The sequence below is a fragment of the Komagataeibacter intermedius TF2 genome (assembly GCF_000964425.1).
Lineage (GTDB): Bacteria > Pseudomonadota > Alphaproteobacteria > Acetobacterales > Acetobacteraceae > Komagataeibacter > Komagataeibacter intermedius.
Window position 1 is genome coordinate 1 of record NZ_BANF01000059.1, and the last position, 57,671, is coordinate 57,671.

Annotated in this window: 46 protein-coding genes, 2 tRNA genes and 1 riboswitch; of the genes, 37 read left to right on the forward strand and 11 right to left on the reverse strand. The window is 64.2% G+C overall.

Going from position 1 to position 57,671, the window contains the following annotated elements; genetic code table 11:
* Positions 1–44 precede the first annotated feature (44 nt).
* The 3 genes from minE to minC all read right to left on the reverse strand — a co-directional run bounded on the left by minE (position 45) and on the right by minC (position 1,981).
* The gene (gene minE, locus B7449_RS09735) at positions 45–320 is read right to left on the reverse strand and encodes a cell division topological specificity factor MinE (protein WP_039735489.1); all 276 of its coding nucleotides are present in this window, start codon (positions 318–320) and stop codon (positions 45–47) included.
* A complete protein-coding gene (minD, locus tag B7449_RS09740; protein WP_039735490.1) occupies positions 320–1,132 on the reverse strand; it encodes a septum site-determining protein MinD in 813 nt (270 codons plus the stop codon). Before minD ends, minE begins: the two co-directional genes overlap by 1 nt.
* A 114-nt stretch (positions 1,133–1,246) precedes the next feature.
* Positions 1,247–1,981: a septum site-determining protein MinC gene (gene minC / locus B7449_RS09745; RefSeq protein ID WP_039735491.1), complete on the reverse strand. Its 735-nt coding sequence runs from the start codon at positions 1,979–1,981 to the stop codon at positions 1,247–1,249.
* A gap of 167 nt (positions 1,982–2,148) precedes the next feature.
* Here minC and fzlA point away from each other — a divergent pair, with 167 nt between their 5' ends.
* The 7 genes from fzlA to B7449_RS09780 all read left to right on the forward strand — a co-directional run bounded on the left by fzlA (position 2,149) and on the right by B7449_RS09780 (position 11,193).
* Positions 2,149–2,817, forward strand: a complete 669-nt coding sequence (gene fzlA / locus B7449_RS09750) for an FtsZ-binding protein FzlA (RefSeq protein WP_039735492.1) — start codon at positions 2,149–2,151, stop codon at positions 2,815–2,817.
* Between the two features lie 4 nt (positions 2,818–2,821).
* Positions 2,822–4,054, forward strand: a complete 1,233-nt coding sequence (locus B7449_RS09755) for a BaiN/RdsA family NAD(P)/FAD-dependent oxidoreductase (RefSeq protein WP_039735493.1) — start codon at positions 2,822–2,824, stop codon at positions 4,052–4,054.
* Complete coding sequence (locus tag B7449_RS09760) at positions 4,054–5,430, forward strand: MBOAT family O-acyltransferase (RefSeq protein ID WP_039735586.1); 1,377 nt, start codon at positions 4,054–4,056, stop codon at positions 5,428–5,430. Before B7449_RS09755 ends, B7449_RS09760 begins: the two co-directional genes overlap by 1 nt.
* A 123-nt stretch (positions 5,431–5,553) precedes the next feature.
* Complete coding sequence (locus tag B7449_RS09765; RefSeq protein ID WP_039735494.1) at positions 5,554–6,939, forward strand: replication-associated recombination protein A; 1,386 nt, start codon at positions 5,554–5,556, stop codon at positions 6,937–6,939.
* Positions 6,936–7,913 carry an RluA family pseudouridine synthase gene (locus B7449_RS09770; RefSeq protein WP_039735495.1) on the forward strand — a complete coding sequence of 326 codons (978 nt, stop codon included), beginning with the start codon at positions 6,936–6,938 and terminating at the stop codon, positions 7,911–7,913. The genes B7449_RS09765 and B7449_RS09770 overlap by 4 nt, the downstream gene beginning before the upstream one ends.
* 32 nt (positions 7,914–7,945) lie before the next feature.
* Positions 7,946–10,423 carry an AsmA family protein gene (locus B7449_RS09775; RefSeq protein ID WP_039735496.1) on the forward strand — a complete coding sequence of 826 codons (2,478 nt, stop codon included), beginning with the start codon at positions 7,946–7,948 and terminating at the stop codon, positions 10,421–10,423.
* Positions 10,420–11,193, forward strand: a complete 774-nt coding sequence (locus tag B7449_RS09780; RefSeq protein WP_039735497.1) for an ATP12 family chaperone protein — start codon at positions 10,420–10,422, stop codon at positions 11,191–11,193. Before B7449_RS09775 ends, B7449_RS09780 begins: the two co-directional genes overlap by 4 nt.
* Positions 11,194–11,337: 144 nt before the next feature.
* Here the strand turns inward: B7449_RS09780 and ispF are convergent, their stop codons facing one another.
* Positions 11,338–12,507, reverse strand: a complete 1,170-nt coding sequence (gene ispF / locus B7449_RS09785; RefSeq protein WP_039735588.1) for a 2-C-methyl-D-erythritol 2,4-cyclodiphosphate synthase — start codon at positions 12,505–12,507, stop codon at positions 11,338–11,340.
* 237 nt (positions 12,508–12,744) lie between these two features.
* Here ispF and dusB point away from each other — a divergent pair, with 237 nt between their 5' ends.
* From dusB to B7449_RS09825, 8 genes are all read left to right on the forward strand, one after another.
* The gene (gene dusB, locus B7449_RS09790; protein ID WP_039735498.1) at positions 12,745–13,806 is read left to right on the forward strand and encodes a tRNA dihydrouridine synthase DusB; all 1,062 of its coding nucleotides are present in this window, start codon (positions 12,745–12,747) and stop codon (positions 13,804–13,806) included.
* A 2-nt stretch (positions 13,807–13,808) separates the two neighbouring features.
* Complete coding sequence (locus tag B7449_RS09795; RefSeq protein WP_039735499.1) at positions 13,809–14,948, forward strand: two-component system sensor histidine kinase NtrB; 1,140 nt, start codon at positions 13,809–13,811, stop codon at positions 14,946–14,948.
* A 34-nt stretch (positions 14,949–14,982) separates the two neighbouring features.
* Positions 14,983–16,431 (forward strand): nitrogen regulation protein NR(I), encoded by a 1,449-nt coding sequence (gene ntrC / locus B7449_RS09800; RefSeq protein WP_039735500.1) that lies wholly within the window; start codon positions 14,983–14,985, stop codon positions 16,429–16,431.
* Positions 16,428–18,695 carry a sensor histidine kinase NtrY-like gene (locus B7449_RS09805; RefSeq protein WP_039735501.1) on the forward strand — a complete coding sequence of 756 codons (2,268 nt, stop codon included), beginning with the start codon at positions 16,428–16,430 and terminating at the stop codon, positions 18,693–18,695. Before ntrC ends, B7449_RS09805 begins: the two co-directional genes overlap by 4 nt.
* Positions 18,685–20,076: a nitrogen assimilation response regulator NtrX gene (gene ntrX / locus B7449_RS09810; RefSeq protein ID WP_039735502.1), complete on the forward strand. Its 1,392-nt coding sequence runs from the start codon at positions 18,685–18,687 to the stop codon at positions 20,074–20,076. The genes B7449_RS09805 and ntrX overlap by 11 nt, the downstream gene beginning before the upstream one ends.
* Positions 20,077–20,201: 125 nt before the next feature.
* A complete protein-coding gene (hfq, locus tag B7449_RS09815; RefSeq protein WP_039735503.1) occupies positions 20,202–20,486 on the forward strand; it encodes an RNA chaperone Hfq in 285 nt (94 codons plus the stop codon).
* On the forward strand, positions 20,483–21,793 hold the full coding sequence (hflX, locus tag B7449_RS09820) for a GTPase HflX (RefSeq protein WP_039735504.1): 1,311 nt from the start codon (positions 20,483–20,485) through the stop codon (positions 21,791–21,793). The genes hfq and hflX overlap by 4 nt, the downstream gene beginning before the upstream one ends.
* Positions 21,794–21,907: 114 nt before the next feature.
* Positions 21,908–22,747 carry an inositol monophosphatase family protein gene (locus B7449_RS09825; RefSeq protein WP_039735505.1) on the forward strand — a complete coding sequence of 280 codons (840 nt, stop codon included), beginning with the start codon at positions 21,908–21,910 and terminating at the stop codon, positions 22,745–22,747.
* 123 nt (positions 22,748–22,870) lie between these two features.
* On the opposite strand, the gene mazG is transcribed toward B7449_RS09825, so the two are convergent.
* The gene (gene mazG / locus B7449_RS09830) at positions 22,871–23,659 is read right to left on the reverse strand and encodes a nucleoside triphosphate pyrophosphohydrolase (protein ID WP_039735507.1); all 789 of its coding nucleotides are present in this window, start codon (positions 23,657–23,659) and stop codon (positions 22,871–22,873) included.
* A gap of 97 nt (positions 23,660–23,756) precedes the next feature.
* Between mazG and argC the strand changes: the two genes are divergently transcribed.
* The 5 genes from argC (at position 23,757) to B7449_RS09855 (ending at position 28,689) form a co-directional block, all read left to right on the forward strand.
* A complete protein-coding gene (gene argC / locus B7449_RS09835; protein WP_039735508.1) occupies positions 23,757–24,692 on the forward strand; it encodes an N-acetyl-gamma-glutamyl-phosphate reductase in 936 nt (311 codons plus the stop codon).
* A 74-nt stretch (positions 24,693–24,766) separates the two neighbouring features.
* Positions 24,767–24,850, forward strand: a tRNA-Leu gene (locus B7449_RS09840).
* A gap of 54 nt (positions 24,851–24,904) precedes the next feature.
* Entirely contained in the window at positions 24,905–26,086 is a 1,182-nt protein-coding gene (locus tag B7449_RS09845; RefSeq protein WP_039735510.1) for a phosphoserine transaminase, read from the forward strand.
* 76 nt (positions 26,087–26,162) lie between these two features.
* A complete protein-coding gene (locus B7449_RS09850) occupies positions 26,163–27,314 on the forward strand; it encodes an ATP phosphoribosyltransferase regulatory subunit (protein WP_039735511.1) in 1,152 nt (383 codons plus the stop codon).
* An 85-nt stretch (positions 27,315–27,399) separates the two neighbouring features.
* On the forward strand, positions 27,400–28,689 hold the full coding sequence (locus B7449_RS09855; RefSeq protein WP_039735513.1) for an adenylosuccinate synthase: 1,290 nt from the start codon (positions 27,400–27,402) through the stop codon (positions 28,687–28,689).
* Positions 28,690–28,827: 138 nt separating this feature from the next.
* Here B7449_RS09855 and rpoH read toward each other — a convergent pair whose 3' ends face one another.
* Together rpoH and B7449_RS09865 are read right to left on the reverse strand one after the other, a co-directional pair.
* Positions 28,828–29,730: an RNA polymerase sigma factor RpoH gene (gene rpoH / locus B7449_RS09860; RefSeq protein ID WP_039735515.1), complete on the reverse strand. Its 903-nt coding sequence runs from the start codon at positions 29,728–29,730 to the stop codon at positions 28,828–28,830.
* Between the two features lie 242 nt (positions 29,731–29,972).
* A complete protein-coding gene (locus tag B7449_RS09865; protein ID WP_039735517.1) occupies positions 29,973–30,944 on the reverse strand; it encodes an RluA family pseudouridine synthase in 972 nt (323 codons plus the stop codon).
* Positions 30,945–30,992: 48 nt separating this feature from the next.
* On the opposite strand from B7449_RS09865, the gene B7449_RS09870 reads away from it, so the two are divergent.
* Both B7449_RS09870 and B7449_RS09875 read left to right on the forward strand, forming a co-directional pair.
* Positions 30,993–31,352: a hypothetical protein gene (locus tag B7449_RS09870; RefSeq protein ID WP_039735520.1), complete on the forward strand. Its 360-nt coding sequence runs from the start codon at positions 30,993–30,995 to the stop codon at positions 31,350–31,352.
* Positions 31,353–31,419: 67 nt separating this feature from the next.
* Positions 31,420–31,495: transfer RNA gene (locus B7449_RS09875), tRNA-Glu, on the forward strand.
* A gap of 199 nt (positions 31,496–31,694) precedes the next feature.
* Here the strand turns inward: B7449_RS09875 and B7449_RS09880 are convergent.
* Positions 31,695–32,033, reverse strand: a complete 339-nt coding sequence (locus B7449_RS09880; protein WP_039735521.1) for a hypothetical protein — start codon at positions 32,031–32,033, stop codon at positions 31,695–31,697.
* 51 nt (positions 32,034–32,084) lie between these two features.
* Between B7449_RS09880 and B7449_RS09885 the strand changes: the two genes are divergently transcribed.
* From B7449_RS09885 to htpG, 11 genes are all read left to right on the forward strand, one after another.
* Positions 32,085–33,164: a glycosyl hydrolase family 8 gene (locus B7449_RS09885; RefSeq protein WP_039735522.1), complete on the forward strand. Its 1,080-nt coding sequence runs from the start codon at positions 32,085–32,087 to the stop codon at positions 33,162–33,164.
* Positions 33,161–34,174: an endoglucanase gene (locus B7449_RS09890; RefSeq protein ID WP_242407760.1), complete on the forward strand. Its 1,014-nt coding sequence runs from the start codon at positions 33,161–33,163 to the stop codon at positions 34,172–34,174. Before B7449_RS09885 ends, B7449_RS09890 begins: the two co-directional genes overlap by 4 nt.
* A 190-nt stretch (positions 34,175–34,364) precedes the next feature.
* Complete coding sequence (gene bcsA, locus B7449_RS09895) at positions 34,365–36,602, forward strand: UDP-forming cellulose synthase catalytic subunit (RefSeq protein WP_048883595.1); 2,238 nt, start codon at positions 34,365–34,367, stop codon at positions 36,600–36,602.
* Positions 36,589–39,018 (forward strand): cellulose biosynthesis cyclic di-GMP-binding regulatory protein BcsB, encoded by a 2,430-nt coding sequence (locus tag B7449_RS09900; protein WP_235721083.1) that lies wholly within the window; start codon positions 36,589–36,591, stop codon positions 39,016–39,018. Before bcsA ends, B7449_RS09900 begins: the two co-directional genes overlap by 14 nt.
* 2 nt (positions 39,019–39,020) lie before the next feature.
* Complete coding sequence (locus tag B7449_RS09905; protein ID WP_039735527.1) at positions 39,021–42,998, forward strand: cellulose synthase subunit BcsC-related outer membrane protein; 3,978 nt, start codon at positions 39,021–39,023, stop codon at positions 42,996–42,998.
* The gene (locus tag B7449_RS09910; RefSeq protein ID WP_010513886.1) at positions 42,998–43,468 is read left to right on the forward strand and encodes a cellulose synthase operon protein D; all 471 of its coding nucleotides are present in this window, start codon (positions 42,998–43,000) and stop codon (positions 43,466–43,468) included. The genes B7449_RS09905 and B7449_RS09910 overlap by 1 nt, the downstream gene beginning before the upstream one ends.
* A gap of 224 nt (positions 43,469–43,692) precedes the next feature.
* The gene (locus B7449_RS09915; protein WP_039735528.1) at positions 43,693–45,894 is read left to right on the forward strand and encodes a beta-glucosidase; all 2,202 of its coding nucleotides are present in this window, start codon (positions 43,693–43,695) and stop codon (positions 45,892–45,894) included.
* Positions 45,895–45,902: 8 nt separating this feature from the next.
* Positions 45,903–46,571: a hypothetical protein gene (locus B7449_RS09920; protein WP_039735529.1), complete on the forward strand. Its 669-nt coding sequence runs from the start codon at positions 45,903–45,905 to the stop codon at positions 46,569–46,571.
* 206 nt (positions 46,572–46,777) lie between these two features.
* Positions 46,778–47,236 (forward strand): cupin domain-containing protein, encoded by a 459-nt coding sequence (locus B7449_RS09925; protein WP_039735530.1) that lies wholly within the window; start codon positions 46,778–46,780, stop codon positions 47,234–47,236.
* Complete coding sequence (locus B7449_RS09930; RefSeq protein WP_039735531.1) at positions 47,233–47,862, forward strand: NUDIX hydrolase; 630 nt, start codon at positions 47,233–47,235, stop codon at positions 47,860–47,862. Before B7449_RS09925 ends, B7449_RS09930 begins: the two co-directional genes overlap by 4 nt.
* 96 nt (positions 47,863–47,958) lie before the next feature.
* On the forward strand, positions 47,959–49,845 hold the full coding sequence (htpG, locus tag B7449_RS09935; RefSeq protein ID WP_039735532.1) for a molecular chaperone HtpG: 1,887 nt from the start codon (positions 47,959–47,961) through the stop codon (positions 49,843–49,845).
* Positions 49,846–49,933: 88 nt separating this feature from the next.
* On the opposite strand, the gene B7449_RS09940 is transcribed toward htpG, so the two are convergent.
* Positions 49,934–50,776, reverse strand: a complete 843-nt coding sequence (locus tag B7449_RS09940; RefSeq protein WP_039735533.1) for a class I SAM-dependent methyltransferase — start codon at positions 50,774–50,776, stop codon at positions 49,934–49,936.
* A gap of 80 nt (positions 50,777–50,856) precedes the next feature.
* Positions 50,857–51,004: riboswitch (FMN riboswitch) on the reverse strand.
* A gap of 209 nt (positions 51,005–51,213) precedes the next feature.
* On the opposite strand from B7449_RS09940, the gene mtnA reads away from it, so the two are divergent.
* From mtnA to B7449_RS09955, 3 genes are all read left to right on the forward strand, one after another.
* Positions 51,214–52,305 carry an S-methyl-5-thioribose-1-phosphate isomerase gene (mtnA, locus tag B7449_RS09945; RefSeq protein ID WP_039735589.1) on the forward strand — a complete coding sequence of 364 codons (1,092 nt, stop codon included), beginning with the start codon at positions 51,214–51,216 and terminating at the stop codon, positions 52,303–52,305.
* A 135-nt stretch (positions 52,306–52,440) separates the two neighbouring features.
* Positions 52,441–54,237: an aspartate--tRNA ligase gene (aspS, locus tag B7449_RS09950; protein WP_039735534.1), complete on the forward strand. Its 1,797-nt coding sequence runs from the start codon at positions 52,441–52,443 to the stop codon at positions 54,235–54,237.
* Between the two features lie 9 nt (positions 54,238–54,246).
* Positions 54,247–55,152: an EipB family protein gene (locus B7449_RS09955; RefSeq protein WP_039735535.1), complete on the forward strand. Its 906-nt coding sequence runs from the start codon at positions 54,247–54,249 to the stop codon at positions 55,150–55,152.
* On the opposite strand, the gene B7449_RS09960 is transcribed toward B7449_RS09955, so the two are convergent.
* Together B7449_RS09960 and B7449_RS09965 are read right to left on the reverse strand one after the other, a co-directional pair.
* The gene (locus B7449_RS09960; protein ID WP_039735536.1) at positions 55,127–55,912 is read right to left on the reverse strand and encodes an exodeoxyribonuclease III; all 786 of its coding nucleotides are present in this window, start codon (positions 55,910–55,912) and stop codon (positions 55,127–55,129) included. The two genes, B7449_RS09955 and B7449_RS09960, sit on opposite strands and share 26 nt — an antisense overlap.
* Positions 55,909–56,274: a HesB/IscA family protein gene (locus B7449_RS09965; RefSeq protein WP_039735537.1), complete on the reverse strand. Its 366-nt coding sequence runs from the start codon at positions 56,272–56,274 to the stop codon at positions 55,909–55,911. Before B7449_RS09965 ends, B7449_RS09960 begins: the two co-directional genes overlap by 4 nt.
* 127 nt (positions 56,275–56,401) lie before the next feature.
* Between B7449_RS09965 and B7449_RS09970 the strand changes: the two genes are divergently transcribed.
* Positions 56,402–57,580 (forward strand): deoxyguanosinetriphosphate triphosphohydrolase, encoded by a 1,179-nt coding sequence (locus B7449_RS09970; RefSeq protein WP_039735539.1) that lies wholly within the window; start codon positions 56,402–56,404, stop codon positions 57,578–57,580.
* Positions 57,581–57,671 lie beyond the last annotated feature (91 nt).

The window sequence follows — 57,671 nt, forward strand, 5'->3', positions numbered from 1 at the left end:
CCGCCTGTCCTGACGGGGGGGGGAGACCCGCAGCCGGGCCGCCGCTAGCGGTGGCCCGGTGACTTGATCTGCGGTACCTCGATGTCGATTTCCAGCATCGAGACGGAATTGCCCCGGTCCAGCTTTACCTGCACCTTGTCCTGCTCCACGGGGATATGCCGCTTGATGACCTCAAGGATTTCGGCATGCAGCTTGGACAGCAGGTCGGATTCGTTACCCTCCCCCGTGCGTTCATGCGCCAGAAGGATCTGGAGCCTGTCACGGGCGACAGGGGCGGACGTTTTCGTGCCGCGGCCAAAAAGGGAGCCAAACAAGCTCATCAGCTTTTCCCCTTGAACAGGCGGGCGAACAGGCCCTTGCGTTCGATCGGGACCGTGATCTCCAGCTTCTCGCCTTCCAGCCGGCGCGCGGCTTCGGCATAGGCGCGGGCCGGCGGGCTGTCAGGACTGCTTAACGTGACCGGCGCGCCCAGGTTCGAGGCGCGCAGCACTTCCTCGCTTTCGGGAATGATGCCCAGCAGCGGAATCGACAGGATTTCCAGAACATCCTCGATACGCAGCATTTCGCCGCGCGCCGCGCGCGCCGGGTCGTAGCGGGTCAGCAGCAGGTGCTTTTCGATCTTGCCGCCGCCCTTGGCCTTTTCGGTCGTGCTGTCCAGCATGCCGATGATCCGGTCGCTGTCGCGCACGGACGACACTTCGGGATTGGTGACCACGATGGCATGGTCGGCATGGTACATGGCCAGCTGCGCGCCGCGTTCGATCCCGGCGGGGCTGTCACAGATCACCCAGTCGAATTTTTCACGCAGTTCCTGCATGACGCGGGCGACGCCTTCGGCCGTCAGGGCGTCCTTGTCGCGGGTCTGGGACGCGGGCAGGATGGACAGCGTTTCGATGCGCTTGTCACGGATCAGCGCCTGCGACAGCTTGGCGTCGCCCTGGATCACGTTGATCAGGTCGAACACGACCCGCCGCTCGGCCCCCATCACCAGGTCGAGGTTGCGCAGGCCGACGTCAAAGTCAACGACGACCACATTCTGTCCGGTCTGTGCCAGTGCGGCGCCCAATGCGGCGGTCGACGTGGTCTTTCCGACGCCACCCTTGCCGGATGTGACAACCAGCACTTTTGCCATTGGGGTACTTCCTTGTCCGCTTTTAGGGGATGTTTTCTTGTTCATGACCTGATGGATACGGTTGGATGGGTTGGCACGCGTAAGGAGCGCGACGGGGGACTGGAGAAGGTCTGCCTAGCTTTTACGCCCAGGAAAGGCAGGCGGCACAAGCGGCTGGACCACAAGTGTGTCATTACTGAGGATGATTTGCGCGGGTTTTTCAACGTAGCGCGGATCAATTTCCTCAGCCGTAATGTAATAACCGTCAATGGCCAGCAGTTCCGCCTGCATGGAATGGGCGAATATGCGGGCGTCGGGCTGTCCGTTCATGCCCGCGATGGCGCGGCCACGCAGCGGGCCATACACATGGATCGACCCGCCCGCCGTCACTTCCGCCCCGGACCCGACCGAGCCCACGATGATGATGTCGCCATCGGGGTTCATGATGACCTGCCCCGAGCGGATGGGCTGTTCGATGATCATGGAGGAAGCGCGTGGCGGCTGCGGCTGCACGGGGGTGGCGTCATCGGGGATATCGACCGCGCCCGACGCCCGGCCGCCCATGAAGCCCGCGGGCCAGTCCCATGCCGCGCAGGCGGGCCATGAGGCGTCGCCGCCCTCTATGCCGATAATGCGGATGCCGCGCGCGCGCAGGGCCGGATACAGGTCGGCCAGCCCTTCGGTCGTGGCATCCAGCAGGGACAGGTCCAGAATCACCGGCTTGCCCGCGAAAAATGTGCTTGAACGTGCGATCTGCGCATCCAGCCCCGCCAGCCAGTCGGCCAGAACGGGTTCGGGGGACAGCACCAGGGCAAGGAACGACCGGCCGCGTGCGCGGATTTTCGGTGTGGGACGCAGTTCGTCTGGCAACGTTATCCTGTCCTGTGTGGTGAATGGGGCGTGTTGTTTCCAGCTACCCTGCCGTGCCGGAACTGTCGAGGGGAGGATGCCTTATTCATCCGTCATGCATCCATACTTTTTCATGCCTGCGTACTGAGGGCTTGGCGAAGGGCGGGACAATGCAATAAAGCGGGATCATGCGCATCCTGTACCATCTTCCCCTTTCGCCCTATTCCCGCAAGGTTCGCCTCGTGCTGGGGGAAAAGCGGCTGCCGTTCGAACTCAAGACCGAGCGTGTGTGGGAACGCCGCCCGGAATACCTTGACCGCAACCCTGCCGGCACGGTGCCCATGCTACAGGAAAGCAACGGGCTGTGCATTCCCGATTCGTGGGTCATCTGCGAATATCTGGAGGAAGCCTATCCCGACACGCCCCTGCTTGGCCGCACGCTGGCCGAACGGGTGGAGGTGCGCAGGCTGGTGGTCTGGTTCGATGAGAAATTCGGCAACGAGGTATCGCGCAACCTGCTTAATGAAAAGGTGATGAAGCGCATTTCGGGGAAGGGCAACCCCGATGGCGCGGCCCTGCGCGCGGGATATGCGCATATCCGCACCCACCTGTCCTATATCGACTGGCTGGCGGAAACGCGGCAGTGGCTGGCGGGGAACATGCTGTCCATGGCGGATTTCGCGGCCGCCGCCCACCTGTCCTGCCTTGATTTCCTTGACGACGTGGACTGGTCGCGCGCGCCTGCGGCCAAGGACTGGTACGCCCGCGTCAAGAGCCGCCCGTGCTTCCGCGCGCTGCTGCAGGACCGCATGACCGGTTTCAACCCGCCCGCCCATTACGCGGATCTGGATTTCTAGGGACATGACCGCACGGACTGCCGGTTTCACCACCATCGTGCTGGGCGCGGGGGCGGCGGGCCTTATGGCGGCGGCAACGGCGGGGCAGGCGGGCGCACGCGTGCTGGTGCTGGATCATGCCCCCCATGCGGGCCGCAAGATCCTGATTTCAGGCGGCGGGCGGTGCAATTTCACCAATATGGACACGGGGGCGGGGCAGTTCCTGTCCGCCAACCCGCATTTCGCCAAATCGGCGCTGGCGCGGTACACGCCCGCCGATTTCCTGGCACTTGTGCAGCGGCACCGCATCCCGTGGCATGAAAAGGCGGCAGGCCAGCTGTTCTGTGATCGTTCGGCGCGGGACATCGTGGACATGCTGCGGCGTGAATGCGCGGCGGGACAGGTGGACGTGCGCGTGTCGCACCGGATCATCGACGTGACGCGCGACGGAGCGGGGCAGTACCGGGTGGAGACGGACCACGGCATCTTCCATGCCCCCAACCTGATCGTCGCGACCGGCGGGCTGTCCATTCCCAAGCTGGGGGCGACGGGACTGGCGCACGACATCGCGCGCCGGTTCGGGCTGCGTATCGTCGCACCGGCACCCGCGCTGGTGCCGCTGACATTCGGCGCGCAGGACCGTGAATGGATGGAACCGCTGGCCGGGCTGTCGGTCACTGTGGGCATCACCTGCCATGAAGGGGAGGGGCGGCTGGCGCGGCAGGCCACCTTCCGTGATGGCATGGTCTTTACCCATCGTGGCCTGTCCGGCCCCGCCATCCTGCAGGCTTCATCATACTGGCAGCCGGGACAGGCGCTGGACATCGACCTGCTGCCCGGCATCGACGCTGGCCGCCGCCTGCAGGAAATCAAGCGTGACCGCCCGCGCGCGGGCGGGGTGGCCATGCTGTCCATGCTGCTGCCGCAGCGGCTGGCCCAGCTCATGGCGCAGGCGCACCTGCCTGACGGGCAGCTTGCGGGGATGCCCGATGCGGTGCTGGCCAATGTCGGGCGTATCCTGTCGGGCTGGCGGCTCAACCCGCATGGCACCGAAGGCTACGTGAAGGCAGAGGTCACGCGCGGCGGGGTGGATACGGACTGCCTGTCGTCGCGTGACATGCAGGCGCGTGACGTGCCCGGCCTGTTCATGGTGGGGGAAGCGGTGGACGTGACCGGCTGGCTGGGTGGTTACAATTTCCAGTGGGCATGGGCCAGCGGGCATGCAGCGGGGCAGGCGGCGGCGGAACGCGGCGGCTGATGCTGTTTGCGTCACAGTCGTTTCTGCTTGTTTTCCTGCCGCTGGTTCTGGCGCTGTATTACGGCGTGGGCGACAGCCGCGCCGCGCGGCAGGGTGTGATCATCGCAGCCTCGGTGCTGTTTTACGGCTTGTGGGACTGGCGGTTCGTGCCGTTCCTTCTGGCGATGGTCGGGTTCAGTCAGGCGGTCGCCATCATGTGGGGGCGGACACGCCGGCGCATCTGGCTGCGCGTGGGGATCGTGGGCAACCTTGTCGTGCTGTTCGGCTTCAAATACGCCGACTGGCTGGTGGGCAGCGTCCTGCGCTGGTCGGGGCGGGAACATGCGGCGTGGTCCATCGTGCTGCCGCTGGGGCTGTCGTTTTTCGTGTTCCAGAAAATCTCCTACCTTGTCGATCTGGGACGGGGGCAGGCACGGGTGTACCGGCTGGCGGATTTCATGGAATTCGTCACGTTTTTCCCGCAACTCGTGGCCGGTCCCATCGTGCGGCATAACGAACTGATCCCGCAGTTCGACCGCAGTCCGCGCAATGCCGCGATGTGGGAAAACCTTGGTCGTGGCGGGCTGCTGCTGCTGGTGGGGCTGGGCAAGAAAGTGGGGCTGGCCGATACGCTGGGCGGTCTGTGCGCCCCGGTGTTTGACGCGGCCCATGCGGGCCATGTGCCGGGCATGGGGGCGGCATGGCTGGCAGCAGTGGCTTACACCCTGCAGATCTATTTCGATTTTTCAGGTTATTCCGACATGGCCATCGGCATGGCGCTGATGATGGGGATTCGCCTGCCCTTCAATTTCAACGCGCCCTACATGGCAGTGTCGGTGCGCGATTTCTGGCGGCGGTGGCATATGACGCTGTCGCGTTTCCTGCGCGATTACATCTATATCCCGCTGGGCGGGAACCGCTGCGCGCCGGTGCGGCAGGCGGCCAATGTCATGGTGACCATGGAACTGGCGGGCGTGTGGCATGGGGCGGGATGGAATTTTGCCTTGTGGGGCCTGCTGCATGGCGCGGCGCTGGCGGTAGCCCATGCGTGGGACCGAGCGGGCCGGGCCATGCCGCGCCCATGCGCGTATGTGCTGACCATGGGGTTCGTGCTGGTGACATGGGTGGTGTTCCGCGCGGCCGACCTGGCCACGGCGGGGCGGATGCTGGGGGCCATGGCGGGGCTGCATGGCATGGGCGCGACGGCCATCCATCATCCGGTCGTGCTGGGGCTGGCGGTGATTGCGGCGGTGTATGGTCCTGCATCGCAGCAGGTGGTACTGGACCGCCTGCGACCTGCGCCATGGATGGCGGTGGCGGCCGGTATCGCCTTCGTGCTGCTGGTGTTCCTGATTGGCGGGCGGCCGCCGGAACCTTTCATCTATTTCCAGTTCTGACATCGCGTGTCTTTGCGGTGCGGGGCATGTATTGTGCCGCCGGTACTGGTATTGAAGCGCAACACTTCCCAAATCCAGCAATGGTCCGTCACATGGGACCGCTATGATGACAGGCAGGGGCATATGGCAGGCAGGCGTGACAGTATGGAGAATGGTCCGGCGGACCTGTTTGGCGCGCCCCCGCCGCAGGACAGGCGGGACCCGGTCCCGTTTCCCGCCCATGAACCGAAAGTCGCCGCGCGCACCCAGCCACTGGCTGACCGCCTGCGTCCCGCAACCCTGGATGACGTGGTGGGACAGGATCACCTGCTGGGGCCGCAGGGCAGCCTGCGGCAGATGCTGGCGCGTGGCTCGCTGGCCAGCCTGATCCTGTGGGGTGGGCCGGGTGTTGGCAAGACCACCATCGCCCGCCTGCTGGCCGATGCGGCGGGCCTGCGCTTCGTGCAGCTTTCGGCGGTGTTTTCCGGCGTGGCCGATCTCAAGCGTGCGTTCGAGGATGCGCGGCGCACCAGTGCGAATGGCGGCGGCACGTTACTGTTCGTGGATGAAATCCATCGGTTCAACCGCGCGCAGCAGGACGGTTTCCTGCCGGTGGTGGAAGATGGCACCGTGGTTCTGGTGGGGGCCACGACGGAAAACCCGTCCTTTGCGCTGAACAGCGCGCTGCTGTCACGTTGCCAGGTGCTGGTGCTGCACCGGCTGGATGATGCGGCGATGGAAAAACTGCTGGAACGCGCCGAAGCCACGACCGGCACGGCCCTGCCGCTGACACCCGAGGCCCGCGCCACGCTGCGCGCCATGGCTGATGGGGACGGGCGCTACCTGCTGAACATGGTCGAGCAGCTTCTGGCCCTGCCACCGCAGAAGGCGCCGCTGGATCCTGCCGCCCTGTCCAGCCTGCTGGCGCGGCGCGCGGCGCTGTATGACAAGGACCGCGAGGAACATTACAACCTGATTTCCGCGCTGCATAAATCCATGCGCGGCTCGGACCCGGATGCGGCGCTGTACTGGTTTGCCCGTATGCTGGAAGGGGGCGAGGACCCGCGTTACATCGCCCGCCGCCTGACCCGCTTCGCCGCCGAGGACGTGGGCATGGCCGACCCGCAGGCCCTGCCCCTGGCGGTGGCGGCGTGGGAGACGTTCGAGCGGCTCGGCTCGCCAGAGGGGGAGCTGGCGCTGGCGCAGCTTGTGGTGCATCTGGCCACCGCCCCCAAGTCCAACGCGGTGTACAAGGGCTACAACATGGCCCGCAGGGCGGCGCGCGCCACCGGCAGCCTGATGCCGCCGGCCCATATCCTCAACGCGCCCACCACGCTGATGAAGGATATCGGCTACGGCAAGGGGTACGAATACGACCACGATGCGGAGGGGGGAATTTCGGGACAGAACTACTTCCCCGACGGCATGCGCCGCCCGAAACTGTACCAGCCCACCGGGCGCGGATATGAACGTGAAGTGGCGCGACGGCTGGACAGTTGGAACAGAGTGCGCGAAAGCCGTGGGTCATGAGTGTCGTTACCCTTACCGTCAGCGATGACGAAGCCGATATCCGCCTCGACCGCTGGTTCCGCAGGCATTACCCCCACCTGACGCAGGGGGCGTTGCAGAAGCTGTGCCGCACGGGACAGGTGCGCGTGGATGGCAAACGCGCCACCGCCGCCACCCGCCTTGCGCCGGGGCAGGCCGTGCGCGTGCCGCCCATACCCAATGCAAACCGCCCGCCGCCACTGGCCGTCAGGCCGCTGGATGAGCGGCAGGTGCGTGAAATCAACAGGATGGTCGTCTATCGTGATGACCACGTGATCGTGCTGAACAAACCCGCGGGCATCGCCGTTCAGGGCGGGCCGGGCATCACGCACCATATCGACGTGCTGCTCGATGGGCTTCGGGAAAAACCCGATGACCCGCGCCCGCGCCTGGTCCACCGTATCGACCGTGACACGTCCGGCCTGCTGCTGGTTGCGCGCACGCCCGGTGTTGCGGCCAAGCTGGCGGCGGCGTTCCGTGGGCGGGATGTGCACAAGGTTTACTGGGCCGTGGTCGTGGGGCGTCCCAGCCCGGCCACCGGCATCATCGACCAGCCCCTGACCAGGCTGGGGGCCGGCGCGGGCGCGATCAGCGTCGTGGCCGAACGCGGGGACGCGGATGCGGTGCATGCCCTGTCGGAATATGAAGTGCTGGATGCCGCGGGGCGCAAGCTGTCGTGGCTGGCGCTGTCGCCGCTGACGGGGCGCACCCATCAGCTGCGCGTGCATTGCGAGGCATTGGGCAACCCCATACTGGGCGACCCGAAATATGGCGGTGACATAGCTCATGTCACGGGGTTTACGGATAAGCTACACCTGCATGCCCGCAGGCTGGAACTGCCGCACCCGGCGGGGGGCACGCTGGTGGTCGAGGCGGACCTGCCCCCCCATATGCGTGAGACGTTCCGGCAGATCGGTTTTGTCGCACCCGCCACGGCGCAGCCCCGCCGCAGCTAACGCGGCCAGAATGGTACAGGACAGGAATTGACATGGCACACAACGGAAATGGACGGCGCATCCTTCTTGGCTCCGTCGCGGCGCTGGTGGTGATCGCGGGCGGGGCGGGGCTTGCGGTCAAGTCCATGCTGGACCCGGATGCGCTGCGCACGAAAGCCATTGCCGCGATCGAGAAGCAGACCGGTCGCAAGGTGCGCATGGGTGCGCTGGAACTGCACGTCCTGCCGGGCCTGTCCCTGTCTGTCCGTGATGTCGGGCTGTCGGACATGGCCGGTGGCGCCTATACCGACATGGTGACGGCGGACAGCCTGCAGGCCAGCATGGGGCTTATGGCGCTGCTGCACCATGAAATCCGGCTTGAGGACCTGAAGCTGGTCCACCCTGTCGTCCATCTGGAACGCACGGACAGGGGCAAGGCCAACTGGCGCCTGTCGCCCACCAGCGCGCAGGCCACGGCCACGCCGGAAGGTGGCGCCACGCAGGCCGCGTCCGACTGGAAGGTGCAGATCGGCAGCATCCGCATAAGCAATGCCGACCTTGACTGGGACGACCGGATGTCGGGCAGCCGGGGCAAGGTGGTGCTGGACCATATCAACCTGTCGGATGTTGATGGCGCGAAGCCCGAAATTGACGTGGCGGGCCATAATGACAGCGGCAGCTTCACGCTGGCGGGCCATACCGGGGCGATCAACCTGACATCCACCGCGCGCGCCAGCTGGCCGGTTGCGCTGCAGGCGGCGTTCAGGTCTGGCGGGCAGCAGGTGGGGCAGCTGGCGGTGGACGGCACCGTGGCTGATCCCGACCACATGAAGGGCTACAACATCAGGCTGGATGGCAATATCGCCAGCCTGAAGGCAATCGAGGCCTTCGTGCCGGGGATGAGCCTGCCGGACGTGCGCCGCCTGTCGCTGAAGGCCAATGTGGTGGACGGCAGCGCTGCGGACAAGGCAGGCAGCACGCCGCTGCTCAATTCCCTGCATCTGGATACGGGGGCGGTTGACGCAGGGCAGTACCTGTCCGGCCTGACGTTGCAGGGCCTGTCGGTTGACGCGCCGGGACCAAAGGATGCCGTGACCATCCGCAGTCAGGGTACGTGGCAGGGGCAGGGGCTGAAGCTGTCCGGCACGCTGGGATCGCTGCAGCAGGTGGAACAGGCGGCGCTGTCGCATCTGGCCGATCCGCTGCCGCTGTCGCTGGACCTGTCGGGCGATCCGGGCAGCCTGCGTGTCGCGGGCACGCTGGGCGGGTCGCGCGCGGTGGTGAATGTCAATGCATCGGCTGGCAAGCTGCCGCTGCCCAATGGCGCGGTGATAGATCACCTGGAAGCTTCGACCCATCTGGTCAGCGAGGATAACGGCGCGCATTTCCAGCTTTCGGATATTGCGCTCAAGAGCACGCAGGTCTCCCTCAAGGGGGCGCTGGACCTGTCGGTCCATGGTGGGCACGCGGGTGTGCCGCTGGTCAGTGGCGCGCTTGATGCAAGCTGGGTGAATGCGGATGCCCTGATGGGCAACGCCACCGCCGGCAAGGCCGATGCCAGCAGCACCACGCCCGCAAATGGCAAGGACAGTGATGAAACGCTGCCGTTCGACCGGCTGCGCAAGCTGGATGCGGACCTGCGTCTGACCGTGGCGCAGCTGGAATTCGAAGGCGATGAATATCACAACGCCCTGACCCATATCAGCCTGCGCAACGGGCTGCTGAAGGTTGACCCGCTACAGGCCGAAGGCACGGGCCGCCGCCTGTCGGGACAGTTTGAGGTCGATGCATCGGGCAGCGTGCCCACCGTATCAGGTAAGATCGGCACGCTGGTGCTGCCTGCCACATGGCTGGAAAGCAAGGCGGGCCTGTCGAACATGGTGCAGGGGGCGCTGCAGGTCGTGGGCGAAGTGCGCTCGCAGGGGAATACCGCGACCGAACTGCGCACCGGCATGACCGGGCACCTTGGCGTGTCCATGGTCAACGGGACGGTCAGTGGCAGCGCGCTGGGTGAACTGCTGGGGGATGCGGCACGCGGGGCGCTGGGCTCCGGCCCGATCGCGCTGCGCTGCTTTGGCCTGCACATGAGCATGGCCGACAGGCAGGCGAATGTTGACACCATTGGCGTGCAGACCAATGCGCTGACCGTGACCGGCAAGGGCACGGTGGGCATGGCGTCGCAGGCGCTGGACCTGCATCTGGTGCCGCAGGTCATGATCAGCGGAACGGGGGCCAGCGTGCCGCTGCGCGTGGGTGGCACGCTGTCCGCCCCACGCCCGAAGATGGATGGTGGCGCGGATGGCCGCTATGCCATCGGCCTGCTGCTGGGTGGATCGAAGAGCAACGCGGTGGCCGATCCGTGCCCCGCGACCCTGAAGGCCGCGCGTGAGGGACAGGCCGGTCCCGAACCCACGACGGCGGCGCCCAAGGCGCAGTCCTCTGGCGCTGCGGACCTGCTGGGCAATTCCAGGTCCTCGCCGGATGTGAAGAAGGCGGCTGGCCTGCTGAAGGGGCTGGGTATCCTGAAATGACGCAGGGCAACGCGATGAAGGAGGGGGTACGTCCCCCCACACCCCAGACACCGGGCAGGCGCAAGCGGTTCTGGACACTGGCTGCCGCCCGCCCGGCGGAAGGGGGATTCAGCGTCGAGCTTGACGGGCGGGGCATCCGTCTGCCCGGTGGCACGCCGCTCTGTGTCACGTCGCGCGCGCTGGCCGGTGCGATTGCCGATGAATGGGCGCATGCCGGTGGGGAAAAGGGGGGCGATTTCACGCCTGACGACCTGCCGATGACGCGCATAACCGGCACCATGATCGAACGTGTCGCCCCCGATCCGTCGGCGCAGGTTACGGCCCTGCTGCAGTATGTGGATGGGGAGCTGTTGTGCTATCGCGCGGATCATCCCGCCCTGCTGTGCACGCGTCAGAAGGCGGAGTGGGATCCGCAGCTTGCATGGCTGCAGGCGCGTTATGGCATCGACATGGCGGTGACGCAGGGCATCATGCCCCTGTCGCAATCACAGGCGGTGCAGGTTGCGTGGCGCGGCATACTGGAAAAAATGGATAACCCCACGCTGGCGGCACTGGGTGTGATGGTGCCTGCCATGAAAAGCATCGTGCTGGGGCTTGCGGTCGTGACGGGCGCGCTATCGGCGGCGAAGGCGGCTGAAATCGCATCCGTGGATGAACGTACCCAGATGGATATATGGGGTAAGGATGACAAGCAGGCTGAAAGCCTGCGTCTGCTGGCGCTGGAGGTCGCGGACGCAGCGCGTTTCCTGCGCCTGTGCCATATGAGCTGAGCGGATAAAAGTTTTGGGTGCTGCCTTATGTTTCAAAAGGCGGCGTTCCCTGAAGCTTTTTGAAAAAAGCTTGACCAAAAACGCCTTTCGGAATGCAAAACGGCCCGGTGTGACACCGGGCCGTTTTTTGTGTCTTTCAGGCGATCAGGGCACCAGCACCGTGGCGCTGGCCAGGCAGGCAATGCCTTCCTCACGCCCGGTAAAGCCAAGGCGTTCGGACGTGGTGGCCTTGACCGAGATGCGGTCGACATCGACCTTCAGCAGGTCGGCCAGACGGGCACGCATCGCTTCCGAATGGGGGCCGATCTTGGGACGTTCACAGATCAGCGTCACGTCGGCATTGACCAGCATGCCGCCACGCAGGCGGATGCGTTCGCCCGCATGCACCAGGAATCGCGCGCTGTCTGCGTCCTTCCATTCATTCTGGCTGGGTGGGAAATGGCGGCCGATATCGCCTTCGGCCAGTGCGCCGTAAATGGCGTCGCACAGGGCATGGATACCCACATCCGCATCCGAATGGCCCGCAAGGCCACGCGTATGGGGCACATTGATGCCGCACATGATCAGGGGCCGGTTTTCGGCAAAGGCGTGTACGTCGTAGCCCATCCCGGTGCGCGGCAGCAGGGTCGGGCCGATCAGGCGTTCCAGGCGCACCAGATCCTCCTTGTAGGTCAGTTTGATGTTGTCTTCCGAACCGGGAACGATGGCCACGTGATGTCCCGCCTGTTCCAGCAGGGCAGCGTCATCGGTGGCGTCCGCCGCATCGGCCGCGCGGTGCAGGTCGCGCAGCAGCGCGAAGCGGAACCCCTGTGGCGTCTGGGCGCGGAACAGGTCGGTGCGGGGCACGGTATCGGTAATGATGCCGTCCTTCGCACGCTTGATGGTATCGGCTACCGGCACGGCGGGAATGACGCCCGCATGCTGTTCCAGTGCTGCGATCACGCCCTGCGTCACGTTGGCGGGCACGTAGGGACGCGCGCCGTCATGGATCAGCACCAGGTCGGGCCGCTCGTTTTCGGGCAGGCGGTCAAGGGCGTCCAGCCCCGCGCTGACGCTGGCCTGTCGCGTGGCCCCGCCCGGCACGACCGGCAGGACCGTGCAGCTGGCAGGGGCGAACCCCTCCAGCGCACCGGCCAGCAGGGCGGGATCGCCCACGGGCTGGATCATGCCGACATGAGGGGCAAGGGCATCCGCCGCATGACGGATGACGGGCCGCCCGCCGAGCGTGACATACTGCTTGGCGAGGGGTGTCGCGGTCTGGGCGCTGTACCGGCTGCCCTGGCCCGCGGCGAGAAGGATGGCTGCAACACGCATGATGCGGAGCAATGCGGCCATGTGGCCCGCGCGTCAAGCACTGAGCGTCGGGAACTGGCCCGCGTGGGGTGGGGACGCGCGGTAAAATGTTTCCCGAATGCACCGAACCTGATTGCACGGGGCGACGGGAGAGGGTATTCTGCCTAAATCATAAGCATTATTGATGGATATTGTAGCCGGCATGCCTTTCTGCCGCCATCGGGCGCGGCTGGGGTTTTCGGCGGGGAAGCGTGGTTCATGTCGTCTCAGCTGCTGTCACCCATTGATCTGGGGGGTGGGGTCGTCCTTAAGGCACCCGTCATCCTGGCACCCATGGCCGGGGTGACCGACCTGCCGTTCCGCAGGCTGGCGCGCAGGCTGGGGGCGGGGCTGGTCGTGTCCGAAATGATCGCGTCATGGGCCATGATCAGGGAAAACGAAAATACCCTGCGCATGGCCGAAGTGGCAGATGATGGCCCCAATTCCGTGCAGCTTGCCGGCTGCGACCCCGACGCCATGGGACAGGCCGCGCGGATTGCGGTCGATCGTGGGGCGGATATCATCGACATCAATTTCGGCTGTCCGGTGAAAAAGGTGGCGGTGGGCCAGCTTGCCGGTTCGGCCCTCATGCGTGACGAGGCACAGGCCGGCCGCCTGCTGGAAGGCGTGGTGCGCGCGGTGAATGTGCCGGTCACGCTGAAAATGCGCATGGGCTGGGACCATAACAGCCTGAATGCCCCCCGCCTGGCCCGGATTGCACAGGAATCGGGCATACGCATGGTGACGGTCCATGGGCGCACCCGCCAGCAGTTCTATAACGGCACGGCGGACTGGTATTTCGTGCGCAACGTGGTGGATGCGGTGGACCTGCCGGTGATCGTCAATGGCGACATCCTGACGGTGGAAGACGCCCGGGTCGCGCTGGAACGCTCCGGCGCGCGGGGCGTCATGATCGGGCGCGGCTGTTATGGCCGTCCGTGGTTCCTTGCACAGGTGGCGCGCGCGCTCATGCATGGCGAACACGTGCCCGAGCCTGACCTTGTGGCGGAAAAGGCCATCGTGCTGGAACATTACGGCATGATGATCGACCATTTCGGCGCGCATCCCGGCCTACGCCTGGCGCGCAAGCATGTGTCGTGGTACTCGGCCGGCCTGCCGGAGTCCGCGGGCTTCCGCGCCGCCGTCAACCGTGTCGATACGGTGGATGCCGCGATTGGCATGATCAACGAATTCTATGACCGCCAGATCGCGGCGGGCAACGTACGCGGGCCGCGCCCGTCCACCGTGGGAGCGGAAAGGGCCGCGGCACAGGCGGCATGAAGATGGGCCCGCTTTCCCCCACGCCCCATGTGCCGTGCGCGCCCGATAACGTGACGGGCAACGGGCGTGTGATCCTCGACTCGCTGGCGCTGCCGGTCATGGTCGTGCGGGCGGATAACGCCATCGGGTATGTCAACAGCGCCGCGGAACCGTTTTTCGGCATGTCACGCGCGCATCTGGTACAGATGCGCCTGACGGATATCCTGCCCGGTGACAGCCCGCTTTTCCTGCTGATGGAACAGGTCCGCGCGCAGGACCATACGGTGGTCGAGCACGAGGTCACGCTGGACAGTCCCCGCCTGCGCCATGATGGCGTGACGGTGCAGGGCGCGCCGGTCATGGAAGAACCCGGTTCGGTCGTGCTGACATTCCATGATTTTTCCGCTGTCCGCGTGCTGGACCGGCAACTGACCTTCCGCTCCGCCGCCCGCAGTGTTGCGGGCATGGCGGCCATCCTTGCCCATGAGGTCAAGAACCCGCTTTCCGGTATCCGGGGCGCGGCACAGCTGCTGGAAACATCGGTCGGCGAAGCCGACCGGGAACTGGCGGTGCTGATCCAGGACGAGGTCAACCGCATCCGCGACCTCGTGGACCGGATGGACATGTTCAGCGACCGGCCCATTGAACGCAGGCCCGTCAACATCCACCGCGTGCTGGAACACGTGCGCAGGCTGGCGCAGCAGGGCTTTGCCGCCGATATCCGCTTTCACGAGGTGTATGACCCCTCGCTCCCGCCGGTATGGGGCAATCGCGACCAGCTGGTGCAGGTGCTGCTCAACCTTGTAAAGAACGCGGCCGAGGCCCTGCACACCAATCCCGATGATGCGGCGCCGCCCGAAATCACGCTGACCACCAGCTACCGTCCTGGCATATGGGTTTCCACCGGGGCGGGCAGCCAGCGCGTGCAGCTGCCGCTGCTGGTGTCGGTGCGCGATAACGGGCCGGGCATTCCCGAAAACATCCGGCCGCACCTGTTTGAACCCTTCCTGACAACCAAGACCACGGGCAGCGGGCTGGGGCTGGCGCTTGCCGGCAAGATCGTGGGGGACCATGGCGGCGTGATCGAGGTGGAAAGCCAGCCCGGTCGCACCGAGGTCCTGCTGCACCTGCCTGTCGTGACCGAGAGCCGGGACACGCCCTGACGTTCCCCCACTGGACCTGAGAGATTTATAGCGTATGTCGCTGCCGACCATTCTTGTTGCCGATGATGACCGCTCCATCCGCACGGTGCTGAGCCAGGCGCTGGGGCGTGGGGGCTACCAGGTCCGCACCACCGGCCAGGCGTCCACCCTGTGGCAGTGGGTGGAGGAGGGCGAGGGCGACCTTGTCATCACTGATGTCGTCATGCCCGATGAAAACGGGCTGGACCTGATCCCGCGCATCCGCCGCATCCGCCCCGATCTGCGCGTGGTGGTCATGAGCGCCCAGTCCACGCTGATGACGGCGGTCAAGGCGACCCAGCGCGGCGCGTTCGAATACCTGCCCAAGCCGTTTGACCTCAAGGAAGTGCTGGCGGTGGTCGCCCGCGCGCTGGCGACCCCCGCCACCCCCGTGCAGCCGCTCACCCCCCCGCAGCCTGACGAACAGATGTCGCTGATCGGGCGTTCGGTGGTGATGCAGGACATCTACCGCATCATCGCCCGCCTGACGACATCGGACCTGACGGTGATGATCAATGGGGAAAGCGGCACCGGCAAGGAACTGGTGGCGCGCGCCCTGCATGAATACGGGCGCAGGCGGACGGGGCCGTTCGTGGCCATCAACATGGCCGCCATCCCGCGCAACCTGATCGAAAGCGAACTGTTCGGGCATGAACGCGGCGCCTTTACCGGGGCGACCAGCCGTGTCGCCGGGCGGTTTGAACAGGCGGCGGGGGGCACGCTGTTCCTTGATGAAATCGGTGACATGCCGCCGGAAGCCCAGACGCGCCTGCTGCGTGTGCTGCAGGATGGGGAATTCACCACCGTGGGCGGCACCGTGCCGATCCGCGCCAATGTGCGCATCATCGCCGCGACCCACCGCGACCTGCGGCAGGCGATCCGCGCGGGCACCTTCCGCGAGGATCTGTACTACCGCCTGAACGTGGTGCCCATGCGCCTGCCGCCCCTGCGTGAACGGGTGGAGGACATTCCCCTGCTGGCGCGGCATTTCCTGAACGAAAACGCCGAGGGCGCGGGCAGCGTGCGCGTGCTGGATGACGAGGCGATGGCCCAGCTTCAGGCCTATCGCTGGCCGGGCAACGTGCGCGAACTGGAAAACCTCATGCGGCGCATCACGGCGCTGCATCCGCAGGAAAGCATTGGCGCGGACATCATCGCCGCCGAACTGGCGGAAGCCAGCAGTGTCGCGGCGCAGGGCGAAGGCGGTGGCGGCGCGGCCGAGACGCTGGCCGAGGCGGTGGAGCGGCATCTGCGCCGCTTCCTGTCATCGGGGCAGGACGGCATGCCGCTGAGCGATATTTACGACAAGGTGATCGCCGAGGTCGAACGTCCGCTGATCACCATGACGCTGGCGGCCACGCGCGGCAACCAGATCCGGGCCGCGGCCATGCTGGGGCTGAACCGCAACACGCTGCGCAAGAAGATCAGGGACCTGGACATTCCTGTGGTGCGTGGCGGCACATGACCATGAACGCGACACAACGCTCCAGCGTGGCGTACCGGCTGGCCCGGCGGGTGCTGGACATGCTGGTGCGGCGCAATGTGGCGCTGGTTCTGGTGCTGCTGGCGCTGGTTCTGGGTGTCGCGACATTCGTGGTGCTGTCGGGCGGCAAGTCGCTGGCCCATCACCCGCAGCTTCAGGCGCTGGTCTTCATCCTGAACTTCCTCGTGCTGCTGCTGCTGGCGACCTCGCTTACGGAAAAGATCGGGCGGGTCCTGGCCGAACGGCGCAGCGGGCTGGCGGGCGCGCGGCTGCATGTGCGGCTGGTCACGCTGTTTGGCATTGTCGCGGTGGCGCCCACCATCGTGGTGGGCACGTTTGCCGCCGTCTTCTTCCACTACGGCATCCAGATATGGTTCAGCGACCGGGTGAACACCGCCCTGAACGAGGCGCTGGAGACATCGCGCGGCTACCTGCAGGAACATAACGCCAATATCCGCACGGAAGCGTTCTCGCTGGCCAATTACCTTGTCAGTGCACAGAATGGCCTGTCGGGGTCGGGGGGCGACCTGCTGCATGACCCGGATGCGCTGTCGCAGGTGCTGGATTCACAGGCCACGCTGCGCGGGCTGGATGTGGCGGTTGTGTATGATCCGTTCACCAATACCGTCGTCGCGTCGGGCGGCCTTATGGGGCGGGCGGCCAACCGCAAGGACCTGCCGCCGCCTGCCGCCACCCTCATGGCGCGCACGAATGAAATCGCGATCCTTGATTCCCCCGATGAAAAGACCGTCCGCGCGGTCGTGACACTGGGCGATACGCCGTCGCTCATGCTCATGATCGAGCGTCCGGTGGATCCCGACATCCTCGAACACATGCATCGCACCGAACAGGTGGTGGCCGATTACCAGCGCCTGAATGGCAACCGCGCCAAGATCCAGTTCACCTTCGTGCTGATCTTCGCCCTGGTGGCCGTGCTGGTGCTGGGGGCGGCGATCCTGATCGGGCTTATGCTGGCCAACCAGATCGTGCGTCCGCTGGGGCTGCTGATCCTTGCATCCGAACGGGTCAGCAAGGGCAACCTGGACAGCAACGTGCCCGAGGGCGAGCGCGATGACGAGGTTTCCAGCCTGTCGCGCGCCTTCAACCGCATGACCACCCAGCTTGCGACCCAGCGTGCGGAACTGGTCAACGCCACCAACCAGATCAACGAACGCCGCAGGTTTACCGAAGCCGTGCTGTCCGGCGTGTCCGCGGGCGTGATCGGGCTGGATTCGCAGGGCATGATCGAACTGCCCAACCGCGCCGCCAGCGTGCTGCTGCAGCGTGACATGTCGGCATGCGTGGGACAGTCGCTGACGGATGTGGTGCCGGAACTGGGCACCATGCTGGGGCGCATCGCGCAGGAAAAGGGACGCGAACTGACGGGGGAGGTGCAGGTGCTGGCCGGTGGGCGCGCCTGTACCCTGCTGGTGCGAATCGGTGCGGAAATGCAGAGTACCGTGACCGGCGATTTCGCGGATGGCTACGTCGTGACGTTTGATGACATAACAGCCCTGCAGGTCGCGCAGCGCAAGGCGGCCTGGGCCGATGTCGCCCGCCGCATCGCGCACGAGATCAAGAACCCGCTGACCCCCATCCAGCTTGCGGCCGAACGGCTCAAGCGGCGTTTCCTGCGGGAAATATCGTCCGACCCCGACACGTTCGCGCAGTGCGTGGACACCATCATCCGCCATGTGGGGGATATCGGGCGCATGGTGGACGAATTTTCCGCCTTTGCGCGCATGCCGCAGCCTGTCATGCGGATGGAGGACCTGTCGCGCATCGTGCGCGAGGCACTGATCCTGCAGCGCAACGCCCATCCGGAAATCCGATATGAGGTCAACCTGCCCGACCGGGGGCCGCTGGTGAAATGCGACCGCAGGCTGGTGGGGCAGGCGCTGACCAACCTGCTGCAGAACGCGGCGGATGCGATCGCCATGCGTCCGGCTCCGGACACGAGTGGCGGGGATGGCGTGATCGGCGTGATCCGTATTACATTGACCCGGCATGACCCGGATGTCGTCCTGAGCGTTGAGGATGACGGCATCGGGTTGCCGGTGGAGGATCGTGCCCGTTTGACCGAGCCATATGTGACCCACAAGCCCAAGGGAACCGGACTTGGCCTTGCGATCGTCAAGAAGATTCTTGAGGATCATGGCGGTAGCATCGGGCTTGCGGATCGCGCCGGGAGCAGGGGAGCTGTGTCGACATTGATTTTGCCGATAAAGGACGACCATGGGGCATGAAATCCTGATCGTCGATGACGAGCCGGATATACGGCTCCTTATCGAGGGTATTCTGGCTGATGAGGGATACGAGACGCGGCTGGCGGCGGATTCCGATTCCGCCATTGCGGCTTTCCGGGAACGTCGGCCTTCGCTGGTGGTGCTTGATGTATGGCTGCAGGGGTCACGGCTGGACGGGCTGGGAATCCTGAATGTCCTGCATAAGGAGGAGCCGTCCATCCCGGTCATCATGATATCGGGACACGGCACGATCGAGACCGCCGTTGCCGCGCTTCAGCACGGCGCGTACGACTTTATTGAAAAACCGTTCCAGGCGGACCGTCTGCTGGTTGTGGTGCGTCGTGCGCTGGAGGCGTCGCGTCTTGCGCGCGAAAACGCGGAACTGCGCCTGCGCGCTGGGTCCGGCACCGTGCTGGAAGGGCGGAGTGCTGCCATTACCGCCGTGCGCAACCAGATCGACCGCGTGGCGCCCACCGGGTCGCGCGTGCTGATTTCGGGTGCGGCAGGCACCGGAAAGGAGGTGGCCGCGCGGATGATCCACGCCAGTTCCCGCCGGGCGGAAGGGCCGTTCATCGCGCTGAACTGTGCGACCCTCGCCCCCGGCCGCTTCGAGGAGGAACTGTTCGGCATCGAAGGCGGCGAAGACGGCGCTGGACGCCGCACAGGCGTGCTGGAACGCGCCCATGGCGGCACGCTGGTGCTGGATGAAGTGTCGGACATGCCGCTGGAGACGCAGGGCAAGATCGTACGCGCGTTGCAGGACCAGACATTCGAACGTCTTGGCGGCGCGCGGCGGGTCAAGGTGGATGTGCGTGTGCTGGCCACCACCAACCGCGACCTGCAGGCCGAAATTGCGATGGGGCGTTTCCGCGAGGATCTGTACTACCGCCTTGCGGTCGTGCCGCTGCGCATTCCCAGCCTGCGTGAACGGCGCGAGGACATACCCGAACTGGCGCGCATGTTCCTTGACCGCGCGGCAGAAAACGCGGGACTGCCGCTGCGCGAACTGTCGGGGGACGCGATCGCCGCACTGCAGAGCTATGAATGGCCGGGCAACGTGCGTGAACTGCGCAACCTGATGGAGCGCCTGCTGATCATGATGCCAGGCAACAGTTCGGACCCGATCCGCGCCGACATGCTGCCGTCCTCCGTGGGCGAAGGCGCGCCCGCGCTGCTGAAGTTCGATTCTGACGAGGATGTGATGAGCCTGCCGTTAAGGGAGGCCCGCGACCTGTTCGAAACCCAGTACCTGCAGGCGCAGCTGCTGCGTTTCGGGGGGAACATCAGCCGTACCGCGGGGTTTGTGGGGATGGAGCGCAGCGCGCTGCACCGCAAGCTCAAGCAGTTGGGCGTGACATCCGAAGACCGCAATGCGGGATGAGCTTTTGCCCCCTTGGCCCATCACTGCTAGACAACGAACTGTGATACGGACGGTGGCAACGCCGTAGCATGACACGCGAATGTGCCGTGTGAGTCCGCCCAACAAGCAACAAGTAAGGCCCTGCCGTGGCAAAAGAACCTTCACAGAATGTCCAGGACGTGTTTCTCAACCACGTCCGCCGGTCGAAAACGCCGGTTACCATTTTCCTCGTCAATGGCGTCAAGCTGCAGGGAATCATCACCTGGTTTGACAACTTCTCCGTCCTGCTGCGGCGCGACGGGCATACGCAGCTTGTGTACAAGCATGCGATCAGCACCGTCATGCCCGCGACGCCCGTCAGCCTGTTCGAACCCCCGGCCGAAGCCGAGGGCACAGAGGAGCGTGCACCCACGGATGGCAGCCCGTCGTGACGGCGGGGCAGCCTTCCTCCGCCACCCGCGCTGCCGTCATCCTGCCGTGGGAACGTCCCGACCGGCATGACGATGCCCGCGCTGCCGAAGCCCGACTGGAAGAAGCGGTGGGTCTTGCCGCGTCCATCGGGCTGGTGGTGGTGTGCCAGGCGGTGCTGCTGCTGCGCGCGCGCAGGCCGGCGACCCTGCTGGGTGGCGGGCAGGTGGATTCGCTCAAGGAGACGGTCAAGGCGGACAACATCACCGTTGTCATCATCGACTCCCGCCTGACGCCGGTGCAGCAGCGCAACCTTGAACGCGCGCTGGGCTGCAAGGTGATCGACCGGACCGCGCTGATCCTTGATATCTTCGGTGAACGCGCCGCCACGCGTGAAGGCACGCTGCAGGTCGAACTCGCCCATCTGGAATACCAGCGCAGCCGCCTTGTGCGGACATGGACCCACCTTGAACGCCAGCGCGGCGGCTTCGGCTTCCTCGGTGGTCCCGGTGAAACCCAGATCGAGGCTGACCGCCGCATGATTGGCGACCGGATCGTGCGCCTCAAGCGTGAACTCGAACAGGTCCGCCGCACCCGTGGCCTGCACCGGCAGGCCCGCAGGCGGGTGCCGTTCCCCATTGTGGCGCTGGTTGGCTATACCAATGCGGGCAAGTCCACCCTGTTCAACGCCCTGACCGGGGCCAGCGTGTATGCGCAGGACCAGCTGTTCGCAACACTGGACCCCACCATGCGCGGTATCCAGCTGCCTTCGGGGCGGCGGGTGATCCTGTCGGATACGGTGGGGTTCATCAGTGACCTGCCGACCGAACTGATCGCCGCCTTCCGCGCAACACTGGAAGAAGTGGCGGAAGCCGACATCATCCTGCATGTGCGTGATGTCTCGCATCCCGACAGCGCATCGCAGCGCACTGACGTGATCGAGGTGCTGGAAGGCATGGCCCGCAGCGGCACGATCGAACAGGACTGGCAGTCCCGCGTGATCGAGGTGCTGAACAAGGCCGACCTTGTGGGCGGACGTGACGCGGTGGGCGCGCGGCCGGGAAATGTGGTCATTTCCGCCATTACCGGCGATGGCCTGCCCGACCTGCTGGCCGCGATTGACGAACGCATGACGCGGGCGATGGAAGTCGCCGCCTATCGCGTGCCGCTGGCCGAAGGGGCCGCGATGGCGTGGCTGTATGAACATGGCGAGGTCACGCAGCGCGAGGATGGGGAAGACGGGGTGGAGATGACCGTCCGCCTGTCCCCCGCCAACCGCGCGCGGTTCGAGATGCAGTTTGGTCGCGTCGTGACCTGCCTGCAGGATTAGGCCGGAGACCGGTGCGCTGACTGTCCTGTGACCGTGGGCGGGGTGGAAAACATGTGCCTGCGGGCGCATGGATAGGCACCGGTAAACGACTGACATGCATGGCGGAGGACAGCAATGACGGCACGGATCACACTGGCGGACATGCACAAGGTGGTGGATATGATGCGCGGTGCCGCGTCGCGCCATGTCATGCCGTCCTTCCGCTGTCTGGATCGTGCCGACATCCGCAGCAAGACCGGCCCGCTGGATATCGTGACCGTGGCCGATGAAGCCACCGAACGCGACCTGACCCTGGCCCTGCGCGCCGCATGGCCTGCGGCCCACGTGCTGGGGGAAGAAGCGGTGGCGGCCGATCCTGCCCTGCTGGACGGTCTGGCGACGGCTGACCTTGCTTTCGTGATCGATCCCATTGACGGCACCGCCAATTATGCGGCGGGCGTGCCGCTGTTTGGCGTCATGGTTTCCGTCGTGTCGCGGGGGGAAGTGGTTGGCGGGGCGATTGTCGACCCGGTCTGTGATGTCGCGGTGCTGGCCGTGCGCGGGCAGGGGGCATGGCTGAATGATCGTGGCGGGGTCGAACGCAGGCTGCATGTGGCGTCCCCCGTCGCGGCGCGCGACATGTCGGGCAATGCATCGTGGCGTTACCTGCCGGCCCCCGTGCGCGACGTGGTGACGCATAACCTGCCCAAGGTGGCGGGATCATGGGATTTCCGCTGTGCCGCGCATGAATACCTGATGCTGGTTGATGGGCGGTGTCACTTCCTGCTGTTCAACCGCACCATGCCATGGGACCATCTGGCAGGGTGGCTGATCCATGCGGAGGCCGGGGGCTATAGCGCCCATTTTGACGGTACCCCCTACCGTGTCACGGATCGTAGCGGCGGCCTGCTATATGCGCCGGACAGGGCAAGCTGGCAGGCGCTGCGTGATTTGCTGCTGACCCCCGCTGCATAAAAAACCGGGGAAAAGTTTCCGGGTGCCGCCCTTTTGCAAAAAGGCGGCGGTCCCTGGAGCTTTCTGAAAAAAGCTTCGCCAGAACCCTTTGATGGCTTGCGCGGTGTCGATCCCGGCGCGGGATCAGTCCTGCGCCGCGCGTTCACGGCGTTTGACGGCCTGCCAGCCTTCTTCCATGGTTCTGACATCCACATCCGTCAGTGCAAGGCCGCGGGCGGCGAGGTCGTGCTCGACTGCGGTGAAGCGGCGGGTGAACTTGGCATTGGCCTGACGCAGGCAGGCTTCGGGGTCCATGTCCAGCTTGCGCGCAAGGGTCGCCAGCGTGAACAGGACATCGCCGAGTTCATCGAATATCTTCGCCCGGTCGCCGCTTTCCAGTTCGACCTTCAGTTCGTCCAGTTCTTCATCCACCTTCGCCGCGACCTCGCCCACCGTATCCCAGTCGAAACCGGTGCGGGCCGCGCGCGCGGACAGCTTGCGCGCGCGCAGCAGGGCCGGCAGGCCCACCGGCACGTCATCCAGCGTGCCGCCCCTGTTGCGGGCCAGCCTTTCCTGCGCCTTGCCGGTTTCCCACTGGCCTGCCTCGGCCGGGGCATTGCCAAATACGTGCGGATGGCGGCGGACCATCTTGTCGCCAATCATGCGGGCCACGGTGGCGAAATCGAACATGCCTTTTTCATCGGCCATCTGCGCGTGATAGACGACCTGCAGCAGAAGGTCGCCCAGTTCGTCAGGCAGGCTGTCCCAGTCCTCGCGCGCGATGGTGTCCGCGACTTCATACGCCTCTTCAATGCTGTAAGGCGCGATGGAGGCGAAATCCTGCGCCTGGTCCCATGGGCAGCCGGTCTGCGGGTCACGCAGGCGGGCCATGATGTCCAGCAGGCGGGCAAGGGCGGAAGAAGCGTCGTGCATGGGTGGGCAGTCCTGCCTGTTTGTATTGCGGTCGGGCACAGGTTTTGTATAGATCGGCCATCCCGAGGCGGGAAGTTTTTATCAGGACACACCGAACATGAGCAGCAGTGGACAGGCAACGGTCTTTATTGATGGCGAAGCGGGCACGACGGGACTGGGTATTCGCAATCGCCTGCGTCACCTGCCCGTCACACTGCGTTCCATCGATCCCGAACGCCGCAAGGATCCCGATGCCCGGCGGGAGATGATGGCGGCGGTCGATATCGTCATCCTGTGCCTGCCTGATGCCGCGGCAAGGGAGGCGGTGGCCATGGCCGACGCCATGGGCAGCGCAGCACCGCGCATACTTGATGCCAGCACCGCGTTCCGGACCGATCCGGCATGGGTTTACGGCTTTCCCGAAATGGATGCAGCCCGGCCCGCCGCCATCCGTGCCGCTGCGCGCGTGTCCAATCCCGGCTGTTACCCCACCGGGCTGATTGGCCTGCTGCGCCCGCTGATCAAGGCGGGGCTGGTGCCTGCGGATTACCCTGTCTGCGTGAATGCCGTCAGTGGCTATAGCGGCGGTGGCCGCAGCATGATCGAGGCGCATGAGCGTGATGGCGGTCCGGCGTTCGAACTGTACGGGCTGGGTCTTGGCCACAAGCACATGCCGGAAATGACGCTGTATGCCGGTCTGGCGCAGCCGCCGGTTTTCGTGCCGTCGGTCGGGCATTTTCCGCAGGGGATGATCGTGTCCGTGCCGCTGCATCTGGATCGCCTGCCCGGCCGGGTGGGCATTGCGGACCTGCATGCCGCCCTGAGTGCGCATTACCGGGGTTCGGACCGCGTCACGGTGGCCGAACCATGCGCGAAACTGCTGGCGGATACGCTGGCGGGCACCGACCGGATGGAACTGCGCGTGCATGGAAACGACGCGCTGCGTCAGGCCGTCCTGACCGCGCGGCTGGACAATCTGGGCAAGGGCGCATCGGGGGCGGCACTGCAGAATGTGGCGCTAATGCTTGGGCTGGAACCGCCGCCGCCCGTGTGATATAGCGGGTCCGCAAGACGTCCCAGGACTGATTGCCGTGGCATTCCGTCCCGCACAGGGCGGGCTGCCTGTATGCGAGAGTGACGGAACGGTAGACGTAGTCGACTCAAAATCGACCGCCGAAAGGCATGGGGGTTCGAATCCCCCCTCTCGCACCAGTCTGGCGCACCGCCCGGTGTCGCTGTCCCTTTGCCCGTGTCGCGAACAGGACGATGTCTCCCTTGCCTGATGCCCTTACTGCAAAGCCGTCCGTGCGGCCTGCCAATCCGTGCTTTTCTTCCGGTCCCTGCGCCAAGCGTCCGGGCTGGTCGCTCAATGCCCTGTCGGATGCGCTGGTGGGGCGTTCGCATCGTTCGACCGAAGGGCGCGCGCGGCTGAACGAGGTTATTACCCGTTCAAAGGCCATCCTTGGCATGCCCGAAGACTGGGTGCTGGGCATCGTGCCTGCGTCCGATACGGGTGCGGTGGAAATGGTGCTGTGGTCCATCCTGGGCACCCGCCCGGTGGACGTGCTGGCGTTTGAAAGCTTTTCCGCCACCTGGGCCAACGACATCATTGCGCAGCTGAAACTGCCCGATGCCCGCGTGCTGAAGGCCGATTATGGTGAAATCCCCGATCTGGCGCAGGTGGACTGGGCGCGCGATGTGGTGCTGACATGGAACGGCACGACATCGGGCGCGCGCCTGCCGTATGATGCCGCCATTCCCACGCAGCGCGACGGGCTGGTGATATGCGACGCCACATCCGCCGCCTTCGCCATGGACCTGCCGTGGGAAAAGCTGGATGTGGTTACATGGTCATGGCAGAAAGTGCTGGGTGGCGAAGCCGCCCATGGCATGCTGGCCCTGTCGCCGCGCGCGGTGCAGCGGCTGGTGTCCACGCCAGCCCCCCGCGCACTGCCCAAGATCTTCCGTCTGACCAACAGCAAGGGCCTGATTGACGGCATCTTCCGTGGCGACACGATCAACACGCCGTCCATGCTGTGCGTGGAAGATGCGCTGGATGGTCTGAAATGGGCTGAAGACGCTGGCGGCCTGAAGGGGCTGATTGCCCGCAGCGAAGCCAACCTTGCCGCCATTGCCGACTGGGAAGCACAGTCCGGCTGGGCGCAGTTCCTTGCCCCCAACCCGAAGCACCGTTCCAGCACGGCCATATGCCTGCGTATTGTCGCCCCATGGTTTACCGCGCTGGACCATGCGGGCCAGACGGCGGCGGCCAAGAAGATCGTGTCCCTGCTGGGGCAGGAAGGAGTGGCGATGGACGTGGGCAGCTACCGCGATGCGCCGCCGGGCCTGCGGTTGTGGGGCGGGGCCACGGTGGAAACTGCCGACCTGCGGGCTGTCCTGCCCTGGCTTGACTGGGCTTACGCGCAGGTGCGCGCCCAGCACGCCTGATCCCTGTTTTTCCATGTCTGACCCGTCATGCTCCGCCTGTCACGGGGGGCATGATGCCGCACGATAGGCCCCCGATATGACAGATGATCCGCCGTTCAATCCCGCGCTGCTGCCTGCAGGGTTCGTGGACAGGCTCCCCCCCGAGGCCGAGGCCGAGGCAGCGGGGGTCGAGACGCTGATGCGCGTATTCGCGGCCCATGGGTATGACCGCGTGACGCCGCCATTGCTGGAATTCGAGGAAACGCTGCTATCGGGTTCGGGCGCGGCCGTGGCGGAACAGACCTTCCGCCTGATGGACCCCGATACCCGGCGCATGATGGCGCTGCGGCCCGACATGACGCCGCAGATCGCGCGCATTGCCGCAACACGGCTGCCTGATGTGCCGCGTCCCCTGCGTCTGGCTTATGCCGGACCCTGTATCCTTATGGACAGCAGCCGTGGCGATGGCGAACGTCAGATTTCGCAGGCGGGGGTCGAACTGATCGGTCCCGACCAGCCTGAGGCAGATGCCGAAATTGTCGCCATCGCGGCTGAATGCCTTGCCACCCTCGGGGTGCAGGGTGTGTCCTTTGACCTCACCATGCCCTCCCTGACCACGGCGCTGGTCGATGCGGGCCGGTTTGACGGACATGTGCGCGGCATGCTGATGCGCGCGCTGGACCGCAAGGATGCCGCCGCCGTAGCGCGCCATGGCGGGGAACTGGCCCCGGTGCTGATCCGTCTGCTGCATGCCGCGGGGCCGGCCCATGGGGCGCTGGCGGAACTGGCGGCGGTGGACCTGCCGCCCGTGGTGCGGGCCCACAGCGTGCGGCTGGCGGCGACCGTTGCCGCGATCGAGGCGCGCGTGCCCGGTATCCGCCTGACGGTGGACCCGGTGGAATTCCGTGGCTGGCAGTACCATACCGGCGTATGCGTCAGCGTATATGCCGCGGGCCAGCGCGAAGAACTGGGCCGGGGTGGTCGCTACCTGTCCAATAATGACGAGCCGGCCTGTGGCCTGACCCTGCGGCCCGACATCATCCTGCGCGCGGCCCCGCCGCTGCCGTGCCGGACACGGGTGTTCCTGCCGTGGGGGACGCCGCCAGAAGTGGGGGGCGCCCTGCGCGCCGGGGGCTATGCCACGGTCAGCGCGCTGGGGGATGAAGGTGACGCAGGGGCCGAGGCACGACGCCTGTCCTGCACGCTGGTGGTGGTTGATGGTCAGCCCGTGCCGGTGGATGGTATCTGACTTTATTTCGTTAATTGTTTGATAAACAAGGTTTTTCCGGCTGGTCGCCTTTATTCCGGTCGGGCAGCATAGCAAGGAGCATGAAATGTCCAACGTCACCGTGATCGGCACCCAGTGGGGTGACGAGGGCAAGGGAAAGATTGTGGACTGGCTGGCCAGCCGGGCCGATGTGGTCGTGCGTTTCCAGGGTGGCCACAATGCGGGCCATACGCTGGTGGTGGGCGATCAGACCTACAAGCTGTCCCTGCTGCCGTCCGGGCTGGTACGTGGCAAGATGGGCGTGATCGGCAATGGCGTGGTGGTTGATCCCGAAGCGCTGCTGAAGGAAATCGACCGCGTGACGGCGCAGGGCCTGAAGGTCACGCCCGAGACGCTGAAGATTGCTGAGAACGCGCCCCTTATCCTGCCGGTGCATGGCGCGCTGGACCGTGCGCGTGAAGCCGCGCGTGGCGACCGTAAGATCGGCACGACGGGTCGTGGCATCGGTCCGGCCTATGAGGACAAGGTGGCCCGTCGCGCCATCCGTCTGTGTGACCTGGCCGAGCCGGAAACGCTGGACTGGAAGCTGGACGAACTGCTGCTGCACCACAACACCCTGCTCAAGGGGCTTGGGGCGGAGACGTTCACCAAGCAGGACCTGCTGGACTTCCTCAATGGCGTGGCGCCGCGCGTGCTGCCCTTCATGGCGCCGGTATGGGACCTGCTGGATGACAGCCGCCGCAGCGGGGCGCGCATCCTGTTCGAGGGTGCGCAGGCGGTAATGCTGGACGTGGACCATGGTACCTATCCGTTCGTGACCAGTTCCAACACTGTTGCCGCCAATGCGGGCACGGGCGCGGGCGTGGGACCGACCAGCATCGGTTTCGTCCTGGGCATTGCCAAGGCGTACACCACCCGCGTGGGTGAAGGGCCATTCCCCAGCGAACTGCATGACCAGATGGGTCGCACGCTGGGCGAACGCGGGCATGAATTCGGCACGGTCACGGGGCGTCCGCGCCGCTGTGGCTGGTTCGATGCCGTGCTGGTGCGTCGTGCGGTGCGCGTGGGTGGCGTGAACGGCCTGGCGCTGACCAAGCTGGATGTGCTGGACGGTCTGGACGAAATCAGCATCTGCGTTGGTTATGAACTGGACGGCAAAAAGATCACGGCCTTCCCGTCGGCACCCGGTGCGCAGCAGCGTATCCGTCCGGTGTTCGAAACGATGGAAGGCTGGAAGGACAGCACCAAGGGCGCGCGTTCGTGGGCTGAACTGCCCGCGCAGGCGATCAAATATGTCCGCCGGATCGAGGAACTGGTTGAAGCGCCGGTAACCCTGCTGTCCACCAGCCCCGAACGTGATGACACCATCCTGATGCGCGACCCGTTCGAGGACTGATCGGAACGTCACAAAAATTTTGGGAGGCCGCCTTTTTCAAGGCGGCGTTTCCTGAAGTTTTGTGAGCCGGCACAGACAAAAAGCCCCGCAACGCCAGAAGCGTGCGGGGCTTTTTTTAACGGGATGGCTGTCGGGCGGTCAGGTGTCGGCCTGTGCCGTGTGCTGTGCGCGACGGGAGGCAACTTCCGCCTTCATCGCAGTCTGAACCTTTTCAAAGGCACGGACCTCGATCTGGCGCACGCGTTCACGCGAAATATTGTAGACATGCGACAGTTCTTCCAGCGTCGCCGGTTCATCCTTCAGCCGCCGTTCGGTCAGGATATGACGTTCACGGTCGTTCAGGGATTTCATGGCGTTGGCCAGCAGCGCCTGCCTGCCGGAATATTCCTCGCTCTGGGCAAGGGTTTCTTCCTGGTTGTCATTGTCATCAACCAGCCAGTCCTGCCATTCCCCTTCGCCATCCATGCGCAGCGGCGCATTCAGGCTGTGGTCGGGGGCGGCAAGCCTGCGGTTCATGTTCACCACGTCCTGTTCGGGCACGCCGAGGGACTGGGCGATCTTGTTGACCTGTTCGGGCTGCAGGTCACCGTCATCAATGGCCTGCATCTGTCCCTTGAGGCGACGCAGGTTGAAGAACAGTTTTTTCTGGGCGGCGGTTGTGCCGATCTTCACCAGTGACCAGCTATGCAGGATGTATTCCTGTATTGCGGCGCGGATCCACCACATGGCATATGTCGCCAGCCGGAAGCCACGGTCGGGGTCGAAGCGGCGGACCGCCTGCATCATCCCGATATTGCCTTCGCTGATCAGTTCGCCGACCGGCAGGCCATAGCCGCGATAGCCCATGGCGATCTTGGCGACGAGACGCAGATGGGAAGTGACGAGTTTATGCGCGGCTTCGGTGTCGCCCTTGTCCTTCCAGCGGCGCGACAGACGAAGCTCCTCCTCGGGGGAGAGCATGGGGAATTTGCGGATGTCCCGAAGGTATTTGGACAGGTTGTTTTCGGGACCGGAAATAAGAGCAGAAGCAGAAGAGGCCATTGTAACGGACTCCTGTTCCAGAGGGACGGGACAGCTTTAATCCGGACTAACGTAACCGTTACCGGAAGGGTTGCATCGTCTCTCTGATAGACGCACGACTGGACATCTCACGTCCCTGTATATGACCCCCGTCATGGGCAGTTTTATACAGGACGTCCAGTTAGCCTGGGGGCGTCGGCCCCGGCGAACAATCACCGAACATAGGCATCCTGCCCCGTTGTGTCAATGAATATGCCTGCAAATCAGGCAATACTGGACAGCAGGTGACGGAAATCTTCCGGGGGCGCGGTCTCGAACAGCATCTGCTCACCGCTGCGCGGATGGACAAAGCCCAGACGGCGCGCATGCAGCGCCTGACGGGGGAAGTCCAGCGCCGCATCCTTTGCCGCGGGGGGCAGGCTGCGTGATGCGGCCGGAATCCGGCGCAGGTAAACCGGATCGCCCACCAGCGCGTGTCCGGCATGGGCGAAGTGGACCCGGATCTGATGGGTGCGTCCGGTCGCCAGCCTGCATTCCACATGGGCCAGGCCGCCATGGAAGGTGTCCAGCACACGGTAATGGGTCAGCGCCATCTTGCCGCCGCCATTGGCAATGACCGCCATGCGCTTGCGGTCGCGCCGGTCGCGCCCGATCGCGCCATCGAATGACCCGCTGGCGGGCGTGGGAATGCCCCAGCAGATGGCCTGGTACGCACGGTCGATCCTGCGTTCGGCAAAGGCGAGGGAAAGCGCCTGGTGCGCCATTTCGGTCTTGGCCGCGACCATGATGCCCGATGTGTCCTTATCCAGCCGGTGCACGATTCCCGGTCGCCGTTCACCCCCGATTCCGGTCAGCCCTTCGCCGCAATGGGCCAGCAGGGCGTTGACAAGGGTGCCGTCCTCGTTTCCCGGCGCAGGGTGCACGACCATGCCTGCGGGCTTGTCCAGCACGATCAGGTCGCGGTCCTCATATAATATGTCCAGCGCGATATCCTGCCCCTGCGGCGTGGCGGGGATTGCGGGGGGGATATGAATTTCATAACACATGCCTGCCCGCACGGGTTCCGCCGGGTCCCGCAGCGGGCTGCCGTCGCGTAACAGATGGCCGCTTTCCATAAGGGACTTGACGCGTGAACGCGAAAGGCCGTCGACCACATTGGCAATGAAACGGTCGGTGCGCTGGCCTGCGTCATTGGCGGTGGCGATGACAGGGGCAGGGGGGGCAGTGTCAATCATGGCATGTGTCTATCGGAAAAAACGGTATTCGGGAACGGAAAGCACAGAATGGAAAAACAGGGATCGCGCGCGCTGCTTGCGGCGGTGATCGGCATGGGGGTCCTGCTGTTCATCGGCTCGCTGGCGCTGGTTGGCGTACTGGTGCACCGGATGATGCATCCCGCCGCGCCCGCCCCGGTTGCGGTGGCGGGGGCGACGGTGCCGGCCCCCGTCATCGCGGGGCCGGGCGTGCAGGCAGGGGATCTGGTGGTGGATGAAGCGCCGGGAACGCATGTGCAGTCCATTACCGCCCGCCCCGATGGGCTGCTGGCGGTGGTGCTGACCGGCGGGGAAAGCGTGGACCGTGTGGTGGTATGGGACCCTGCCGGCCGCCGCATCGTGGCGCGACTGGTTCTGGGGCGGTCCTGACCGCGGGCGGCGCGATTCTTTTCTTGCATCCCTGCGGGTGATCGCATAGAACGCGGCACCGGCCTTTGTCCCGTTCGTCTAGAGGCCTAGGACACCGCCCTCTCACGGCGGCAACACGGGTTCGAATCCCGTACGGGACGCCAGTTTCTGGCTGTTTATACCCTGGTCGCTGAATGAAAGCCCGCCGCAAGGCGGGCTTTTCGTATGTAATGGATAGTTGTCCGGGTTATTTTCATTGAAAAGCAATCAATCTATGGCATGGCGACGTTTTTCATATTAATATATAATAAAGGCATCTTATATATTTGCCGAAACGCTTTGCGCAAAAAGCATTGATTCATGTCAAATGGCGTCGAAATTTAAAAATATTTTCCGCCTTTTAATTTTGGGGCGGATGGCAGCATATTGGAACCCGGTCATTTTCCATATTTCTCTTTTGATTTCTGCAGGAATAATCAACGGGATTTTCCGGGGGAGTCTGCTGGCCCGACGTGATAAAAATGCAACTTTACCCCCTTTCCGGTCCGTCAGGACGCTGGTGGCAGTTTCGCCATTGGGGGGGAAGGCGGTATGCTTCCCTTCCGTAATAAAGTCTGTCTCGTAGTAGTCATGTGTGGCTTGCAGGATGGAGGAGTTTGCGATTAAGGCGTCATGGGTGCCGCCGGGCGGGAAGTTGAACACCGGTTTCCGCCTGTGGTTGCATCGGTTCTGATTTCTAGTGTGTGGTGATCAATGCTGTTGGATTTTATGAAGCTGCAGAAACATGTATCCGGGATGGGGCGTCGGTCCTTTCTGTCCGTCATGGCGGCTACCGGCAGCATTCCATTCCTTTCGGCGGCTGAAGCAGGGGACGGCACGGCGGTGAGCCAGCAGTGGGCCATTTTCCGTAGCAAGTATTTCCATCCCGACGGGCGTATTGTCGATACCGGCAACAGCGGCGAATCCCACAGCGAGGGGCAGGGCTACGGCATGCTGTTCGCCGCCACGGCAGGTGACCAGGCAGCGTTCGAGGCGATATGGGTCTGGGCGCGCAACAACCTTCAGCACAAGACCGATGCCCTGTTTTCCTGGCGTTACCTGGACGGGCATAACCCGCCGGTGGCGGACAAGAACAACGCCACCGACGGGGATCTGCTGATTGCGCTGGGTCTGGCACGGGCTGGCAAGCTTTGGAAGCGGGCAGACTATATCCAGGACGCTATAAACATCTACGCCGACGTGCTGAAGCACATGACCATGAAGGTCGGTCCCTATACGGTACTGCTGCCGGGGGCGGACGGATTCGTCACCAAGGAAGCGGTGACCCTCAACCTGTCCTATTACGTCATGCCGTCCCTCCTGCAGGCGTTTGAGCTGTCAGGCGAATCCCAGTGGCAGACCGTGATCGAAAATGGCCTGCGCATCATTGGCAAGGCACAGTTCGGTGAATGGAAGCTGCCGCCGGACTGGCTGTCGATCAACCGGCAGACGGGTAATTTCTCCATCGCAAAGGGCTGGCCGCCGCGTTTCTCCTACGACGCGATTCGCGTGCCGCTTTACCTGTACTGGGCGCATATGCTGTCGCCGGAACTGCTGGCTGATTACACCCGGTTCTGGAACCATTTTGGTGCATCCGCCCTGCCGGGTTGGGTTGACCTGACAAATGGTTCGCGTTCGCCCTATAATGCGCCGCCCGGTTATCTGGCCGTTGCGTCGTGTTCGGGTCTGGCATCAGCCGGGGAACTGCCCACGCTGGATCATGCGCCGGATTATTATTCCGCAGCGCTTACACTGCTGGTCTATATCGCCCGTGCCGAGGGAGGTGGGATGTGAGTTCAGCCGATAAGGACGCAGGGACACCGGCGCCACACCGTAATGTGGACATGGACAATCCGCAGGATGTGTCCCGCATGCTTACGACTGGCTATGGTCTGAGCGGCGAAGGCTTTCATTACCATTCCTTCCGGTCCATCGTGCGGGATACGCCCGTGGATGTTCCTGAAGAAGCAGATCACGACGACACGCATGCCTACGTCGAGGAGCATTATGCCGAGCCGGAGCCGTATGCGTCGGCTCCCGCAGTTGCACCTGCGCCGGAACCAGAGCCGCCTGCCGTCACGCCTGTAGCCATGCCTCCCATTGTGGAGGAAGCGCCGCCACCGCCACCGCCACCGCCACCGCCACCGGCTCCGGTTGTGCCGGAAGTCGTGCATGTGCCGCAGCCGCCTCCGCAGCCCGCGCCGCCTGTCATGGAAACGGTCGCGCCGGAACCGCCGCCCCCATCCCCCCCTCCGCCGGAAACCGTGGTGTCACCCGCACCGCAGCCCAGGCCTGCCGCAACGACACCTGATGTCGTGCAGTCGGGTGGGCGGGAACGGCGTGGCCTGCCACCATTTGTCGCGCCTGCTACGCCACCGCGTCCGGCGCCGGCGCAGTCCGCTTCCTTCACGATTGAAGCCCCGGAGCCGGAAGTTGTCGCGACGGATGAGTGGGCTCCCGTACCCAAGGCGCAGCAGCGCCGGGGACAGCGCCCGACCGGGCCTGGATTCTTTTTTGCCAAGGCAGGCGACCGGACCCAGATGGCCCGGCTGTTCCAGCCGACACCGGTGCCGATGCCCCGGCCTGTTTCCAAACCTGCTTCCAAGGTGACCACGATGACAAAATTCGACAAGAATTCATGGAATGAAAGCGCGGGACGTCGTCCGGCGCCGACCGATAACTCCCCGACCCTGACCGAAGTGTTCATGACATTGGGGGGACGGGCGACCGACCGCCTGATCCCCAAGCCGAGCCTGCGTGAGGCCCTGCTGCGCAAGCGTGAGGAAGAGAACGAGCAATCCTGATCCCGACAGGCGCGACCGGTCATGATGGCAGGCCGGTCCGCGACGGGATACAGGGCAGGGGGCCCGGGCCCCGTATGACCCGCGTGCCATGCGGGCCGAAAGGCGACATGACGGACCAGATGCGTCTGACGGTTTTCTTTTGAACGTAACTATCTGTTTTATCAGTATTTATTAATCGGACGAGTTATTGATGTCAGAGGTTCAGTCGTCAGCGCCTGCGGAAAGCTGGTTCGGCCGCTTTTCCAACAAGATACTGTCACTGCGTGGTGCCAGCTATGTCGTTGGGGCGTTGGGGCTTTGCGCCCTGCTTGCCGCAACCATGGTTACGCTGTCGCTTAATGAACAGATGATTGTGGCATTAGTGTGTGTGGCGGTATTTTTTATCGTCGGCCGCCGCAAGAGCCGTCGCACCCAGGTCTTTCTGGAGGTGCTTTCGGCGCTGGTGTCCCTGCGGTATCTGACGTGGCGGCTGACGGAGACGCTGGACTTCGATACCTGGACGCAGGGCGTGCTGGGTGTCACGCTGCTGCTGGCGGAACTGTATGCGCTCTATATGCTGTTCCTCAGCTATTTCCAGACGATTTCCCCCCTGCATCGTGCGCCGCTGCCACTACCGGCCAATCCCGATGACTGGCCCACGGTTGATATTTTTATCCCGACCTATGACGAAGCACTGAGCATCGTGCGCCTGACGGTGCTGGGGGCGCTGGGTATCGACTGGCCGCCCGACAAGGTGAATGTCTACATTCTGGATGATGGCAGGCGTGAAGAATTCGCCCGCTTTGCCGAGGCCTGCGGCGCGCGGTACATCGCCCGTCCCGATAACGCGCACGCCAAGGCCGGTAACCTGAACTACGCCATTAAACATACGACGGGCGATCACATCCTCATCCTGGACTGTGACCACATCCCGACGCGCGCCTTCCTGCAGATCGCCATGGGCTGGATGGTCAGCGATTCGAAAATCGCCCTGCTGCAGACGCCGCATCACTTCTATTCCCCCGATCCGTTCCAGCGTAACCTGGCCGTGGGGTACCGCACCCCGCCCGAAGGCAACCTGTTCTATGGCGTCATTCAGGACGGTAACGACTTCTGGGACGCGACCTTTTTCTGCGGGTCGTGCGCCATCCTGCGCCGTAAGGCGATTGAGGAAATCGGCGGCTTCGCAACCGAAACCGTGACCGAAGACGCCCATACCGCGCTGCGTATGCAGCGCAAGGGCTGGTCGACCGCCTACCTGCGCATTCCGCTGGCCAGTGGCCTGGCGACAGAACGTCTCATCACGCATATCGGGCAGCGTATGCGCTGGGCCCGTGGCATGATCCAGATTTTCCGTGTCGACAACCCGATGCTTGGCCCGGGTCTGAAGCTGGGACAGCGTCTTTGCTACCTGTCGGCCATGACGTCGTTCTTCTTCGCCATTCCCCGCGTCATCTTCCTTGCATCCCCGCTGGCCTTCCTGTTCTTCAGCCAGAATATCATCGCGGCGTCGCCGCTGGCGGTGGGGGTCTATGCCATCCCGCACATGTTCCATTCCATTGCGACCGCGGCGAAGGTCAACAAGGGCTGGCGTTATTCGTTCTGGAGTGAAGTGTACGAAACCGTCATGGCGCTGTTCTTGGTGCGGGTGACCATCGTCACGATGCTGTTCCCCTCCAAGGGCAAGTTCAACGTGACGGAAAAAGGCGGCGTTCTGGAACGTGAGGAATTCGACCTCACCGCCACCTATCCGAATATTATTTTCGCCGGCATCATGGCGCTTGGCCTGTTGCGTGGGGTATATGCGCTGATCTTCCAGCACCTGGACATCATTTCGGAACGTGCGTACGCGCTGAACTGCATCTGGTCGGTGATCAGTCTGATCATCCTGATGGCGGCAATCTCCGTGGGGCGTGAAACAAAGCAGTTGCGCCAGAACCACCGTATCGAAGCCCAGATTCCCGTTACGGTTTATGATTACGATGGCAATTCAAGCCACGGCATTACCGAAGACGTCTCCATGGGCGGTGTGGCGATCCATCTGCCATGGCGTGAGGTCACGCCCGATCAGCCTGTACAGGTCGTAATCCATGCTGTACTGGATGGCGAGGAGATGAACCTTCCGGCCATCATGATCCGCAGTGCCCGGGGCAAGGCGGTGTTTACGTGGTCGATCAGTAATATTCAGGTTGAGGCGGCCGTGGTCCGGTTCGTGTTTGGACGCGCCGATGCCTGGCTGCAGTGGAATAATTATGAGGATGACCGGCCGTTACGAAGCCTGTGGAGTCTGATCCTCAGCATCAAGGCACTGTTCCGCAGGAAGGGTCAGATGATTGCCCATAGTCGTCCCAAAAAGAAACCAATTGCACTGCCGGTTGAGCGTAGGGAGCCAACAACCAGCCAGGGTGGTCAGAAACAGGAAGGAAAGATCAGTCGTGCGGCCTCGTGATATGAAAATGGTGTCCCTGATCGCGCTGCTGGTTTTCGCAACGGGAGCGCAGGCTGCCCCGATTGCGTCCAAAGCGCCAGCCCACCAGCCTACGGGCAGTGATCTCCCCCCCCTGCCTGCGGCGGCACCGGTGGCGCCAGCGGCGCAACCTTCCGCACAGGCAACTGATCCGGCATCAGCCGCGCCCGCATCCGATGCGGGAAGCGCCAGTAACGCGGATGCAATACTGGACAATGCCGAAAATGCGGCAGGCGTCGGTACCGATGTTGCAACTGTCCATACCTATTCCCTTCAGGAACTGGGTGCGCAGAGTGCATTGACCATGCGCGGCGCCGCCCCGCTGCAGGGGCTGCAGTTCGGGATTCCGGCGGACCAGCTGGTGACATCGGCCCGACTGGTCGTGTCCGGGGCCATGTCGCCCAACCTCCAGCCTGATAACAGCGCGGTGACGATCACGCTGAACGAACAGTATATCGGCACGCTGCGTCCCGACCCGACGCATCCGGCATTCGGGCCGCTGTCATTTGACATCAACCCGATTTTCTTTGTCAGCGGCAACCGCCTGAACTTCAACTTCGCTTCAGGTTCCAAGGGGTGCGCGGACCCGACCAACGGGCTGCAGTGGGCCAGCGTGTCCGAACATTCGCAGCTGCAGATCACGACCATTCCGCTTCCTCCCCGTCGTCAGCTGGCCCGTCTGCCCCAGCCCTTCTTTGATAAGACTGTAAGGCAGAAAGTCGTCATTCCGTTCGTCCTTGCACAGACATTTGATCCCGAGGTGCTCAAGGCCTCCGGCATCATCGCGTCGTGGTTCGGGCAGCAGACCGACTTCCGTGGGGTCAATTTCCCCGTCTTCTCCACCATTCCCCAGACCGGCAATGCCATTGTGGTTGGCGTGGCGGATGAACTGCCGGCGGCGCTGGGCCGTCCGTCCGTCAGTGGCCCCACCCTGATGGAGGTCGCCAACCCATCCGATCCCAACGGCACGGTGCTGCTGGTGACAGGGCGTGACCGGGATGAAGTCATTGCCGCAAGCAAGGGGATCGGCTTCGGGTCCAGCGCCCTGCCGGTCGCCAGCCGCATGGATGTGGCGCCGATTGATGTCGCCCCGCGCCAGGCCAATGACGCGCCGTCCTTCATTCCCACCAGCCGCCCGGTCCGGCTGGGGGAACTGGTGCCGGTCAGCGCCCTGCAGGGCGAAGGGTATACGCCGGGCGTGCTGTCGGTTCCGTTCCGCGTGTCGCCTGACCTTTATACGTGGCGTGACCGTCCGTACAAGCTGAACGTGCGTTTCCGCGCACCGGATGGCCCGATCCTTGATGTGGCGCGTTCGCATCTGGATGTCGGCATCAACAATACATACCTGCAGTCCTATTCACTGCGGGAGCAGAGTTCGGTTGTCGATCAGCTGCTGCATCGTGTTGGCGTGGGCACCCAGAACGCGGGCGTGGAACAGCATACGCTGACCATTCCGCCGTGGATGGTGTTCGGTCAGGATCAGCTGCAGTTCTATTTTGACGCAGCCCCGCTGGCGCAGCCCGGCTGCCGTCCCGGCCCAAGCCTGATCCACATGTCGGTTGACCCGGATTCGACCATCGACCTGTCCAACGCCTATCACATCACGCGCATGCCCAACCTGGCCTATATGGCCAGTGCGGGGTATCCGTTCACGACCTATGCCGACCTGTCGCGTTCGGCAGTGGTGCTGCCGGATCATCCCAATGGCACGGTGGTCAGCGCTTATCTCGACCTCATGGGCTTCATGGGGGCGACGACATGGTATCCCGTCTCGGGCGTTGATATCGTTTCGGCCGACCATGTCAGTGACGTGGCGGACCGGAACCTGATTGTCCTGTCCACCCTGTCCAACAGTGCGGATGTGTCTGCCCTGCTGGCCAACTCGGCGTACCAGATTTCGGACGGACGGCTTCACATGGGGCTGCGTTCTACTCTGAGCGGCGTGTGGAACATCTTCCAGGATCCGATGTCGGTCATGAGCAACACGCACCCGACCGAGGTCGAGACCACGCTGAGCGGTGGCGTCGGCGCGATGGTGGAAGCGGAATCGCCGCTGGCGTCCGGCCGCACCGTGCTGGCCCTGCTGTCGGGTGACGGGCAGGGGCTGGACAATCTGGTCCAGATCCTGGGGCAGCGTAAGAACCAGGCGAAAGTGCAGGGCGATCTTGTGCTGGCGCATGGCGATGACCTGACATCCTACCGCAGTTCGCCGCTGTATACGGTTGGCACGGTGCCGCTGTGGCTGATGCCTGACTGGTATATGCATAACCATCCCTTCCGCGTGATCGTGGTCGGGTTGGCTGGCTGTCTGATGGTGGTGGCTGTCCTGGTGCGCGCCCTGTTCCGCCACGCGATGGTCCGTCGCCGGCAGTTGCAGGAAGAAAGGCAGAAATCGTGATCATGAACAGACGATACGTCTTTTCGCTTTCTGCCGGCCTGCTTGCCAGCAGTTGCATGGGCGCGATGATGCCCGTGCCCGTTGCCCGCGCGCAGCAGGCGTCCACCGCCATGACCGGCGCGCAGGCCACCGGGGGGGCTGTCGCGCCACGGCAGATCCTGTTGCAGCAGGCACGTTTCTGGTTGCAGCAGCAGCAGTATGACAATGCCCGGCAGGCATTGCAGAATGCGCAGCGGATCGCCCCGGATGCCCCCGACGTGCTGGAAGTGCAGGGGGAATACCAGACGGCCATGGGCAACCGTGAAGCCGCGGCCGATACCCTGCGCCACCTGCAGCAGGTCGCACCGGGCAGTGTTGCGGCAAACAGCCTGAGTGACCTGTTGCACGAACGGTCCATCTCGACCGGCGACCTGTCGCATGTGCGTTCGCTTGCGGCCTCCGGTCACAATGCGGAGGCCGTTGCCGGGTACCAGAAGCTGTTCAATGGCGGCAGGCCCCCGCATTCCCTGGCGATCGAATACTATCAGACCATGGCTGGCGTCCCGGCTGACTGGGATCAGGCGCGTGCGGGCCTTTCGGGTCTCGTTGCGGCCAATCCGCAGGATTACCGGGCACAGCTCGCCTTTGCGCAGACGCTGACATATAACACCTCGACCCGTATGGAGGGGCTGGCGCGACTGAAGGACCTGCAGGGGTTCCGCACGCAGGCCCCCGTCGAGGCTGCGGCTGCCGCTCAGTCCTATCGGCAGACATTGAGCTGGCTGCCCGTCACGGCCGAGACGCAGCCGCTCATGCAGCAGTGGCTGGCGGCGCATCCTGATGATACGGCGCTGAAGGACCACATGCTTCACCCGCCGGGCGGTCCGCCGGACAAGGCCGGGCTGGCGCGTCAGGCAGGCTACCAGCAGCTTAATGCCGGGCGTCTGTCCGCAGCCGAGCAGTCGTTCCAGTCCGCGCTGCAGATCAATTCCCACGATGCGGATTCGCTGGGCGGGATGGGACTGGTCAGCATGCGTCAGGGTGATGCGGCTGAAGCGCGCCGTTATTTTCAGGAAGCGATGGCTGCGGACCCCAAGACGGCTGACCGCTGGCGCCCCGCGCTGGCGGGGATGGAAATCAGTGGTGATTACGCCGCTGTCCGCCAGCTGATCGCAGCCCACCAGTACACCGAAGCCAAGCAGCGCCTGACATCGCTGGCGCGTCAGCCGGGACAGTTCACCGGTGCGACCCTGATGCTGGCGGACCTGCAGCGTTCGACCGGGCAGATCGATGCATCCGAACAGGAATATCGGTCCGTTCTCGCGCGTGACCCCAATAACCAGCTGGCCCTGATGGGGCTGGCGCGGGTGGACATGGCGCAGGGCAACACGGCGGAAGCCCGCCAGCTGCTGTCGCGCGTCGGTCCGCAATACGCCACGGAAGTTGGCGAGATCGAGGTGACGGGCCTGATGGCCGCGGCATCGCACACGTCGGATTCGGCGCGCAAGGTTGCCATTCTGCGTGAAGCCATGACGCAGGCCCCGCGTGACCCGTGGGTGCGCATCAACCTGGCCAATGCCCTGCAGCAGCAGGGTGACGTGGCGGAAGCCGGGCGGGTCATGCAGCCGATCCTGGCCAATCCGGTTACGGCGCAGGACCGGCAGGCAGGCATCCTGTATACCTATGGCGCCGGAAATGACGCGGCGACCCGTCGCCTGCTGTCCGGGCTGTCGCCCGAGGACTATTCTCCGGCCATCCGTTCGATTGCCGAGGAAATGCAGATCAAGGAAGATCTGGCCAGCCGTCTGTCGATGGTGCCAAATCCAGTTCCCCTGATCCGTGAAGCGCTTGCCCCGCCTGATCCGACGGGCGCGCGCGGCGTGGCCGTGGCCGACCTGTTCCGCCAGCGTGGTGACATGATCCATGCCCGTATGGCCCTGCGTATCGCCTCGACCCGTACGATTGACCTGTCGCCGGATCAGCGGCTGGCCTACGCCACCGAATACATGAAGATCAGCAACCCGGTCGCCGCTGCCCGCCTGCTTGCGCCGCTGGGCGATGGCAGCGGGAGTGGAGCTGGCAATGCGCTGCTGCCGGAACAGCAGCAGACGCTCCAGCAGCTGCGCATGGGCATTGCCGTGGCGCAGTCCGACCTGCTGAACCAGCGTGGCGATCAGGCGCAGGCGTATGATCACCTGGCCCCCGCGCTGCGGGCGGACCCGGAGGCGACATCGCCCAAGCTGGCGCTGGCCCGTCTGTACAATGGCGAAGGCAAATCCAGCAAGGCGCTGGACATCGACCTGGCGGTGCTGCGCCATAACCCGCAGGATCTCGATGCCCGGCAGGCCGCCGTGCAGGCTGCGGTCAATAGTGGTCGCAAGAGTCTGGCCACCCATCTGGCGATGGATGGCGTGCAGGAAAGTCCGATGGATGCCCGCGCATGGCTGGGCATGGCCGTGGCGGATCAGGCGGACGGACATGGGCACCGGACCATTGCCGACCTGCGCCGGGCCTATGACCTGCGCCTGCAGCAGGTCGAGGGGGCCCGCTCCGCCTTCGGCCCGGCAGCGACCGAGGAAGAAGCGCTGGCGCCCCCTTCCAGCAATCCGTTCCGCCATCATGGCTACGGACGGCAGACGGAACTTGGCGCGCCGGTCACGGGTGGGTCCTACAGCATGGAAGCGACCTCACCCGAGGCTGCGGACCAGATGCTGTCTTCCATTTCCGGGCAGATCAATACCCTGCGTGAAAACCTTGCCCCGTCCATTGACGGTGGCCTCGGGTTCCGTTCGCGTTCGGGTGAACATGGCATGGGCCGCCTGACGGAAGCCAATATTCCCATCGTCGGCCGCCTGCCGCTGCAGGCGGGTGAATCCAGCCTGACCTTCTCGATCACGCCAACCATGATCTGGTCGGGTGACCTGAATACCGGTTCGGTCTATGACGTGCCCCGTTACGGCACCAACATGGCGACGCAGGCGTACAACCAGTACGTCAATTCCATGAACCAGAACAACAGCAGCAGCAGCCTGCGGACCCAGCAGATCCAGGGCGGGCAGGGTGAAGCGGGCTTCGCGCCGGATGTGCAGTTCAGCAATAGCTGGGTGCGGGCGGATGTCGGTGCCTCGCCGATCGGCTTCCCCATCACCAATGTGCTGGGTGGGGTCGAATTCTCGCCGCGTGTCGGGCCGGTGACGTTCCGTGTGAGTGCCGAACGCCGTTCGATCACCAACAGCGTCCTGTCCTATGGCGGCCTGCGTGACCCGAACTACAACTCGGCCCTGGGCCGTTACGCGCTGAACCATTATGGCAGCCAGCTTGCGTCGCAGTGGGGGCAGGAATGGGGTGGTGTCGTGACCAACCACTTCCATGGCCAGGTCGAGGCGACGCTGGGCAACACCATTCTGTATGGTGGCGGTGGTTATGCGATCCAGACAGGCAAGAACACGCGGAGCAATAACGAGCGTGAAGCCGGTATCGGCGCCAACACGCTGGTCTGGCACAACGCCAACATGCTGGTACGGATCGGTGTCAGCCTGACCTATTTCGGTTATGCCAACAACCAGGACTTCTATACTTATGGGCAGGGTGGCTACTTCTCGCCCCAGTCCTATTATTCGGCCACGGTTCCGATCCGTTACGCCGGGCAGCACAAGCGGTTGGACTGGGACGTGACCGGCAGCGTCGGCTACCAGGTGTTCCACGAACACTCTTCCCCATTCTTCCCGACATCCTCGCTGTTGCAGGCGGGGGCCCAGTACATTGCTGACTCGTATGTGCAGAATGCGACGGCCTCGGATTATCTGTCAGAGGAAACGGTAGACAGGGCCTATTATCCCGGGGATAGTATCGCTAGTCTTACGGGCGGTTTCAATGCTAGGGTAGGGTATCGATTTACACACAATCTTCGTCTTGATCTGTCGGGGCGCTGGCAGAAGGCCGGTAACTGGACTGAAAGCGGCGCCATGATTTCCGTACACTATCTTATTATGGACCAGTAATGACAACTTTCAACGCAAAACCGGACTTCTCGCTTTTCCTGCAGGCCCTGTCGTGGGAAATCGACGATCAGGCCGGGATCGAGGTCAGGAATGACCTGCTGCGCGAGGTCGGCCGCGGCATGGCTGGTCGACTGCAGCCGCCCCTGTGCAACACCATTCATCAGTTGCAGATCGAACTGAATGCCCTGCTGGGCATGATCAACTGGGGATATGTGAAGCTGGAACTGCTGGCGGAAGAACAGGCCATGCGCATCGTGCATGAAGACCTGCCGCAGGTTGGCAGCGCCGGCGAGCCCTCGGGCACCTGGCTGGCTCCGGTTCTGGAAGGGCTGTACGGCCGCTGGATCACGTCGCAGCCGGGTGCGTTTGGCGATTATGTCGTTACCCGCGATGTGGATGCGGAAGACCTGAATTCCGTCCCGACCCAGACCATCATCCTGTACATGCGTACCCGCAGCAACAGCAACTGACCGGATCTGTCCAGACCGCGCTGTTGCCGCATGACCCCGCCCACAGGCATGTACATGGCCTGCCGGCGGGGTTTTTTTACACCTTCTGGCCCAATTTCTCGTCCTGCCTTGCGCTAGATCATGCGGATTGCAGGGCGGGTGTTTCAGTAATTATGACCACAGCGGGCGGGGCCGTCCGGTTCGCATCCCTGCTGTCCTGACCATTATGATGAGGAGGCCGCCGCATGAAGCTGTCCCGCAAGATATTCCTGCTGTCCGCCGTGGCGTGCGGCATGATGGTGGCGCATGACGCCGCCCATGCCGCACATCATGCCCCGGGTGATCCGGCGGATGAAAAGGCGCGGCAGGTGCTGGCGCATATGAGCCCTGAAGACAAGATGTCCCTGCTGTTCAGCGTTGACGGCGGTGGGTTCAATGGCAGCGTCGCCCCGCCGGGCGGCCTTGGTTCGGCGGCCTATCTGCGCGCACCCGCGGGATCTGGCCTGCCGGACCTGCAGATTTCGGATGCGGGGCTTGGCATCCGCAACCCGGCCCATATCCGCAAGGACGGGGCGGCGGTTTCCCTGCCATCGGGGCTGTCCACCGCCAGTTCATGGGACATGGACATGGCGCGTGAGGCCGGGGCCATGATTGGCCGTGAAGCGTGGCAGAGCGGTTTCAACGTCCTGCTGGGCGGCGGGGCGGACCTGACCCGTGACCCGCGCGGTGGCCGCAATTTCGAATATGCGGGCGAGGATCCGCTGCAGACCGGGCGCATGGTCGGCAGCACCATTGCGGGCGTGCAGTCACAGCATGTGATTTCCACCCTCAAGCACTATGCGATGAACGATCTCGAGACATCGCGCATGACCATGAGTGCGGATATCGACCCCGTGGCCATGCGTGAAAGTGACCTGCTGGGCTTCGAGATCGCGCTGGAAACCGGGCATCCCGGTTCGGTCATGTGCTCGTATAACCGCGTCAATGACCTGTATGCGTGCGAAAACCCGTACCTGCTGAACACGACGCTGAAACAGGACTGGCATTATCCCGGCTTCGTCATGTCCGACTGGGGTGCGACCCATTCCTCCGCCCGCGCGGCGCTGGCCGGGCTGGATCAGGAATCGGCGGGCGACCATGCCGATGCACGTCCCTATTTCCAGACGCTGCTGGCAGCCGATGTGAAGGCGGGCCGCGTACCGCAGTCGCGTATTGATGATATGGCGCAGCGTATCGTCCGTTCGCTGTTCGCGCAGGGACTGGTTGACCATCCGTCGCAGCGTGCGCCGCTGGACGTGGTGACCGACACCCTTGTCGCCCAGCGTGACGAGGAAGAAGGCGCGGTCCTGCTGCGCAACGAAGGCAACGTCCTGCCGCTGGCCCCCACCGCGCGCATTGCGGTCATTGGCGGTCATGCGGATGTGGGCGTGATTTCGGGTGGCGGGTCCAGCCAGGTTGATCCCATCGGGGGCGAGGTGGTCAAGGGACCGGGCAAGAAGGACTGGCCGGGTGATCCGGTCTATTTCCCGTCCAGCCCGCTGAAGGCCATGCGGGCCGAGGCCCCGGCTGCGCATATTACCTATGATCCGGGCACGAATATCGCAGCCGCCGTCCGTGCCGCGCGCGCGGCCGATGTCGCCGTCGTATACGCCACGCAGTTCACTTTTGAGGGGATGGACGCGCCGAACATGCATCTGGATGGCAATGCGGATGCGCTGATTGCCGCCGTTGCCGCCGCCAACCCGCGCACCGTGGTGGTCATGGAGACCGGCGATCCGGTGCTGATGCCGTGGAACAGCAGCGTGGCAGGCGTGCTGGAGGCATGGTTCCCCGGTTCCGGAGGCGGCACGGCCATTGCGCGGCTGCTGTTTGGCAAGGTGGCGCCGTCGGGCCATCTGACCATGACCTTCCCGCAGGCTGAATCCCAGCTTGCCCACCCTGACATCGCAGGTGTGACCGCCAGCAACGTGTTCGAGATGCAGTTCCATACAGATCAGGAACTGGTTTACGACGAAGGCAGCGATGTCGGTTACCGCTGGTTCGACCGCAATCACCTCAAGCCGCTCTATCCGTTCGGCCATGGCCTGACCTACACCACCTTCGCCACCGATGGACTGGCGGCAGGGTATCACCACAAGCAGCTTACGGTGACGTTCAACGTGCGCAATACCGGCACGCGTCCGGGTGTGGATGTGCCGCAGGTCTATGTCGGACTGCCCGATGGTGGTGCGCGCAGGCTGGGGGGATGGCAGCGCGTCACCCTGGCACCGGGGGAAAGCCGTCAGGTCTCGGTGCAGGTCGATCCGCGCCTGCTGGCGCATTTTGATGGCAGGCATGACCGGTGGGCCATTCCTTCGGGCCGCTTCCGGGTCTGGCTGGGCACGTCGGCTGTGGATGACAGCCAGCAGGTCAGCATACATCTGCCCGCGCGCACGCTGGCGCCCTGAGGCACGGGATGAAGCGTTTCCTGCTGGCCATGGGGCTGTCGGGCGTGGGCATCCTGCCTGCATCCGGTGACTGCCTGGCGGCGGGTCTGCCTGATACCGCGCTGGATCGCGCCCGTGTGCTGCTGGCGGTGCAGGAACTGGAAATTACCCTGCTGACCCATCCCAGCGCGACTGTGGCGCTGGAGGACTGGTGCGCCCGCCATCACATGGCCGACAGGCCAGTGGTGGTCGCACGCAAGATGACCCTCACCGCGCCCGATCCCGTACCCGCGCGTGTACGGGCTGACCTTGCGGCCAGCGCCACGCAGCCCATACGCCACCGGCAGGTGCAGCTTGTCTGTGGCACCCATGTGCTGTCGGTAGCTGATAACTGGTATGTGCCCGACCGGCTGACGGCGGGCATGAACGCCACGCTGGATGGGACGGATGCCGCATTCGGGCATGTGGTCGCGCCCCTGCATTTTTCGCGTGACCGGCTGGAATTCACCCGGCTGTGGTCCCCGTGGCCCGGCAGCCTGCATGACGCGCCGGGTATGATCACGCCGCCTGCGCAGATCGTGCGCCAGCGCGCGGTGCTGCGCGATGCGCATGGTCAGCCCTTTAGCGAGGTGGTGGAGACCTATACGGACCAGACCCTGTCGTTCATGCCCGCAATGGACACGGATTACGCGCATTAAGGCTGGTGGCGCAGCGTCGCGCTGCCCGGCACATCCATTGATGGAAAAAATAAAAGTTTTCGGATGCCGCCTTTTTTCCAAAAAACGACGTTTTCCAAAGCGTTTTGGAAATGGCTCTTCCGCAAGCGTTCTGATGATTGCCGGATGGCGTCCGGGAAGAATTTTTAAATGATTTCAAATCCTTATGCCCGGAGTACGAATTCAGCATGATCGATCTGCGTGATCCCTCCATCCCGGCGGAACGCGTGCGGCAGGCGCTGGGTCTGCACCCCCATCCCGAAGGCGGAAGCTACCGCGAGATATGGCGCGACACCCCGTCCGATGGCCCGCGTGGCGCGGTATCCACCATCATGTTCCTGCTGGCGGCGGAAGAGCGGTCGCACTGGCACCGGGTTGACGCAGCGGAAATCTGGTGCTGGCAGGGGGGGAGTCCGCTGATGCTGGAAATCGCCCCGCGTGCCGGCAGCCCGATTGAACGTGTCACCCTTGGCCCGCTGCCCGAACAGGGGCAGGTAATGCAGGCTGTGGTGCCGGCAGGTGCCTGGCAGGCGGCATCCACTGTTGGGGCATGGAGCCTGATGGGCTGCCAGGTTGCGCCGGCTTTCATATTCAGCAGCTTCGAACTGGCCCCGCCGGGCTGGTCACCACAGGGAGAGGCAGAATGACATTTCCCAAATGGCTGGTCTGGGCGCGGGACCTGCAGGCACTGGCCCAGAGCGGCCTGACCTATGCCGAAAGCCCCTTTGACCGTGAGCGTTATGAGAGCATAAGGCAGATCTCGGCCGAGATGATGGCGGCAGGCAGCCAGGCCGATATGGAGCGGGTGCTGGACCTGTTCACCCGGCAGGACGGGTACGCCACGCCCAAGATCGCGGTGCGGGCCGCCGTGTTTGATGAACGCCGGCGGATCCTGCTGGTGCGCGAAGTGCTGGACCATGACCGCTGGACACTGCCCGGTGGCTGGGCGGACGTGAACCTCAGCCCGGTGGAAAACACGGTCAAGGAAGTGCGCGAGGAAAGCGGGTATGATGTCCGTGTTACCCGGCTGGCCGCCGTGTGGGACCGCGACCGGCAGGATCACCCGCCCGCGCCGTTTTCATGCTACACGCTGTATTTCATATGCGAACTGACCGGCGGGCAGGCGCGGACCAGTGTCGAGACATCCGAAATCGGCTGGTTCGGCCCCGATGAAATCCCTGCGGACCTGTCCCATGGCCGCGTCCTGCCACAGCAGATCGCCCGCATGTTCGACCATGTCCGCAACCCTGGGCTGCCGACGGATTTTGACTGAGCGCTCCCGCACGCAGGCCATTGAAAACGCCGCGAAGATTTCCATATTCATTACAAATTGAAACCTGATGGTATTTCACGGACATAAGGACCGGCAATGACGGAACACACAACCACAGCCCAGCCCGAAGCAACGGGCGAACAGCATGAATTCAGCGCCGAGGTCGGCCGCCTGCTCGACCTTGTGGTGCATGCGCTTTATTCCGAACGCGAGATCTTCCTGCGTGAACTGGTGGCCAATGCGGCGGACGCCACCGACAAGCGCCGGTTCGAGGCGCTGACCGATGGCGCGCGTGCGCTGCCCGATGATGCGAAGATCCGCATCAACCCCGACAAGGACGCCCGCCTGCTGACCATAAGCGACGATGGCGCGGGGATGAGCAAGGAAGACCTTGCCCGCAACCTTGGCACCATCGCGCGTTCCGGCACCCGCGCCTTTGGCGAGGAACTGGCCAATGCGAAGCCCGAGGACAAGCCGAGCCTGATCGGACAGTTTGGCGTGGGCTTTTATGCCGCGTTCATGGTGGCGGACCGGGTGGACGTGATCTCGCGTCGTGCGGGCAGCGAGGACGCATGGCGCTGGTCCTCCACCGGCAAGGGCAACTACACGATCAGCCCGGCGACCCGTGACAGGGCGGGCACCGACATTATCCTGCACATCAAGGAAGATGCGAATGACTTCCTTGATTCGTGGCAGCTTGAAACCATCGTGCGGAAATGGGCTGATCACATTTCGTGGCCGATCACCATCGTCAAGGATGACGGGGAAGAGGCCTCGGCCAACAAGGGCACGGCGCTGTGGCGCAAGCCGCGTGGCGAAATTGATGAAGAACAGCTGAACGAGTTCTATCGCCACGTCAGCCATAACTTCGACACGCCATGGGCCACGCTGCACTGGCATGCCGAGGGGATGCTGGAATTCTCGGCCCTGCTGTTCATTCCCGGCAGCAAGCCGTTCGAATTTGCCGAACCGGTGCGTGAAAGCCAGATCCGCCTGCATGTCCGCCGCATGTTCATCACCGATGATGCCGGGCTGCTGCCGCCGTGGCTGCGCTTTGTGACCGGCGTGGTGGATACCGAGGACCTGCCGCTGAACGTCTCGCGCGAAATGCTGCAGGCGACGCCGGTGCTGGCGCGCATCCGCAAGGCCGTGACCAACCGCGTGATCTCGGAACTCAAGACCCGCAGCAAGGATGAGGCGGATTTCGAGACGTTCTGGGATAATTTTGGCCCGACCTTCAAGGAAGGCATCTGGGACGACGCCGAACACCGCACGGAACTGGCCGCCATCGCGCGTTTCAGGTCCAGCACGCAGGACGGCTGGACCACGCTGGATGCGTATCTGGAGCGCAGGAAGCCCGAGCAGGAAGCCATTTACTACCTGACTGGCGATCGCACGGAAATGCTGCCGTCCTCGCCGCAGCTTGAAGGTTTCCGCGCCCGCGGGATCGAGGTGCTGCTGCTGTCCGATCCGGTGGATTCCTTCTGGCCCGACCGTCTGGGCGTGTACAAGGATACGCCGCTGCGTAATATCAGCCAGTTCCATACCGATCTGGAAAAGTTTGGCGCGCCGGAGGAAACGCAGGCTGAAAAGGACGCGCTGGATGTCATCATTCCCGCGCTGAAGGACGCGCTGGGTGACGCGGTATCGGACGTGAAGGGCACCAACCGCCTGGTCAGCAGCGCCGTGGTGCTGGCGGCCCCCGAATCCGGGCCGGACCTGCAGATGATCCGGCTTATGAAGCGCAGCGGCCAGCAGGTGCCCGATACGGCGCCGGTGCTGCAGGTCAACCCCGCGCACCCGCTGATCGCGGACCTTGCGACCCGCGTGAAGAATGGCGACCCGGTGCAGGATATTGCCCTGACGCTTATGGACATGGCCCGCATCCAGGACGGCGAAAGCCCGAAGGACCCGACCGGCTTTGCCCAGCGCCTGACCACGATCCTGACCCGTCTTCCGCTGTCCGACGGTCCGCAGGGCTGATCCCGCGCGATTTTGTCAGACCACTAACTGTCCCGCCATGCACGCCGCATGGCGGGACGGTTTCGTTATGGGGACAGCAAACGCGACCTTAGTCTTTCGTCTCGTGATTACGGCGCTGCGGGGCGTGTGCGGCATCCGGCTTCATGGCCACAAGGATCAGCATGGGGGGCCGCCGCACGGTGTCTTCCAGGTCTGGACGTTCGCGTAACCGCTCGGCGGTGGGTTGCGGTTCGGCCAGATGCCGGAGCTGAAAGCCCGCATCCAGCACGGTGTTGACGTAGGTTTCCATCGTGCGGTGGTATTTTATGACCCCGTCGACAAACCATGACGTACTGCGCGCGCCCTGCTGCTGATAGTGGTCGAGTGGCCAGTGCAGCCTGTGGCCGTCCGCATCGTGTATCCAGCCTGTGGGGTTGGCGGTGCAGACGGGGTGCTCCACTGAAAAGACAAGCAGCCCGCCGGGCCTGAGGCTGTCGAACACGCGGCGGACCACGGTCGCGTAATCCGCGATGTAATGCAGGGCGAGGGACGACACCACGAGGTCGAATGCCGCTGGCTGCACCGCACGGTCCTCGATGGACCCGTGGACATAGGTGATGGCCGCATCGTGCGTCAGTGCCCGTGCGGCTTCGATCATTTTCAGCGATACATCCAGCGCGGTGACCGTGGCCGCACCCTGTTCGCGGGCATAACGGGCGAAATCCCCGAACCCGCATCCAAGGTCGAGTACGGCCCTGCCATGCAGGTCGGGCAGCAGGGCGCGTATCGCCGGGATTTCCAGCGCACCGTTCAGTCCCGTGTCCTTTTCACGCAGGGTGCGGTACCCCTCAAAAAAACGCGGATTGTCATAAATGTTCTGGGGGGACGGCCTCGCCGTGTCTTTTGCCTCGCCCGGTGGCGTGGAATCATGGTAATCGGGTGCTGATGTCATGATGGATGTCTCCCTTGGTGGACCCGGTGGTCATCCAAGGCGATCACGGGCGGGCACCGACCCGCATGGGCCGTGCAGCCGCCAGTTCTCTTTTATCCGGACTGTCACCGTCGGCCCTGGCATTGCACCAGATCTGCTTGACCCCGGCCCGAAGGCCGGGCGCTCGCGGGCTTCAGGCGGTTGCCTGTTACCGCCGGTAGGGACTTTCACCCCGCCCTGAGAACACAGGCGGTCAGGATAAAGGCGGGGCCGTATCCGGCGCAAGCCTGTGGAACCGTCCGTGATCCGGTTGTATGATGGAAGACGACCGCAGGACCGGCGGCCTGCCGGTGTAAAAAAGTGATGTATCGGGGGCAGGGGCTTGAATAACGGCCTGCTGAATGTTTCCCTACGCCCCCTTTTGTGTGTTCTGGTTTTTGGATGGCGGCAAGTATTATATGAAAATTGATAACGTCTCTTATCGCAGCGTATGGGTGGATGCGGATGATGGGTGGTCGGTCCATATCTTTGACCAGACCCGTCTGCCCTGGTCGCTTGATATCCTGCGCCTGACTGAACGCGACCAGGTGGCGCACGCCATCCGCAGCATGCAGGTGCGTGGCGCGCCGCTGATCGGTGCGGTCGCGGCCTATGGTCTGGCGCTGGCACTGCGGTGCGATAGCAGTGACGCCGCCATGGAACGTGATGCGGCGCTGCTTGCGGCCACCCGGCCCACGGCGGTCAACCTGGCCTGGGCGATCCGGCGCATGCTGACGCGCCTGCGCCTGACCGTGCCCGCGGACCGTGTGGCGGCGGCATATGACGAAGCCGGGCGCATCTGTGATGAAGACGTGATCCAGAATGAAGCCATCGGACGGCAGGGCCTTGAACTGATCGAGGAGATCGCAGGCCGCCGTCCCGGTCCGGTCAACATCATGACCCACTGCAACGCGGGCTGGATCGCAACCGTGGACTGGGGCACCGCGCTTGCGCCAATCTACATGGCGCATGACCGTGGCATTGACGTGCATGTGTGGGTGGATGAAACGCGCCCGCGCAATCAGGGCGCATCGCTGACGGCATGGGAACTGGGCCGCCACGGGGTGAAGCATACCGTCATTGCCGATAATGCCGGTGGCCACCTGATGCAGCATGGCCAGGTGGACATGGTGATCGTGGGCACTGACCGCGTGACCCGTACGGGCGACGTGGCGAACAAGATCGGCACGTATCTCAAGGCGCTGGCGGCGCATGACAATGGCGTGCCCTTCTGGGTGGCGCTGCCGTCCACCACCATTGACTGGTCCATTAGCGATGGTGTGAAGGAAATCCCCATCGAGGAACGCAGCGGCCGCGAAGTCACCCACATTCAGGGGCGTGATGAAGGCGGCGCCGTGACGGCGGTGCAGCTTGTGCCCGATGGCAGCACTGCCGCCAATCCGGCGTTTGACGTCACGCCTGCGCGGCTTGTGACCGGGCTGATTACCGAACGTGGCCGCTGCCCCGCCACGGCGGACGGATTGTGCGACCTGTTCCCCGAATACGTGTAGGCTGCGGCCCCGCAGGCCGGGGCTGTTCACCTATAACCTTGACAGGCGCGGGCGGGATTGGCTTTGTCGCGCCTGCAACCGGGTGTGGCCCCTTCAGGCGCATCCCCCAAAATTTGGTAGAATCAGGACAAGATCATGCATCCCTATCGTACCCATAGCTGTGCGGCCCTGCGGGCAGCCGACGCCGGGCAGACGGCCCGCCTTTCCGGATGGGTACACTCCAAGCGCGATCATGGCGGCCTGCTGTTCATCGACCTGCGTGACCATTTCGGCATGACGCAGATCGTGATCCCCGCAGGCTCCCCCGTGCTGGAAACGGCGGAACGCGTGCGCGTGGAAAGCGTGCTGACAGTTACGGGCGAAGTCGTGCTGCGTGATGGCGCGACCAAGAACCCGAACCTGCCCACCGGTGAAATCGAACTGCGCGCGCGTGAGATCGCGGTCCAGTCCAGCGCCGACGTGCTGCCGCTGCAGGTGGCGGGTAATGAACATTACCCCGAGGACCTGCGCCTGACCTACCGCTACATCGACCTGCGGCGTGAAAAGGTGCATCGCAACATCATGCTGCGCGCGCAGGTGATCGCCAGCCTGCGCAGGCGGATGACGGATATGGGCTTCGTGGAATTCCAGACCCCGATCCTGACCGCGTCCTCGCCCGAGGGCGCGCGCGACTTCCTCGTGCCCGCGCGTATGCACCCCGGCAAGTTCTATGCCCTGCCGCAGGCCCCGCAGCAGTTCAAGCAGCTGGCGATGGTGGCGGGCTTTGACCGCTATTTCCAGATCGCACCGTGCTTCCGTGACGAAGCCGCCCGTGCGGACCGTTCCCCCGGTGAGTTCTATCAGCTTGATTTCGAAATGGCGTTCGCGACGCAGGAAGACGTGTTCGCAACCCTTGAGCCGGTGATGGAAGGCGTGTTCCGCGAATTCGGCGGTGGCCGCATTGTCAGCGAAGGGCCGTTCGAGCGGATTCCCTACGCCACCGCCATGGAAGTCTATGGCAGCGACAAGCCCGACCTGCGCAACCCGCTGAAGCTGTCGGACGTGACCGAAGCCTTCGCCGGTTCCGGCTTTGGCCTGTTTGCGCGTATCGCAGCCGACGGCGGCCAGATCCGCGCCATTCCCGCCCCCGGCGCGGGCGACCGCCCGCGTGCGTTCTTTGACAAGCTGAACAGCTGGGCGCGCGAATCCGGTGCCGGTGGCCTGGGCTACATCATCTTCGCCGAAGAAGGCGGCAAGGGCCCGATCGCCAAGAACCTCGAAGCCGACCGGATCGAGGCCATCCGCGCCAGGACCGGGCTGAAGGCGGGTGACGCCGTGTTCTTCGTGGCTGGCAAGGGCGATGAAATGGTCAAGTTCTCGGGCGCCGTGCGCACGCGCGTTGCGACCGAACTGGACCTGATCGAACAGAACGCCTTCCGCTTCTGCTGGATCACGGATTTCCCGATGTACGAGCGTAACGAGGAAACGGGCGAGATCGATTTCTCCCACAACCCGTTCTCCATGCCGCAGGGTGGCATGGATGCGCTGCAGAACCAGGACCCGCTGACCATCAAGGCCTTCCAGTACGATATCGTGTGTAACGGGATCGAACTGTCCTCGGGCGCGATCCGTAACCACCAGCCCGACGTGATGATCCGCGCTTTCGAGATCGCGGGCTATCCGGCAAGCGAGGTCGAGGCCCGGTTTGGCGGCATGCTCAACGCCTTCCGTTATGGCGCGCCGCCGCATGGCGGTTCGGCGCCGGGCGTGGACCGTATCGTGATGCTGCTGGCTGATGAGCCGAACATCCGTGAAGTGATTCTGTTCCCGCTCAACCAGCAGGGCGAGGATCTGATGATGGGCGCGCCTGCCCCGGTCGAGCCGCAGCGGCTGAAGGAACTCTCCCTTGCCCTCGACCTGCCGCGTCCCAAGCCCGGTCAGGCCAGGAACTGAGCCTGCGGCATGCCGACCGATGCACCTGCCGCCCCGATATCGCGTGCCGTGCAGCACGGGGTGCCAGTGGGGCGGTGCGTGATGGTGGGCATGACGCTGGCATGCCTGTGGCGCAGCATGCCGGTGCAGGCTGCCCCGGTCATGGCCGCCCATCGTGCGGTGTATGACCTGACGCTGGTGTCGGTCAGTGGCGGCGACGTTGTCACTGCGGAGGGCAGGCTGACCTTCGTCCTGTCCGACATGTGTTCGGAATGGTCCTCGCAGCAGCAACTGCACCTGCGCACCGTGGGGCGTGACGGGGCGGAATCGGTCAGTGATTCGGATTATGCCGTGCTGGAGGAAAAGGACGGCTCATCCCTCGTATTCCGTGCCGACCAGACGGAAAATGGACAGCCCGCCCCCCGTATCGCGGGGGAGGCCCATATGCACCCCACCGGCGGAAAGGTGCATTATACCGCCCCCGTGGCCCATGACGTGACGCTGCCTGCCGGGACGCTGTTTCCTGTGGCGCATACGGCGGCAATCATTCAGGCGGGACAGGACGGACGGGGACAGATCGCGCCCTTCCTGTTTGACGGCACGGTGGATACCGGTGCGCTGGGGACCTATGTGCTGCTGCTGGGGCGCGATACGCAGCCGGTGGCGGGTACGTTCCCAGTCCTTGCCACGCTTGCGGCGCAGCGGGTGCATGTCGCCTATTACAACACCACCACCCGCGACATGACCCCGGTGTTCGAGACGGGCGTGCGCTATTTCACCAATGGCGTGGCCGACCAGGTCGATATGGATTTCGGGCAGTTCCGCATGTCGGGCACATTGCGCGAATTCCGCCTGCTACCGGTGCCCGACCACTGCCCGGTGCCCGGTGGGGCACCGGGGCATGGTGGTGTCAGCCCGTCGCATCCGCCAGCGTAACCGCCAGCGGCACATGGTCGGATGGCTGTGGTCTGCCCCGTTCGTCACGGGCGGGCAACGCTGTCAGCAGCCGCTCGGCCACGCGGGGGGACAGCAGGGCATGGTCAATGCGCAGCCCGCTGTCACGCTGCCATGCCGCCGCCTGATAGTCCCAGAATGTATAGAACCGTCCCACCGGGTGCAGCGCGCGCAGGGCATCGGTCAGCCCCAGCCAGAGCAGGCGGCGGAAGGCGGCGCGGCTCTGCGGGCGGACCAGGGCGTCATCGGGGGACAGTGCGCCGGGGGCATGGTCCTCATCGGTGGGGCAGACGTTGTAATCGCCCAGCAGGATAAAATCCTGCCCGGCCTGCAGCATGCCATGCGCATGAAGTGCCAGCGCCTCCATGAACGCCAGTTTGGAGTCGTAGCCCGTACTGCCGCCGGAATTGCCGTTGGGCAGGTACAGGTTGCCAAACACCAGCCCGCAGCTGCGGATTTCCACATAGCGCGCCTGCGCCGGGTCGGTTTCCCAGCCGGGCAGGGCGGTGTGCGTGACGTCGTGCGGGTGGCGGGTCAGGATGGCGACGCCGTTATAGCTTTTCTGTCCCACCACAATGCTGTCGTAGCCCGCCGCTTTGAAAACATCGACGGGGAAGATCTCGGTAGCGCACTTGATTTCCTGCAGCGCCAGCACGTCGGGCTGCTCGCGTGCCAGATAGTCCAGCACATGATCCTGACGCTGGCGGATGGAATTGACGTTCCAGGTCGCGAATTTCATCATTCGACCGAAAAGCTCGTGCCACATCCGCATGATGACGCGGCGTTGGGATTGCGCACGGTAAAGTGCGCGCCCATCAGGCTGTCATCAAAATGCAGTTCCGCCCCGTTCAGCAGGTCCATGCTGGCCGGATCGACCACCACGCGGACCGTTCCGGCCGGAATCACGATATCATCGGACCGGCTTTCATGATCCAGCGCGAATTTGTACTGGAACCCGTTGCACCCCCCGGCCTCGACCGATACCCGCAATGCGGGTTCCCCGGCGGGCGAGGCAGGCTGTTCATCCAGTATTTCACGCAGGCGGCGGGCCGCCGCATCCGATACGCGGAAGCTGTCGGTGGACGGGGTGGGGGGCACGGACATCGGGTTTCACCATGATCAATGGCACGCCACCCTGCGGGACCATGTTGGCCACAGGCGGCGCGCGGGTTATGGATGGGCGGCGGCATCATCACGTGCCGTTCCATCCATGGCTGGATCCTGACCTTATATGAGCACTGCACCCTATGCTGTCCAGACCGCCACGGCCCGTGGCAGGCTCTATCCCGAAGCCGAGGCCCCGACCCGCAGCCCATGGCAGCGCGACCGCGACCGGGTGCTGCATTCGGCGGGGTTTCGCACGCTGCAGTACAAGACGCAGGTCTTCCTTAACCACGAAGGCGATTTTTTCCGCACCCGCCTGACCCATTCGCTGGAAGTGGCGCAGGTTGCCCGCTCCATTGCGCGCAGGATGGGGCTGGAGGAAGACCTGACCGAAGGCCTGGCGCTGGCCCACGACCTTGGCCACACTCCCTTTGGCCATGCGGGGGAGGAAGCGCTGTCCACCGCCATGAAGCCCTGGGGCGGGTTCGACCACAATACGCAGTCCCTGCGGCTGGTGACGTTGCTGGAACGGCGGTATTTCGCCTTTGATGGCCTGAACCTGACATGGGAAATGCTCGAAGGGCTGGCCAAGCATAACGGGCCGGTGGACCATCCCACGCCCTATGTGGCGGATTATGCCGCCCGGCACGGGCTGGAACTGGGCAGCTATGCCTCGGCGGAGGCGCAGGTCGCGGCCCTGTCCGATGATATTGCCTACCATGCCCACGACCTTGATGACGGGCTGCGCGCGGGCCTGCTGCATATCGAGGATCTGGAAACCCTGCCCGTCGTGCGCGAGGCGCTGGCCGATGCGCGCGCGGCCCAGCAGCAGGCTGGCTGCCATGCCGGCAATAACGATCCCCGCCTGCGGCATGAAACCATCCGGCGCGTCATCAACACGCTGGCCATGGACCTGATCGGCCAGACCCAGCGCAACCTTGAACGCCTGATCCCGACCTGTTCCGATGACATCCGCCATGCCGCCCGCCCCGTAGTGGCGTACAGTCCGGAAATCGCGGCCGCCAATCTGGAAATCCGCAAATTCTTGTATGCGCGGCTGTACCGGCACTGGCGGGTCAACCGCATGACGCGCAAGGCGCGGCTGACGGTCGAATCGATTTTCGCCATCCTGTCGGAAAACATGACCCTGCTGCCCGATGGCACGCGGGAGCCAGCACTTGCCGCGCGCGACGGTGGCGACATGGCAGGTGCATGCCGCGTGGTGGCGGATTATATTGCCGGGATGACCGATCGCTGCGCGATGGAAGAATATCGACGGTTGACGGACCTGTCCTCGCCGGGGTGAAACACGCCCATCGCATTTATCCGATTGCCTGCCGTTCTGGTATCACGGCAGGCCCGTCCTGCCGGGCCTGAGGGTCCGTTTACTGTTTTTG

Coding starts and splice junctions, on each gene's coding strand:
- minE (WP_039735489.1), bottom strand. CDS start 320: ATGAGCTTGTTTGGCTCCCTTTTTGGCCGCGGCACGAAAACGTCCGCC.
- minD (WP_039735490.1), bottom strand. CDS start 1,132: ATGGCAAAAGTGCTGGTTGTCACATCCGGCAAGGGTGGCGTCGGAAAG.
- fzlA (WP_039735492.1), top strand. CDS start 2,149: ATGCGCATCCTGTACCATCTTCCCCTTTCGCCCTATTCCCGCAAGGTT.
- B7449_RS09755 (WP_039735493.1), top strand. CDS start 2,822: ATGACCGCACGGACTGCCGGTTTCACCACCATCGTGCTGGGCGCGGGG.
- B7449_RS09760 (WP_039735586.1), top strand. CDS start 4,054: ATGCTGTTTGCGTCACAGTCGTTTCTGCTTGTTTTCCTGCCGCTGGTT.
- B7449_RS09765 (WP_039735494.1), top strand. CDS start 5,554: ATGGCAGGCAGGCGTGACAGTATGGAGAATGGTCCGGCGGACCTGTTT.
- B7449_RS09770 (WP_039735495.1), top strand. CDS start 6,936: ATGAGTGTCGTTACCCTTACCGTCAGCGATGACGAAGCCGATATCCGC.
- B7449_RS09775 (WP_039735496.1), top strand. CDS start 7,946: ATGGCACACAACGGAAATGGACGGCGCATCCTTCTTGGCTCCGTCGCG.
- B7449_RS09780 (WP_039735497.1), top strand. CDS start 10,420: ATGACGCAGGGCAACGCGATGAAGGAGGGGGTACGTCCCCCCACACCC.
- ispF (WP_039735588.1), bottom strand. CDS start 12,507: ATGCGTGTTGCAGCCATCCTTCTCGCCGCGGGCCAGGGCAGCCGGTAC.
- dusB (WP_039735498.1), top strand. CDS start 12,745: ATGTCGTCTCAGCTGCTGTCACCCATTGATCTGGGGGGTGGGGTCGTC.
- B7449_RS09795 (WP_039735499.1), top strand. CDS start 13,809: ATGGGCCCGCTTTCCCCCACGCCCCATGTGCCGTGCGCGCCCGATAAC.
- ntrC (WP_039735500.1), top strand. CDS start 14,983: ATGTCGCTGCCGACCATTCTTGTTGCCGATGATGACCGCTCCATCCGC.
- B7449_RS09805 (WP_039735501.1), top strand. CDS start 16,428: ATGACCATGAACGCGACACAACGCTCCAGCGTGGCGTACCGGCTGGCC.
- ntrX (WP_039735502.1), top strand. CDS start 18,685: ATGGGGCATGAAATCCTGATCGTCGATGACGAGCCGGATATACGGCTC.
- B7449_RS09825 (WP_039735505.1), top strand. CDS start 21,908: ATGACGGCACGGATCACACTGGCGGACATGCACAAGGTGGTGGATATG.
- mazG (WP_039735507.1), bottom strand. CDS start 23,659: ATGCACGACGCTTCTTCCGCCCTTGCCCGCCTGCTGGACATCATGGCC.
- argC (WP_039735508.1), top strand. CDS start 23,757: ATGAGCAGCAGTGGACAGGCAACGGTCTTTATTGATGGCGAAGCGGGC.
- B7449_RS09845 (WP_039735510.1), top strand. CDS start 24,905: ATGTCTCCCTTGCCTGATGCCCTTACTGCAAAGCCGTCCGTGCGGCCT.
- B7449_RS09850 (WP_039735511.1), top strand. CDS start 26,163: ATGACAGATGATCCGCCGTTCAATCCCGCGCTGCTGCCTGCAGGGTTC.
- B7449_RS09855 (WP_039735513.1), top strand. CDS start 27,400: ATGTCCAACGTCACCGTGATCGGCACCCAGTGGGGTGACGAGGGCAAG.
- rpoH (WP_039735515.1), bottom strand. CDS start 29,730: ATGGCCTCTTCTGCTTCTGCTCTTATTTCCGGTCCCGAAAACAACCTG.
- B7449_RS09865 (WP_039735517.1), bottom strand. CDS start 30,944: ATGATTGACACTGCCCCCCCTGCCCCTGTCATCGCCACCGCCAATGAC.
- B7449_RS09870 (WP_039735520.1), top strand. CDS start 30,993: ATGGAAAAACAGGGATCGCGCGCGCTGCTTGCGGCGGTGATCGGCATG.
- B7449_RS09885 (WP_039735522.1), top strand. CDS start 32,085: ATGCTGTTGGATTTTATGAAGCTGCAGAAACATGTATCCGGGATGGGG.
- bcsA (WP_048883595.1), top strand. CDS start 34,365: ATGTCAGAGGTTCAGTCGTCAGCGCCTGCGGAAAGCTGGTTCGGCCGC.
- B7449_RS09905 (WP_039735527.1), top strand. CDS start 39,021: ATGAACAGACGATACGTCTTTTCGCTTTCTGCCGGCCTGCTTGCCAGC.
- B7449_RS09910 (WP_010513886.1), top strand. CDS start 42,998: ATGACAACTTTCAACGCAAAACCGGACTTCTCGCTTTTCCTGCAGGCC.
- B7449_RS09915 (WP_039735528.1), top strand. CDS start 43,693: ATGAAGCTGTCCCGCAAGATATTCCTGCTGTCCGCCGTGGCGTGCGGC.
- B7449_RS09920 (WP_039735529.1), top strand. CDS start 45,903: ATGAAGCGTTTCCTGCTGGCCATGGGGCTGTCGGGCGTGGGCATCCTG.
- B7449_RS09925 (WP_039735530.1), top strand. CDS start 46,778: ATGATCGATCTGCGTGATCCCTCCATCCCGGCGGAACGCGTGCGGCAG.
- B7449_RS09930 (WP_039735531.1), top strand. CDS start 47,233: ATGACATTTCCCAAATGGCTGGTCTGGGCGCGGGACCTGCAGGCACTG.
- htpG (WP_039735532.1), top strand. CDS start 47,959: ATGACGGAACACACAACCACAGCCCAGCCCGAAGCAACGGGCGAACAG.
- B7449_RS09940 (WP_039735533.1), bottom strand. CDS start 50,776: ATGACATCAGCACCCGATTACCATGATTCCACGCCACCGGGCGAGGCA.
- mtnA (WP_039735589.1), top strand. CDS start 51,214: ATGAAAATTGATAACGTCTCTTATCGCAGCGTATGGGTGGATGCGGAT.
- aspS (WP_039735534.1), top strand. CDS start 52,441: ATGCATCCCTATCGTACCCATAGCTGTGCGGCCCTGCGGGCAGCCGAC.
- B7449_RS09955 (WP_039735535.1), top strand. CDS start 54,247: ATGCCGACCGATGCACCTGCCGCCCCGATATCGCGTGCCGTGCAGCAC.
- B7449_RS09960 (WP_039735536.1), bottom strand. CDS start 55,912: ATGATGAAATTCGCGACCTGGAACGTCAATTCCATCCGCCAGCGTCAG.
- B7449_RS09965 (WP_039735537.1), bottom strand. CDS start 56,274: ATGTCCGTGCCCCCCACCCCGTCCACCGACAGCTTCCGCGTATCGGAT.
- B7449_RS09970 (WP_039735539.1), top strand. CDS start 56,402: ATGAGCACTGCACCCTATGCTGTCCAGACCGCCACGGCCCGTGGCAGG.